General features: G+C 36.1%; 50 protein-coding genes (1 of these 50 cut by a window edge). 38 read left to right on the forward strand and 12 right to left on the reverse strand.

From position 1 onward, the window contains the following. The first annotated feature begins 4 nt into the window (after positions 1 to 4). Positions 5 to 1,345, forward strand: a complete 1,341-nt coding sequence (locus ACZ1AQ_RS03165; protein WP_489631497.1) for a cytochrome ubiquinol oxidase subunit I — start codon at positions 5 to 7, stop codon at positions 1,343 to 1,345. 25 nt (positions 1,346 to 1,370) lie between these two features. Beyond that, positions 1,371 to 2,408, forward strand: a complete 1,038-nt coding sequence (gene cydB, locus ACZ1AQ_RS03170; RefSeq protein WP_489631498.1) for a cytochrome d ubiquinol oxidase subunit II — start codon at positions 1,371 to 1,373, stop codon at positions 2,406 to 2,408. A gap of 3 nt (positions 2,409 to 2,411) precedes the next feature. On the opposite strand, the gene ACZ1AQ_RS03175 is transcribed toward cydB, so the two are convergent. Then, positions 2,412 to 5,540, reverse strand: a complete 3,129-nt coding sequence (locus ACZ1AQ_RS03175) for a PAS domain S-box protein (protein WP_489631499.1) — start codon at positions 5,538 to 5,540, stop codon at positions 2,412 to 2,414. Between the two features lie 447 nt (positions 5,541 to 5,987). Between ACZ1AQ_RS03175 and ACZ1AQ_RS03180 the strand changes: the two genes are divergently transcribed. From ACZ1AQ_RS03180 to ACZ1AQ_RS03270, 19 genes are all read left to right on the forward strand, one after another. Continuing rightward, entirely contained in the window at positions 5,988 to 6,443 is a 456-nt protein-coding gene (locus tag ACZ1AQ_RS03180; RefSeq protein WP_489631500.1) for a MarR family winged helix-turn-helix transcriptional regulator, read from the forward strand. Between the two features lie 12 nt (positions 6,444 to 6,455). Then, positions 6,456 to 7,088, forward strand: coding sequence for an NAD(P)H-dependent oxidoreductase (locus ACZ1AQ_RS03185; protein WP_489631501.1), 633 nt, complete (start codon positions 6,456 to 6,458; stop codon positions 7,086 to 7,088). Between the two features lie 38 nt (positions 7,089 to 7,126). Continuing rightward, the gene (locus ACZ1AQ_RS03190; protein ID WP_489631502.1) at positions 7,127 to 7,690 is read left to right on the forward strand and encodes a YceI family protein; all 564 of its coding nucleotides are present in this window, start codon (positions 7,127 to 7,129) and stop codon (positions 7,688 to 7,690) included. A 268-nt stretch (positions 7,691 to 7,958) separates the two neighbouring features. Further along, complete coding sequence (locus ACZ1AQ_RS03195) at positions 7,959 to 9,239, forward strand: hypothetical protein (RefSeq protein WP_489631503.1); 1,281 nt, start codon at positions 7,959 to 7,961, stop codon at positions 9,237 to 9,239. 263 nt (positions 9,240 to 9,502) lie between these two features. Beyond that, a complete protein-coding gene (locus ACZ1AQ_RS03200; RefSeq protein WP_489631504.1) occupies positions 9,503 to 10,792 on the forward strand; it encodes a hypothetical protein in 1,290 nt (429 codons plus the stop codon). A gap of 298 nt (positions 10,793 to 11,090) precedes the next feature. After that, positions 11,091 to 12,491 (forward strand): anthranilate synthase component I family protein, encoded by a 1,401-nt coding sequence (locus tag ACZ1AQ_RS03205; protein WP_489631505.1) that lies wholly within the window; start codon positions 11,091 to 11,093, stop codon positions 12,489 to 12,491. Between the two features lie 78 nt (positions 12,492 to 12,569). Beyond that, positions 12,570 to 13,184 (forward strand): anthranilate synthase component II, encoded by a 615-nt coding sequence (locus tag ACZ1AQ_RS03210; protein WP_489631506.1) that lies wholly within the window; start codon positions 12,570 to 12,572, stop codon positions 13,182 to 13,184. Between the two features lie 87 nt (positions 13,185 to 13,271). Continuing rightward, entirely contained in the window at positions 13,272 to 14,264 is a 993-nt protein-coding gene (gene trpD, locus ACZ1AQ_RS03215) for an anthranilate phosphoribosyltransferase (protein ID WP_489631507.1), read from the forward strand. Between the two features lie 87 nt (positions 14,265 to 14,351). Then, positions 14,352 to 15,137 (forward strand): indole-3-glycerol phosphate synthase TrpC, encoded by a 786-nt coding sequence (gene trpC, locus ACZ1AQ_RS03220; RefSeq protein ID WP_489631508.1) that lies wholly within the window; start codon positions 14,352 to 14,354, stop codon positions 15,135 to 15,137. 112 nt (positions 15,138 to 15,249) lie between these two features. Then, positions 15,250 to 15,870, forward strand: coding sequence for a phosphoribosylanthranilate isomerase (locus ACZ1AQ_RS03225; RefSeq protein WP_489631736.1), 621 nt, complete (start codon positions 15,250 to 15,252; stop codon positions 15,868 to 15,870). Between the two features lie 4 nt (positions 15,871 to 15,874). Continuing rightward, a complete protein-coding gene (gene trpB, locus ACZ1AQ_RS03230; RefSeq protein ID WP_489631509.1) occupies positions 15,875 to 17,056 on the forward strand; it encodes a tryptophan synthase subunit beta in 1,182 nt (393 codons plus the stop codon). A gap of 138 nt (positions 17,057 to 17,194) precedes the next feature. Continuing rightward, positions 17,195 to 17,515 carry a gamma-glutamylcyclotransferase family protein gene (locus ACZ1AQ_RS03235; protein WP_489631510.1) on the forward strand — a complete coding sequence of 107 codons (321 nt, stop codon included), beginning with the start codon at positions 17,195 to 17,197 and terminating at the stop codon, positions 17,513 to 17,515. A gap of 154 nt (positions 17,516 to 17,669) precedes the next feature. Further along, positions 17,670 to 18,431, forward strand: a complete 762-nt coding sequence (trpA, locus tag ACZ1AQ_RS03240) for a tryptophan synthase subunit alpha (RefSeq protein WP_489631511.1) — start codon at positions 17,670 to 17,672, stop codon at positions 18,429 to 18,431. 12 nt (positions 18,432 to 18,443) lie between these two features. Next, positions 18,444 to 18,896, forward strand: coding sequence for a GNAT family N-acetyltransferase (locus tag ACZ1AQ_RS03245; RefSeq protein ID WP_438059623.1), 453 nt, complete (start codon positions 18,444 to 18,446; stop codon positions 18,894 to 18,896). After that, positions 18,890 to 19,363, forward strand: coding sequence for a GyrI-like domain-containing protein (locus ACZ1AQ_RS03250; RefSeq protein WP_489631512.1), 474 nt, complete (start codon positions 18,890 to 18,892; stop codon positions 19,361 to 19,363). The genes ACZ1AQ_RS03245 and ACZ1AQ_RS03250 overlap by 7 nt, the downstream gene beginning before the upstream one ends. Before the next feature lie 98 nt (positions 19,364 to 19,461). Further along, positions 19,462 to 20,088 carry a TetR family transcriptional regulator gene (locus ACZ1AQ_RS03255; protein ID WP_489631513.1) on the forward strand — a complete coding sequence of 209 codons (627 nt, stop codon included), beginning with the start codon at positions 19,462 to 19,464 and terminating at the stop codon, positions 20,086 to 20,088. Continuing rightward, positions 20,078 to 21,403, forward strand: a complete 1,326-nt coding sequence (locus tag ACZ1AQ_RS03260) for a TolC family protein (RefSeq protein ID WP_489631514.1) — start codon at positions 20,078 to 20,080, stop codon at positions 21,401 to 21,403. The genes ACZ1AQ_RS03255 and ACZ1AQ_RS03260 overlap by 11 nt, the downstream gene beginning before the upstream one ends. A gap of 11 nt (positions 21,404 to 21,414) precedes the next feature. Continuing rightward, positions 21,415 to 22,494: an HlyD family secretion protein gene (locus ACZ1AQ_RS03265; protein ID WP_489631515.1), complete on the forward strand. Its 1,080-nt coding sequence runs from the start codon at positions 21,415 to 21,417 to the stop codon at positions 22,492 to 22,494. 158 nt (positions 22,495 to 22,652) lie between these two features. After that, complete coding sequence (locus ACZ1AQ_RS03270; protein ID WP_489631516.1) at positions 22,653 to 24,236, forward strand: DHA2 family efflux MFS transporter permease subunit; 1,584 nt, start codon at positions 22,653 to 22,655, stop codon at positions 24,234 to 24,236. 69 nt (positions 24,237 to 24,305) lie between these two features. Here ACZ1AQ_RS03270 and ACZ1AQ_RS03275 read toward each other — a convergent pair whose 3' ends face one another. The 4 genes from ACZ1AQ_RS03275 to yaaA all read right to left on the reverse strand — a co-directional run bounded on the left by ACZ1AQ_RS03275 (position 24,306) and on the right by yaaA (position 27,431). Next, the gene (locus ACZ1AQ_RS03275; protein ID WP_489631517.1) at positions 24,306 to 24,764 is read right to left on the reverse strand and encodes a DUF4440 domain-containing protein; all 459 of its coding nucleotides are present in this window, start codon (positions 24,762 to 24,764) and stop codon (positions 24,306 to 24,308) included. 73 nt (positions 24,765 to 24,837) lie between these two features. Then, entirely contained in the window at positions 24,838 to 25,317 is a 480-nt protein-coding gene (locus ACZ1AQ_RS03280) for a hypothetical protein (protein ID WP_489631518.1), read from the reverse strand. 108 nt (positions 25,318 to 25,425) lie between these two features. Further along, the gene (locus tag ACZ1AQ_RS03285) at positions 25,426 to 26,202 is read right to left on the reverse strand and encodes a TIR domain-containing protein (protein WP_489631519.1); all 777 of its coding nucleotides are present in this window, start codon (positions 26,200 to 26,202) and stop codon (positions 25,426 to 25,428) included. 470 nt (positions 26,203 to 26,672) lie between these two features. Beyond that, entirely contained in the window at positions 26,673 to 27,431 is a 759-nt protein-coding gene (yaaA, locus tag ACZ1AQ_RS03290) for a peroxide stress protein YaaA (RefSeq protein ID WP_489631520.1), read from the reverse strand. 337 nt (positions 27,432 to 27,768) lie between these two features. Between yaaA and ACZ1AQ_RS03295 the strand changes: the two genes are divergently transcribed. The 9 genes from ACZ1AQ_RS03295 (at position 27,769) to ACZ1AQ_RS03335 (ending at position 41,164) form a co-directional block, all read left to right on the forward strand. Continuing rightward, positions 27,769 to 28,542: a TSUP family transporter gene (locus ACZ1AQ_RS03295; RefSeq protein WP_489631521.1), complete on the forward strand. Its 774-nt coding sequence runs from the start codon at positions 27,769 to 27,771 to the stop codon at positions 28,540 to 28,542. Between the two features lie 538 nt (positions 28,543 to 29,080). Beyond that, the gene (locus tag ACZ1AQ_RS03300) at positions 29,081 to 30,493 is read left to right on the forward strand and encodes an amidohydrolase family protein (RefSeq protein WP_489631522.1); all 1,413 of its coding nucleotides are present in this window, start codon (positions 29,081 to 29,083) and stop codon (positions 30,491 to 30,493) included. 135 nt (positions 30,494 to 30,628) lie between these two features. After that, positions 30,629 to 33,847: a WD40/YVTN/BNR-like repeat-containing protein gene (locus ACZ1AQ_RS03305; RefSeq protein ID WP_489631523.1), complete on the forward strand. Its 3,219-nt coding sequence runs from the start codon at positions 30,629 to 30,631 to the stop codon at positions 33,845 to 33,847. 202 nt (positions 33,848 to 34,049) lie between these two features. Further along, a complete protein-coding gene (gene glgA, locus ACZ1AQ_RS03310) occupies positions 34,050 to 35,276 on the forward strand; it encodes a glycogen synthase (RefSeq protein WP_489631524.1) in 1,227 nt (408 codons plus the stop codon). Between the two features lie 316 nt (positions 35,277 to 35,592). Beyond that, a complete protein-coding gene (locus tag ACZ1AQ_RS03315) occupies positions 35,593 to 35,922 on the forward strand; it encodes a nucleotide pyrophosphohydrolase (RefSeq protein ID WP_489631525.1) in 330 nt (109 codons plus the stop codon). After that, entirely contained in the window at positions 35,919 to 37,802 is a 1,884-nt protein-coding gene (locus ACZ1AQ_RS03320) for an McrB family protein (protein WP_489631526.1), read from the forward strand. Before ACZ1AQ_RS03315 ends, ACZ1AQ_RS03320 begins: the two co-directional genes overlap by 4 nt. Beyond that, positions 37,802 to 40,021: a DUF2357 domain-containing protein gene (locus ACZ1AQ_RS03325; protein WP_489631527.1), complete on the forward strand. Its 2,220-nt coding sequence runs from the start codon at positions 37,802 to 37,804 to the stop codon at positions 40,019 to 40,021. The genes ACZ1AQ_RS03320 and ACZ1AQ_RS03325 overlap by 1 nt, the downstream gene beginning before the upstream one ends. Before the next feature lie 195 nt (positions 40,022 to 40,216). Further along, positions 40,217 to 40,576, forward strand: a complete 360-nt coding sequence (locus ACZ1AQ_RS03330; protein ID WP_489631528.1) for a hypothetical protein — start codon at positions 40,217 to 40,219, stop codon at positions 40,574 to 40,576. A 135-nt stretch (positions 40,577 to 40,711) separates the two neighbouring features. Next, entirely contained in the window at positions 40,712 to 41,164 is a 453-nt protein-coding gene (locus tag ACZ1AQ_RS03335) for a hypothetical protein (protein ID WP_489631529.1), read from the forward strand. Between the two features lie 190 nt (positions 41,165 to 41,354). Here the strand turns inward: ACZ1AQ_RS03335 and ACZ1AQ_RS03340 are convergent, their stop codons facing one another. Then, positions 41,355 to 41,591 carry a uroporphyrinogen decarboxylase gene (locus ACZ1AQ_RS03340; RefSeq protein WP_489631530.1) on the reverse strand — a complete coding sequence of 79 codons (237 nt, stop codon included), beginning with the start codon at positions 41,589 to 41,591 and terminating at the stop codon, positions 41,355 to 41,357. 130 nt (positions 41,592 to 41,721) lie between these two features. On the opposite strand from ACZ1AQ_RS03340, the gene rlmH reads away from it, so the two are divergent. Continuing rightward, positions 41,722 to 42,195, forward strand: a complete 474-nt coding sequence (gene rlmH / locus ACZ1AQ_RS03345; RefSeq protein ID WP_064713919.1) for a 23S rRNA (pseudouridine(1915)-N(3))-methyltransferase RlmH — start codon at positions 41,722 to 41,724, stop codon at positions 42,193 to 42,195. Positions 42,196 to 42,237: 42 nt separating this feature from the next. On the opposite strand, the gene ACZ1AQ_RS03350 is transcribed toward rlmH, so the two are convergent. Next, positions 42,238 to 42,900 (reverse strand): hypothetical protein, encoded by a 663-nt coding sequence (locus ACZ1AQ_RS03350; protein ID WP_489631531.1) that lies wholly within the window; start codon positions 42,898 to 42,900, stop codon positions 42,238 to 42,240. Then, positions 42,876 to 43,703 (reverse strand): dihydropteroate synthase, encoded by an 828-nt coding sequence (folP, locus tag ACZ1AQ_RS03355; RefSeq protein ID WP_489631532.1) that lies wholly within the window; start codon positions 43,701 to 43,703, stop codon positions 42,876 to 42,878. The genes ACZ1AQ_RS03350 and folP overlap by 25 nt, the downstream gene beginning before the upstream one ends. An 89-nt stretch (positions 43,704 to 43,792) precedes the next feature. Between folP and ACZ1AQ_RS03360 the strand changes: the two genes are divergently transcribed. The 4 genes from ACZ1AQ_RS03360 (at position 43,793) to tpiA (ending at position 47,030) form a co-directional block, all read left to right on the forward strand. Next, positions 43,793 to 44,341, forward strand: coding sequence for a DUF1599 domain-containing protein (locus ACZ1AQ_RS03360; RefSeq protein ID WP_489631533.1), 549 nt, complete (start codon positions 43,793 to 43,795; stop codon positions 44,339 to 44,341). A gap of 13 nt (positions 44,342 to 44,354) precedes the next feature. After that, a complete protein-coding gene (locus ACZ1AQ_RS03365; RefSeq protein WP_489631534.1) occupies positions 44,355 to 45,455 on the forward strand; it encodes a BT_3928 family protein in 1,101 nt (366 codons plus the stop codon). A gap of 296 nt (positions 45,456 to 45,751) precedes the next feature. Next, positions 45,752 to 46,246 carry a TlpA family protein disulfide reductase gene (locus tag ACZ1AQ_RS03370; protein WP_489631535.1) on the forward strand — a complete coding sequence of 165 codons (495 nt, stop codon included), beginning with the start codon at positions 45,752 to 45,754 and terminating at the stop codon, positions 46,244 to 46,246. Positions 46,247 to 46,277: 31 nt separating this feature from the next. Then, on the forward strand, positions 46,278 to 47,030 hold the full coding sequence (gene tpiA / locus ACZ1AQ_RS03375; RefSeq protein WP_489631536.1) for a triose-phosphate isomerase: 753 nt from the start codon (positions 46,278 to 46,280) through the stop codon (positions 47,028 to 47,030). 142 nt (positions 47,031 to 47,172) lie between these two features. Here tpiA and ACZ1AQ_RS03380 read toward each other — a convergent pair whose 3' ends face one another. After that, positions 47,173 to 48,357: a porin gene (locus ACZ1AQ_RS03380; RefSeq protein ID WP_489631537.1), complete on the reverse strand. Its 1,185-nt coding sequence runs from the start codon at positions 48,355 to 48,357 to the stop codon at positions 47,173 to 47,175. 311 nt (positions 48,358 to 48,668) lie between these two features. Between ACZ1AQ_RS03380 and gloA2 the strand changes: the two genes are divergently transcribed. Both gloA2 and ACZ1AQ_RS03390 read left to right on the forward strand, forming a co-directional pair. After that, entirely contained in the window at positions 48,669 to 49,052 is a 384-nt protein-coding gene (gene gloA2, locus ACZ1AQ_RS03385) for an SMU1112c/YaeR family gloxylase I-like metalloprotein (protein WP_489631538.1), read from the forward strand. Between the two features lie 109 nt (positions 49,053 to 49,161). After that, complete coding sequence (locus ACZ1AQ_RS03390) at positions 49,162 to 50,598, forward strand: amidohydrolase (RefSeq protein ID WP_489631539.1); 1,437 nt, start codon at positions 49,162 to 49,164, stop codon at positions 50,596 to 50,598. 59 nt (positions 50,599 to 50,657) lie between these two features. Here the strand turns inward: ACZ1AQ_RS03390 and ACZ1AQ_RS03395 are convergent, their stop codons facing one another. From ACZ1AQ_RS03395 to corA, 3 genes are all read right to left on the reverse strand, one after another. Further along, positions 50,658 to 51,854, reverse strand: a complete 1,197-nt coding sequence (locus ACZ1AQ_RS03395) for an acetate/propionate family kinase (protein WP_489631540.1) — start codon at positions 51,852 to 51,854, stop codon at positions 50,658 to 50,660. A gap of 194 nt (positions 51,855 to 52,048) precedes the next feature. Beyond that, on the reverse strand, positions 52,049 to 54,142 hold the full coding sequence (pta, locus tag ACZ1AQ_RS03400; RefSeq protein WP_489631541.1) for a phosphate acetyltransferase: 2,094 nt from the start codon (positions 54,140 to 54,142) through the stop codon (positions 52,049 to 52,051). Between the two features lie 46 nt (positions 54,143 to 54,188). Further along, positions 54,189 to 55,259 carry a magnesium/cobalt transporter CorA gene (gene corA / locus ACZ1AQ_RS03405; RefSeq protein ID WP_489631542.1) on the reverse strand — a complete coding sequence of 357 codons (1,071 nt, stop codon included), beginning with the start codon at positions 55,257 to 55,259 and terminating at the stop codon, positions 54,189 to 54,191. 329 nt (positions 55,260 to 55,588) lie between these two features. On the opposite strand from corA, the gene ACZ1AQ_RS03410 reads away from it, so the two are divergent. Further along, positions 55,589 to 57,671, forward strand: partial view of a zinc-dependent metalloprotease gene (locus tag ACZ1AQ_RS03410; RefSeq protein ID WP_489631543.1) — the 5' portion only. The gene runs 473 nt beyond the window's last position; only the first 2,083 of its 2,556 coding nucleotides appear in the window; the start codon lies at positions 55,589 to 55,591; its stop codon lies off the right edge, out of view.

Consider the following 57,671-nt stretch of genomic DNA (forward strand, 5'->3'; position numbering starts at 1 on the left):
TACTATGGATGTTGAAATATTAGCTCGAATCCAGTTTGCTTTTACTGTTGCCTTTCATTATATCTATCCGCCTTTGAGCATAGGCATTGGATTGCTTATCGTACTTTTTGAAAGTATTTATATCAAAACTGGCAACAAAGAATACGAAACTCTTACTCGTTTTTGGATTAAAATTTTCGCTTTAACTTTCGGAATTGGTGTTGCCACTGGCATCATTATGGAATTTGAATTTGGCACCAACTGGGCGGTGTATTCGCGTTATGTGGGTGACATTTTTGGTAGTGCACTAGCTGCCGAAGGTCTTTTTGCTTTTGGTCTAGAAAGTACCTTTTTGGGCGTATTGCTCTTTGGTTGGAATCGCGTAAAACCATGGGTGCATTTGGTTTCTACCATTGGTGTATTTTTAGGTTCTATGTTTTCGGCGGTTTGGATTGTAGTGGCTAATTCTTGGCAACAAACCCCAGCAGGCTATCATATCGTAGGTGAAGGCCTGCACGCTCGCGCTGAAGTAACCGATTTTTGGGCGATGGTCTTTAATCCTTCAAGTGTTGACCGATTGATACATACTTGGCAAGGGGCATTTTTGGCAGGGGCATTTTTAGTATTAAGTGTTCATGCCTACTACTTAAAAAAAGGACGCTTTGTTGCCATTTCTAAAAAAGCATTTCCGATTGCGTTGGGAGTAGCTACTTTCTTTTCTTTTACACAATTACTTTCTGGACACAGCTCTGCTGATGGAGTAGCCGTGAATCAGCCAGCAAAATTAGCAGCGATGGAAGGTCATTTTGAAAAAAATGCTCCCGCAGATTTATACCTTGTGGGTTGGGTGAATAAAAAAGACCAAACCGTAACAGGCATAGGTATTCCGGGTGGCTTATCGTTCTTGATTCATCAGGATTTTAAAACGCCTATCAAAGGTTTGAATGATTTTCCAGAACAAGACCGTCCTAGCCAAATCAATGCCGTGTTTCAATTTTACCATATTATGGTGGCTATTGGTTTGTTTTTGATTGCGCTTACTTTTTATGCGAGTTTCTTGTGGTTCAAAGGCAAATTGTTCGAAACCAAATGGCTATTGACTATTTTCTCTTATTCGGTGCTATTGCCTCAAATAGCCAATCAGGTGGGATGGTTTACGGCCGAAATGGGAAGACAACCTTGGGTAGTATATGGTCAGTTAAGAACGAGTCAGGCTTTCTCTCAAGAAGTTTCGGCTAACCAAATTTTATTTTCATTGGTGCTTTTTACGCTAGTATATTCTTTACTTTTGGTTTTATTCCTTTATTCTGTCAATAAAAAAGTAAAACACGGCCCCTATGATTCATCCGACGCTGTTTTAAACTGATTTACTCACCCACAACTTTACACTTATGGAGTATTTTTTAGGCATAGATTATCCCACGCTTTGGTATTTGGTCATTGGACTCTTATTCTCAGGTTACGCGATTTTAGAAGGATTTGATTTTGGTGCAGGTGCTTGGCATTTGTTTTTTAGAAAAGATTTGAGTCGCCGTATAGCCATCAATGCCATTGGTCCGGTTTGGGATGCCAATCAGGTTTGGTTGGTTATTGGAGGCGGGGCATTATTTGCAGGCTTCCCTGTAATGTATGCAACTATGCTTTCTGCCATGTATGTTCCGTTTATGATTTTCTTGTTTTTCAATGTACTTCGTGCGGCTGCTATCAAGTTTAGAAGTGCAGAGGAAATGGTGTGGTGGCGTAAAACTTGGGATATAGTATATAGCACTTCAAGTATAATGATTGCGTTTTTGTTAGGCGTTGTATTGGGTAATATTCTGCAAGGCTTTGCATTAGGCCCTAATTTTAGTTACAAAGGAGGCATCTTTTTTTCCTTTCTTAATCCCTATGCGATTATGGTTGGATTTACTACGCTATCGCTTTTTATGACGCAAGGCGCCATCTATTTATTGCTAAAAACCGAAGGAACTTTACACCAACGCTTGACTTTCCTACTCCGAAGAGGTATGATTTTTTTCATTGTTAGTTTTGGAATCACTTCGCTATACACGCTAATATTCATTCCTGGTGTAACTGAAAATTTTAGAAGCAATCCTATTTATTTCGCGGTTCCAGTGATTTCATTTTTGGCAGTAGCCAATGTACCAAGATTGGTATCCAAAAAACAATACATGCGGGCCTTGATTTTTTCGTCACTGACTATGTCGCTTTTGCTGATTTTGGTAGCCTTGCATTTGTACCCTACCCTATTGATTTCTACCATAAAACCTGAGTACAGTGTTACGATTTATAACGCTGCTTCTTCGCAAAAATCATTAGGAATTATGCTAACTATTGTGGCTATAGGTGCACCATTATTAGCGGCTTACTTTTTCTTTTTATACAAGACCTTTAATGGAAAAGTAAAATTAGACGATACTAGTTATTAAAGATCAGTCTTTAATCAAGACCCATTTTTGAATCATCTCCTGTAAATCTTTGGCAAGAATAGGTTTTGACAAATAATCGTTCATTCCGTATTCTAAACATTTTTCTCTTTCCCCATTCAGTATTCCTGCGGTAAGAGCGATAATTGGAACATTTTGATATTTCGAAATTTTTCTGATTTCAGAGGCCGCTTCGTACCCATTCATAATTGGCATTTGAATATCCATTAAAATAAGATCAAATCCTTGATTATTTCTAATAATTGCTATCGCTTCTTCTCCGTTTTTCGCTTCAATAATTTCTGCATTGGGAACAATTCTTTTGATTAGAGTAACAGCCAAAAAACGGTTTACTGAGTTGTCTTCGACAATCAAGACACTTAGATTGTCACCATTCAATTCTTGCTGCATTTCTACTTCAATTGTTTTTTCCTTAGTTTTCATTTTTAGTGAATTGATTTTTTCAAAGATAATAGAAAAATAGAAATCACTACCTTCACCTTGTTGGCTTTTCAGATGTAATTCACTCTTCATTAAACCTAGTAATTGATTTGAAATGGTCAATCCCAAACCTGTTCCTCCAAATTGTCGAGAAGTTGTGGCATCTTCCTGTACAAAAGATTGAAATATTTTTTCTTGATTTTTTCGCTTAATACCAATTCCGGTATCTTTTACCGAGAACTGGATAGTGTAGAATTGTTTTTGAACTTCCAAGACTTTCAAATCCACATTAATCTGACCAAATGAAGTAAATTTTAATGCATTATTGATTAAGTTAACTAACACTTGTTTAAGCCGTAAAGAGTCTGCCAAAATATATCTCGGCACATCCTCTTGAAAAGTAAGGTTTAGTTCAATTTGTTTTTGCTGTGCTTGAAATTTGAACAAATGAACGGTTTGATGTACTAATTCATATAAATCTACTTCTTCGATATTCAATTCTAATTTTCCCGATTCAATTTTAGAAAAATCCAAAATATTATTGATAATTCCCATTAAGGTAATGGCAGATTCATGAATCGTGTCCATGTATTCCATCTGGTTTTTATCAAGATAAGTCGCTGACAGCAAATCCGAAAAACCAATAATCCCATTTAAAGGTGTTCGGATTTCATGACTCATATTTGCAAGAAATTCTGTTTTGGCTTTATTGGCTTCCTCGGCTTTTTCTTTAGCTTTGGTCAATTCTATTTCTAATATCTTTCGTTCTGTCACATCTCGAATAGTCCCTACTAATACAGAAGGTTTACCCTCTTGATCAAATTTCAAAGAACCATTTCCGTGTAACCAACGTACCTGACCATCATTGGCTCTAATAATTTTATATTCTTTATTAAAGGGCTGCTTTTCACCTAAGACTTCTTTGGTAATATACTCTACCATAATCCCTTTATGATCTGGATGTACTAAGGAAAGCCATGCATACGAATTAAAATCATCTGATGATGAGATACCAAAAATAACATCCAAAAGTTTAGACCGAGTCCAAACATCCGTATTCAAATTGATGCTAAAGGTACCTATATTCGCGATTCGCTGGGTTTCAAGTAAAAATTGTTCATTTTCAATCAATAAAGCTTCGGCCGCTTTACGCTCTGTAATGTCACGCAAAATAGTTAAAACGGTTCCGTCGTGCAGCAACTTAGAATTAAGCTCTACATAAAGAACTTTGTTTTCCTTCAGAATAATTTTACGTTCGGACTGTACCGACAATCCTTTATGCAATTTTTCAAACTGTAAGGGTTTTATCAAAATATCATCATTGGCAACAAAATCAAAAATTGATTTGGTTAGCAATTCTTCTTCCGTAAAACCGGAAACTTTGCAAGCATTTTCATTAACACTCACAATACGACCATCGATAGTCGAAATAACAATAGCGTCCAACATTTGCTTGACTAACACTCGATATCGTTCTTCACTTTCTTGAACTTCTTTTTCTATTTTTTTTCGATCCGTAATGTCTTTTACAAAACCTAAGTAAGAGGTTTCAGAGAGCTTTACTGCATCCAACGACCACCATCTCAAACTTCCATCTTTATGAATAAATTGTAAATCTACATTGCAGCTACCATAATTCTTTACTTGATACAAGGTTTGCAAACATCGCTCGGGTGATTCAGGGTCGGTAAAATCAGTTGTAGACATGTCGAGTAATTCTTCTTTGGAAAATCCAGTTATTTTACTAGCAGATGGATTCACTTCCAAAAAACGTCCTTTTTCGTCGGCTACAAAAATACCATCTGGAGCATTTTCAATATAGCTCCTAAACTTACTATTGCTTTTCTCTTCTAAAGCTTTGATTTGGTTTTCTTTTTCAGCCTCTTGTCTTACTTTTAAGAGTAATTCTACTTCTTTTTTTTGGGTAATATCTTGTGCAACTCCTTTTAAACCAATAACCTTTTTTTTATCGTCTATTATTGGAATTGCTGTTGCGTAAAGCCATTTCTTACAATTATTTGGAAAATGAATTTGATGTTCGATTTCATAGGGAATTTGGGTTTTTACTATCCCGTCTAATTTACTATTTAATAGTTCCAAATCAGGAAGAGACAAATGCGATAAATAATCGGCATACAAATCATTTGTATTTTTATCGATTTCAAAAATGGCATACAATTCGTCAGACCAAATCAACTCTTCCGTGTCAAAATAAAAAACCCAACTTCCTGTTTTGGTTAACTTTTGACCATCATTAAGCAATAACTTACTAGCTAAACATTCTTGCTTAGTAATCTGAAATTCATTTACATCAAATGCATAAGCATGAAACAAATTAGAGGGCACATCAAACCAAAATCGCCATTGATAAAAAAAAGAATGTGCTGAGCTATCTAATACCTTAACAACAATCGTAGTAATACGTCCTGATTCTTTTGCTGTTTGAATACAAATTCTGGTGGCTTCAGTATCCGATGGAGCTATAATCTGTAGAAAAGAAGATTCTTCTAAATAATTACTATCAAAACCTAACAAAGAAAAATTAGGACTTAAAGAAACAAACTTTCCCAAAAGATTGAAAGTACAGAATAAATCCGTGCTTTTTTTGACAAAAGAATCATAAGCACTGTAAAAAAGAAGTTCTTTTTTTAATCGCTCAATTTCTTCCTGTTGTTGCTTTGAATGAAAACTCATACTACTTTTTTTAAATAACTACCAGTGCAATTGTATGAATTAATCGTGAAAATTTAATTTTTATAAATATACAATTATTTTGATTTAAAAATAACAAAACGACATTATTAATCACAAAAAAATAACAATTATCCAAACAAAGGCCTTTTAAAAAATAAATAAAAGAATTCTTATCTTTTTTTAAAAAACTTTTATTAAACCTATAACTAAAAATAGTTTAACTAAAAAAACACAAAAGTACACTTGAAAAAAACACAACCAATTGTTCAATAAAAAACAGGAAACTCGAAAATCAGCTATTTATAACAAACTATTACACCATAATAAATTCTTTTGTGCACTTTACATTTAGAAATCAAATGCAAAATAAATGTTAAAAACACAACATTTGTATATACATATAAAAAAAGTGTTACATTTGTATCGACAAATAAAGTAATTACAAACATGAAAATAGAAGAAGTTTTAAAAAGCACTATCGATTACAACGAATCGACACGAGCCATTTTAAATGTCATGTATACTCAAATTGTTCTGTCCGAGAATTTCAATGAAATTTTAAAACCTCACGACATTTCTGGAGAGCAATACAATGTACTTCGAATTTTGAGAGGTCAAAAAGGAACACCAGCCAATATGTGTGTGATTCAAGAGCGTATGTTAGCCAAAACAAGCAACACTACGCGATTAGTTGACAAGTTATTATTAAAAGAACTAGTAACTCGAAATGTTTGCCCTGACAACAGAAGAAAAATAGAAGTACTAATTACCGAAAAAGGTTTGCTACTGTTAAAAGAATTGGAACCTCAGATAAAAGAACATGAAGAATCTTTTGCCAACAACTTAACCATTGAAGAATTACAACAACTCAATTACTTATTAGAAAAATACAGAACTAAATAAATTAAATACATTATGAGTACATTTTTAAACCATCAAAATTGGAGATATGCTACCAAAAAATATGATGCTAGCAAAAAAATATCAAACGAAGATTTAAACACCCTGAAAGAAGCTATCCGCTTGAGTTCATCTTCTTACGGTTTACAATTATACAAAGTTTTTATTGTAGATAATCCAGAATTAAGAGCGCAATTACAGCCTGCAGCTTGGGGACAAAGTCAAATAACCGAAGCTTCTCACCTATTCGTTTTTGCTAATCAAACAACTGTTGGCAACGAAGACATAGAAGGTTACCTAAAAAATGCAGAAAAAACCAGAAATTTACCAGAAGGAGCTTTGAATGGCTATGGGGACTTTATGAAAGGAAGTCTTCTTAATCTATCAGACGACGTGAAAAAAGTTTGGACTGCTAAACAAACCTATTTGGCATTAGCCAATTTGTTGAATGCTGCTGCTGAATTAAAAATTGACGCTACTCCTATGGAAGGATTTGATCCTGCACAGTTTAATACTATTTTAGGTTTAGACAAATTAAACTTAAACGCTGCTGTAATCGCAGCTGTGGGCTACCGTCACGAAGATGACGATACACAACACTACACAAAAGTTAGAAAATCTAGCGAAGATTTATTTATTACTTTATAACTTTACAACTCAAATATTAATCTAAAAACCAATTTAACATGAAAAATTTAAAATCAATTGCATTAGCATTTTTAGTAGTAGCATCAGTATCAGTATCTGCACAAACCAAAAAAATTGATGTAGCAGGAAGTACTATCGAATGGTTAGGAAAAAAAGTAACAGGACAACACAATGGTACTGTTAACTTCAAAGAAGGAGCTTTAGTATTCAAAGGAAAAGCTTTAAAAGGTGGCTCTTTCACTGTTGATATGAACTCATTAACAGCAACTGACTTACAAGGAGAATACCAAGGAAAATTAAATGGTCACTTAAAAGCAGATGACTTTTTTGGAACAGCAAAATTCCCTACTGCTACTTTAGTATTCAAAAAAATTGGTTCTAAATCTAAAGATGTTTACGCAGTAACCGCTGACTTAACAATCAAAGGAATTACTAAACCAGTTACTTTTGATATTACTGTAAACGGAAATACAGCTACTACAACTTTTAATGTAGATAGAACTAAATACGATATTAAATATGGTTCAAAATCATTCTTCGAAAGCATTGGTGACAAAGCCATCAATGACGAGTTCGAATTGAAAGTGACTTTGAAATTCTAAGACAAAATACACTTACTGTAAGAGAAACTCTCAACTAAGTTTGAACATGCCCCAAAAAGTTAAACACTATTTGGGGCTTTTTTTTAATACAAAAAACAACCAATTTCTAGTTACCAAATAATTACTAAACTGTAAAATATAAACCAAATCCACTACTTTTAGTAATACAATCTTAACATAAATTCACAAATACCTTTAAAGACCACTACTACTTTTGATTAGTCAAAACAACAAAACATTAATAGACGTAGTTTAAACAAAAGTAAAAATGAAACAAAAAGTAGTACTTATCATTTTTGTCTTGAGCTTTTTATCTTCATCAGCTCAACAAGTAAAAGGAATTTATGGCGATACCAATTGGTTGCAAAATTGGACCAATTTCAAACCCGCTACAACTGAATATAAAGAACCCAATGCTATCTTATCTGGTGTAATTGATAAAGACACCAAACTTAGCAGCGACAACACCTATCGACTAGAAGGAACCGTATATGTTACCAATAATGCAATCTTAACCATAGAACCCGGAACAATAATTCGGGGTGACGAAATGACCTGTGGCACACTTGTAATTACCAAAGGAGCGAAAATCGTGGCCGAAGGAACCGAAAAAAATCCTATTGTATTTACTTCGAACAAAGTTACTACGGTCAGAAAACCCGGAGATTGGGGAGGAATCTTAGTCCTTGGAGATGCGCCTATCAACAAAGTTGGCATCAATGGACAAGCCTTATTGGATTTCAATTTAGATACTTCCAAATGTTCTTATGGTGGCCAAAATACTGAAAGTAATTCTGGTACATTAAAATACGTCCGAATTGAATATGCTGGAAGAAAACTAAATGCATTAAAAGAACTAAATGGATTGTCACTTGCTGGTGTAGGAAATAAAACAACTCTTAGTCACATTCAAATTAGTTACTCAAATGATGATTCATTTGAATGCTATGGTGGTGATGTAAAATTAGACCACTTAATATCTTATCGTACTACTGATGATGATTTTGATTTTACTCAAGGTGTACAAGCTAGCATTACAAATAGCATTGCTATCCGCCATCCATTTTCTTCGGATGCTGCAGGTTCAAGATGTTTTGAATTAGATTCGTATGACAAATTTGAAAACTACGACCCGAATAAAAAACTCAGCAACATACAAGCTAACAACATTACTTTAGTAAATATAGAAGAAAACAATCAGGGATTGGTAAGAGAATCTATTTACATAAAAGAAAAATGCTTCTTCTCTTTAAAAAATAGCATTGTTTCTGGTTTTGCTCCATTCTTATTAATGGAAGGCAAAATCGGATTAAACCCAGACAATTTAGCCAAAATAGCTTTAAAGGATATTATTGTAAACAATTGCAAAGGTTCAATTCTAAGCGAGGAAACGAGTCATAATGACAAACTAAAATATTGGCCAGATCCATCTGCAATGGGTATCGAATTTACTTCTATTGCAATTGCTGACTTATTCAAATCTTCTCAAATCAAAAACAATCCCGATTTCAGAAAAAAAGAAAGTACAATAGTAGTTAGTACCAATTAATTAGGTTTAAAACCAAAAAATTTCATCACGTTTTGCCAGAACACATCGATTTTAATCAAAAAAAACCAATCCTAATCTGATTGGTTTTTTTTCATTTTTACCACAAAATAATTTCTTTCTTTAATAAAAAAAGGGAGTATTGTTCTAAAATCAACATTTTTTCGCTTTAAAGTGTTAAGTTTTCTTTATTATTGTTTTATTTTATTACTTTAGTTTTTAAGTTTACCAAAAACAAAGAAAAGCCCCACATTAAAACAATAAATATGAAACAAAAAACTTTACTAATTATTTGCATCGCGTGTAGTTTATCTTTATTTGCACAAAAAGGAAATGGTATTAATGGCGACTCCAATTGGATGAATAATTGGACTAACTTTAAACCTGCAACAGCCGAATATCCTGAAGCTAATGAGGTTTTACCTGATATTATCAATAAAGACACTAAGCTAGTAAGTACAAAAACGTATCAACTAAACAATAGAGTTTATGTAACAAATAATGCAACCCTAACTATTGAGCCAGGAACTATCATAAGAGGAGGTGTAGGTGACATTGATTATTGTGGTACCTTAATTATCACCAAAGGAGCAAAACTTATTGCTGAAGGTACCGAAAAAGCTCCTATTATTTTTACTTCTGATAAGGCAGCTACAGTAAGAAAACCAGGAAACTGGGGTGGAATTATCATTTTGGGTAATGCTCCAGTAAATAAAATTGACAAAGACAACAAACATGTAATGACTGATTTCAATCTAGATCTTGCCCAAGCTACTTATGGGGGAGATAAACCAGATGATTATTCAGGTGTTTTGAAATATGTTCGTATAGAATATGCTGGTAAAAAGATAAATGGATCAAAAGAAATCAATGCCTTGATATTGGGAGGTGTTGGTAAAAAAACAATCATAGATCATGTACAAGTAAGTTACTCAAACGGTGATGCATTTCATTTAGCGGGCGGTGATGTCACTATGAAAAATTTAATTTCTTTCCGTTGTGATGATGATGACTTTGATTTCTCTGAGGGAGTTCAAGCAAACTTAAGCAATAGCATTGCCATTCGTCATCCATTCTCTTCAGGGTCTGGAAACTCAAGATGCTTTGAAATTGATTCTTATGATAAACCTGAAAACGCAGATTTAACTAAAAAACTTACAAATGTAAAAGCCAGCAACATTACTTTTGTAAATATCGAAGAAAACAATCAAGGATTAGTGCGTGAAGCGATTTACTTAAAAGAGAACTGTAACTTATCATTCACTAGCAGTGTAGTTTCAGGATTTGCTCCATTTTTACTATTAGGCGAAAAAATAACCTTGTCTCCAGAAAATTTTTCAAAGATTGAGTTAAAAAATATCACTCTTAACCGTTGTAAAGAAAACCTAGTTAGTGAAGAACAAAGCTTTAATGGTAAACTAAAGTATTGGCCAGATCCAGCATCAATGTTTGACATAACCACTACTCCAATCACAGATTTTTTTACTTCTATTGATTTAAAAAATAATCCTGATTTTAGAAAAAAAGAAAGCCCAATGCTAGTAAATAACCGCTAATAATCAAAAGCAAAGTGTTTTGAATATAACAAAAAAAAGCAAAAGAATTATTTTATTTTCTTCTTTTACTTTTGATTAGTTCAATTTCATTTATATATTTGCTCAACGAAAAACAAAAAAAATGAGAACAATTACAAACAATACTTGGTGGTGGAATACTTTACGTCAAACGTCGTGAACAAAGCTCCTATAGTATTATTTGAACAATTATAATAAAAAGGCTTGTCATTCACGACAAGCCTTTTTTTTTTACAATTATTTTTTAAAACTAAAAACAGCTCAAACTAACTATAATAAAATGAACACTTATTTATTAAATACACATTACAAACAAATCCTTGCCGATACGATTACACCGGTGAGTGTTTATCTAAAAATTCGAGATAAATACCCAAATAGTTTATTGCTAGAAAGTAGTGACTATCACGGAAACGACAACAGTTTCTCCTACATATGCTGTCAACCTATTGCATCCATAAAAATAGAAAACGAAATCATTACTAAGCAGTATCCAGATGGCACCGCAGAAACAATTCGTATTGATGTCTCAACAAATATCCCAGCAATCATTCAATCTTTTTCGAATCAATTTCAATCACAAAAAAATGATTTCAAGTTCATTAACAATGGATTGTTTGGCTACATTGCTTATGATGCTGTCCGCTATTTCGAAAAAGTAACCATCACGAAGAAAGAAAACAGCACGACTATCCCAGATGTATATTATGCGGTGTATCAAAACATCATTGCTATCAACCATTTCAAGAACGAAGCCTATATTTTTAGCCATAGCTTGGATGGAAAAAACAATATCGCTGAAATCGAACAACTCCTGCAATCTCGAAATATAGCAACCTATAAATTCACAAAAGAAGGCGAAGGTTTTTCTAACCTTACAGATGAAGAATTCAAACACAATGTAGCATTAGCCAAAAAACACTGTTTCCGTGGCGATGTGTTCCAATTGGTCTTGTCAAGACGTTTTACACAAGGTTTCAAAGGAGATGAATTTAATGTGTATCGCGCTTTGCGAAGCATTAACCCTTCCCCTTATTTATTCTTTTTTGACTATGGTGATTTCAAATTATTTGGTTCTTCACCCGAAGCACAAATTATCGTAAAAAACAGAAAAGCCGAAATTCATCCTATAGCCGGAACTTTCAAACGAACTGGCGATGACGAGAAGGATGCTGTTTTGGCCAAAGCCCTTTCGGAAGACAAAAAAGAGAATAGCGAACATGTGATGTTAGTCGATTTGGCCAGAAATGATTTGAGCCGCAACGGACATGACGTTCAAGTAGAAAAATACCGAGAAGTTCAGTTTTTCTCCCATGTTATCCATTTAGTATCTAAAGTAACAGGCCATTTACACGAAAAAGCCTTAACGCTACAAGTGGTCGCAGACACCTTCCCTGCCGGAACCTTGAGTGGGGCTCCAAAACATAGAGCCATGCAATTGATTGAAGAGTATGAAAAAACCAATCGTGCTTTTTATGGAGGTGCCATAGGTTTTATGGATTTTGAAGGCAATTTTAATCACGCCATTATGATTCGAACCTTCTTGAGCAAAAACCATCAATTGCATTCGCAAGCAGGTGCAGGCATCGTTTCCAACTCAGATGAAGAAAGCGAAATGCAAGAAGTATATAACAAACTTAGAGCCTTAAATACCGCATTGGATTTGGCAGAAACGATATAAGCCCCCTAACCCCCAAAGGGGGAACTTCGCTGAGCGGAGGTAGTTAAAAACAAATGGAAATTAAAAAAATATTTAAAAATGAACAACGACAATATATCAGCTCCAACAACTCCCCCTTCTGGGGGCAGGAGGGCCATTCTAGTCATAGACAATTACGATAGCTTCACTTACAACTTAGTACATTATTTAGAAGATTTAGATTGTGAAGTAACGGTGTACCGAAACGATGAATTTGATTTGGATGAAATCGCTCATTTCGACAAAATTTTATTATCGCCAGGACCTGGTATCCCTGACGAAGCGGGTTTACTCAAAGCAGTGATTCAAAAATACGGTCCCACCAAAAGCATTTTTGGGGTATGTCTTGGACAACAAGCCATTGGAGAAGTCTACGGCGGTACTTTGTCCAATTTAGATAAAGTATACCACGGAGTAGCCACAACAGTAAAAACGATTGTAAATGACGAACTCCTTTTTGATGGATTGGAACCAACATTCGAAGTGGGGCGCTACCACTCTTGGGTGGTCGATACAAATGTACCCGATGTTTTAGAAATTACATCCATAGACGAAAACGGCCAAGTGATGTCTTTGCGTCATAAAACCTATGATGTTCGCGGCGTACAATTTCACCCCGAAAGTGTATTGACTCCTAACGGAAAAAAAATGTTAGAGAATTGGGTAAAAAATTAGTGCTCAGTTTTCAGTATTGAGTAAACAGTCCTTTTAGAAAACAAAACTAAGAATCTTAGTTATTTACAAACTTAGTATTTCATAAAAATGAAAAACATATTAAACAGACTCATCAATCACGAAATGCTGTCTAAAGAAGAAGCAAAAAATGTATTGATTAATATATCCAACGGAAGTTATAATCCTAGTCAAATTGCCTCTTTTTTGACCGTTTATATGATGCGTAGCATTAGTATAGACGAGTTAGCTGGTTTCAGAGAAGCATTATTGGATTTGTGTATTAAAGTAGATTTATCCGCGTACAATGCCATTGATTTATGTGGTACAGGCGGCGATGGAAAAGATACCTTTAACATCTCCACTTTGGCTTCCTTTGTTGCGGCGGGTGCAGGAATAAAAGTAGCCAAACACGGTAATTACGGCGTGTCTTCTATTTCTGGTTCCAGTAATGTACTCGAAAAAATGGGCGTGCAATTTAGTAACGACGCCTCTTTTTTAGAAAAATGTATTGACCAAGCAGGTATTTGCGTCTTGCACGCACCTCTTTTTCACCCGGCGATGAAAAATGTAGGACCAATACGAAAAGAATTGGCGGTAAAAACCTTTTTCAATATGTTGGGACCAATGGTCAATCCTTCTTTTCCTAAAAATCAATTGGTTGGGGTTTTCAACTTGGAATTAGCCCGAATGTATGGCTATTTGTATCAAAACACCGAGGTGAATTTTACTATCCTTCACGCACTCGATGGCTATGATGAGATTTCATTGACGTGCCCTACTAAAACAATTACCAAAACAATGGAAGGTATGTTACATCCAAGCGATTTTGGTGTATCCCTTTTATCTCAAAACGAAATCGAGGGTGGAAAAACCATCGAAGAATCAGCTGCTATGTTCCATACTATTCTTTCAGGAAAAGGAACAGAAGCCCAAAATAATGTGGTTTGTGCCAATGCTGCTATGGCCATTGCAACCGTTACCCAATGCACTCCTTTAGAAGGATTTCAAATAGCGAAAGAAAGTTTGCTATCTGGCAAAGGCTTGGTAGCTTTGAACAAACTAAAAGAGTTAAGTAAATAAAAATAGTTTAAAAGTTTAAGGTTTAAAGTGGTTGAAATAGTCCACAACTTTAAACCATAAACAAAGAAAGCTTTAAACAAAAAATTAATGAACATCCTAGATAAAATCATCATCGATAAAAAAAGAGAAGTCCTTCTCAAGAAATCCATTATTCCAGTTTCGCAATTGGAAGCCTCGGTGTTTTTTGAAAAACAGACGATTTCCCTTAGCCAAAAATTAAAAGAAAGTCCTTCTGGAATTATTGCCGAACACAAACGTCGTTCCCCTTCCAAATCCATCATCAACAATAATTTTACAGTTGAAGAAGTAGTAAAAGGCTACGAAAATGCAGGTGCTTGCGGAATTTCAGTACTAACCGACGGTAAATATTTCGGGGGTTCGCTAGACGATTTACTCTTGGCTAGAGCCTCGGTAAATATTCCTTTATTACGCAAAGAATTCATTGTAGACGAATACCAAATCCTAGAAGCCAAAGCCCACGGAGCCGATTTAATCCTACTCATCGCCGCAGTTTTAACGCGTGAAGAAATTCAATCGTTATCCCAATTTACTAAAAGTTTAGGACTAGAAGTTTTGCTTGAAGTGCATAATTTAGAAGAATTAGAAAAATCGATTATGCCCACACTGGATATGATTGGAGTAAACAATCGCAACCTCAAAACCTTCGAAGTGAGTTTGGATTTTAGCAAAGAATTAGCCTCCAAAATTCCAAATGATTTTGTCAAAGTATCCGAAAGTGGCATTTCGACTGTTGAGGCCATTAAAGAATTAAAACCCTACGGATACCAAGGCTTTTTGATTGGAGAAAACTTTATGAAAACAGATAACGCAGGCGAAGCTGCCACTGATTTTATAAAGAAAATAGCCCCCTAACCCCCGAAGGGGGAGCAAACCAATAAGTTACTAGCAACTAACCACTATTGTTATGAAACCAAAAACAAATCAGCATTCAACATCCGCACAAGAACTCCCCGCCGAGGCGGGGATGGGGGGCTTTGGCCTTAAAATCTGCGGTATGAAATACCCTGATAACATACTCGAAGTAGCAGCCCTCCTACCCGATTATATGGGATTTATCTTTTGGGAAAAGTCGGCTCGTTATTTTGAAGGACCGTTGCCTGAGTTACCCAAATCTATCAAAAAAGTGGGAGTTTTTGTCAACGAAAAAAATGACATCATCCTAGACAAAGTAGCCCAATACGATTTACAAGCCGTACAGTTGCATGGACAAGAATCGGTAGCTTATTGTTTGGAATTGAAAAATAAATTAAGGACTAATATCGAAATCATCAAAGTATTCTCAGCAGATGAAACTTTTGATTTTAGCGTATTGAAACCCTACGAGCCTGTTTGCGATTTCTTTCTTTTTGACACCAAGGGCAAATTACCTGGAGGCAACGGAACCACTTTTGATTGGACCATTTTACAAAACTATCCTTCCTCAAAACCTTTTTTCCTAAGTGGAGGTATCGGGATTGACGAAATCGCAGCAGTAAACGAAATCTTGAACACCCATTTACCCCTTTACGCCATAGACGTAAATAGTAAATTTGAAATAGAACTTGGATTAAAAAACATTTCTCTTTTGGAGAAAATAAAAAAATAAAAAAATGTCATACCACGTAAACGAAAAAGGCTATTATGGTCAGTTTGGAGGAGCCTACATTCCAGAAATGTTATATCCTAACGTAGAAGAATTGCGCCAAAACTATTTGGACATTACCACTACACCCGATTTTAAAGAAGAATTCAACCAACTATTAAAAGATTATGTGGGGCGTCCAAGCCCATTGTATTTTGCGAAGCGATTATCTGAAAAATATAATACCAAAGTCTACTTAAAAAGAGAAGACCTCAACCATACGGGCGCACACAAAATCAACAACACGATTGGACAAATTTTAGTGGCCAAAAAATTAGGCAAAAAACGCATTATCGCCGAAACAGGTGCGGGTCAGCACGGTGTGGCTACCGCTACCGTTTGCGCCTTAATGGGATTAGAATGCATAGTGTATATGGGCGAAATCGACATTGCTCGTCAAGCACCTAACGTGGCTCGAATGAAAATGTTGGGCGCTACCGTACGTCCAGCCTTATCAGGCTCTCGTACCCTCAAAGACGCAACCAACGAAGCCATCCGCGATTGGATTAACAATCCCGTAGACACGCATTACATCATTGGTTCCGCCATTGGTCCGCACCCTTATCCTGATATGGTTACCCGTTTTCAGAGTGTCATTTCCGAGGAAATCAAATGGCAATTGAACGAAAAAGAAGGTCGCGAAAATCCAGACTATGTCGTTGCTTGTATTGGTGGCGGAAGCAATGCTGCTGGAACATTTTACCATTTCTTAGACCAAGATGAAGTGGGTATTATTGCCGTAGAAGCTGCTGGAAAAGGCGTCGATTCAGGGCATAGTGCCGCCACGAGTAAACTAGGAAAAATGGGAATCATTCACGGTTGCAAAACCCTGTTGATGCAAACCCCAGATGGTCAAATTACGGAGCCCTACTCAATCTCGGCTGGCCTAGATTATCCGGGTGTGGGACCTATGCACGCCCATTTGGCTGAATCTGGTCGTGCCGAATTCTATTCCGTTACCGATGATGATGCGATGGAGTTTGGACTCGAATTGTGTAAATTAGAAGGTATCATTCCCGCCATCGAAACCTCGCACGCCTTGGCTATTTTCAAACAAAAACAATTCAAACCCTCAGATATTGTCGTGATTAGCCTTTCAGGACGAGGAGATAAAGATTTAAATACGTATATTGACTACTTTAAATTGTAGTAGGGCGTTTTCGCCGTGGCGAACCGGGCTGTACGCTATATCTCTAGGGGCGAACCCCGCCCCTAGAGGATGCCGCTCCCATCCCTAACGCAAACCCTGCAGCACCACAAATGAAGTAGTCATTAACACCAAAGCACTATGCAAAAATTATTTACATACGGAACATTACAGCATCCTGAGGTGCAAGAAGACCTTTTTGGTAGAACACTCAAAGGAACCCCAGAAACGCTTTTGGGCTATCGTGTCAGAGAAATTCAAATCGAAGAAGAATTTGGTCTGATCAACTACCCCATCATCGTCGAAACTGAAAATCCTGAAGATACCATTCAAGGCATTGTATATGACGTGACGACCAATGATCTTCGCCAAGCCGACCTCTACGAAGGAAAGCATTATAAACGTGTAGAAGTAGTTTTGCAATCCAACCAAAAAGCTTGGGCTTATAGTTTGGTGATGTAAAAAAAACAACCAAAAATTAGTGAATTTTAATTCATCACGTAAAAAAATAATTTGCGAATCTGCGGTAAATATAATTTTAAACTTAACAAAAAAGTCTCGTTTGCATTAGATTTGAGACCAAAAAACATAGAATTTCAGATAGAAAGAATAAATTATGAACCGAATCAATCAAAAATTACAAGAAGATAAAAAAATAGTGTCCATCTATTTTTCTGCGGGCTATCCAAACCTGAATGATACCGTACAAATCATTCAAGATTTAGAAAAAAATGGCGTCGACATGATTGAAATCGGATTGCCTTTTAGCGATCCTTTGGCCGATGGTCCTACCATTCAGGCGAGTTCCACTCAAGCCTTGCACAACGGAATGACCACTCAAGTATTGTTTGACCAACTAAAAGACATCCGAAAAACAGTAAGTATTCCACTAGTGATTATGGGGTATTTTAATCCGATGCTACAGTATGGTGTAGAGCCATTTTGTGCAAAATGTGCAGAAATTGGAATCGACGGATTGATTATTCCTGATTTACCTGTAGATGTCTATGCCGAAGAATACAAAACTATTTTTGAAAAATACGGCTTAAAAAACATCTTTTTAATTACGCCACAAACTTCAGACGAACGCATCCATTTTATCGATAGTGTTTCGGATGGTTTTATTTATATGGTAAGCTCGGCTAGTGTAACAGGCTCCAGTGCAGGATTTGGAAACACACAAGAAGCGTATTTCCAACGCATCGCTCAAATGAATTTGAAAAATCCTCAAGTTATAGGCTTCGGAATCAACAATGCCGAAACGTTCCAACAAGCTACTCAATTTGCCAAAGGAGCCATCATTGGAAGCGCTTTCATTACTTATTTAAAAGAAAATGGAACTGCCAATATCAAAGCATTCGTGGAATCCATTCGATAACTAGTCATCAAAATGCTACTAAAAAGAACCACATCCAACGATTCTGATTTTCAAAAACTAGTCCTGCTTTTGGATCAATTTCTGCGATCTAAAGACGATGAAGATCACGATTTTTATGCACAACATAACAAAACCGACCATATAAAGCATGTAGTCGTAGCTTATTATGAAGATGAAGCCATAGGCTGTGGTGCTTTTAAAGCATTTGACGAAAAAAGTGTTGAAATCAAGCGAATGTTTGTAGTAGCATCTTTCCGAGGCAAACAAGTAGCCCATCAAATTATAGCAGAACTTGAGCAATGGGCCAACGAACTGCAATACAACAGTTATGTACTTGAAACCGGCACTAACAATCCTGTAGCCATTGCATTATATCAAAAACTAGGGTATAAAATCATCCCTAATTATCCCCCTTATGACGACGTAGCTACAAGTGTTTGTCTAAAAAAAGAAAAGCAATGCTAAAGCCAACCCTTATTACTTTAACAGAAACCAAATTGGTTGGTAAAAAAAGAAGCATGTCGTTACTTGACAATCAAACGCAAGCCCTTTGGCAGGATTTTATGCTAAATCGAAAAGGCATTACCAACAGAATAGGCAACGATTTTTATTCGGTTCAAAACTACAGCAAAGATTATTTTGAAACTTTTAATCCTGCTAAGTCTTTTGAAAAATGGGCGGCTGTAGCGGTGAATGCTTTTGAAAAAATCCCTAAAGATATGGAGTCCTTTACCCTCCCCACTGGGCTTTATGCCGTTTTTGAGCATAAAGGAATGGACACAGCAATTTTTCAGCAAATTTTTACTGAGTGGCTACCCAACGCTCCCTATATTTTGGATCATCGACCTCATTTTGAACTATTGGGCGAAAATTACAAAAACGGAGATCCTAACTCCGAAGAACAAATATGGATTCCGATTCGCCAACAATAATTGATTGTTTTGATTTTGTTAATACTATGTTAAATAAAAATTAAACAATTGTTTAATTTAAACAGTTGTTTAATTTTGTTTAACAAAAAATCAAGGTATTGAAAACCGAGTTTACCGAAAAACAAATCCAAATACTTGAAGTAGCTGAAACTCTTTTTGCCGAAAAAGGATTTGATGGCACTTCCATTAGGGATATTTCTAAAGTAGCAAAAATCAATGTTGCTATGATATCCTATTACTTTGGTTCCAAAGAACGATTACTTCAATCCCTAATTGTGTATCGCACCTCAGATATCAAAAAACAGTTAGAAAGTTTAATCGAAGAAGAAATAGAACCTATTGAAAAGGTAAATAAATTGATTGAAATTTATATTAACCGTATCAATAACAACAAGGGAATCTATCGTATACTACATTTTGAACTCTCGTCAAAAAAAAGAGAACAAAACCTTATGGCGTTCAACGAATTTCGTAAGGGCAATCTCAAATACTTAGAATCCATTATTGAAGAAGGACAACGCAAAGGTGTTTTTAGAAAAGATATCATTATCCCATTAATAACACCAACGATTTTAGGTACTTTTTTTCATTTCCATATGAATAAAACCTACTTCGAAAATCTATTGAACTTGACTACAGAGACTTTGTACAATAATTATATCAAGACGAACTTGACAAAGCACATACAACAAACAATTAAAGCCCTTTTGATTTATGAAAATTAGCCCACTATTTGTCTTTGGGATTTTGTGTTGGGGAACTTCGACGGTAAGCGCTCAAGAAAAAACACATCTTAAGCTAGAAGATGCTGTACAATTGGCTTGGACCAAGAGTAACGAAATATCCCTTGCTACTTCAAAAGTAGCTACCAAAAAATACGAGCTACAAGCCAGCAAAAACAATCAATATCCTGATTTAAAACTCTCAGGTCAATACCAGCACCTAACTAGTGCCAAAATTGATATGAAATCCAGTTCTGGTGGAAGCGGACTTGCAGCTGGTCCTGTGGATCGTTTACTATTAGGACAAGTTACGGCCAGTGTTCCTGTTTTCGCAGGTTTCAAAATTCAAAATAATATTGCCTTGCACGACAATCTTTATTTAGCCGAAACTGCCAATGCGGTTCAATCTAAAGAAGAGATTGCGCTAAAAGTCGTTAATTATTATGCTAGTTTGTACAAAGCGCAAAAGACAATCGAAATTCTAAAAGAAAATCAAAAGCGTGCCAAACAACGTGTAGTTGATTTTATCGATTTAGAAAAAAACGGTATTATTCCACGTAATGATTTACTAAAATCACAATTGCAAGTTTCTAAAATACAATTGGCAATAGACGAAGCAACAAACAATTTGAATATAGTAAACTTTTATTTGGTCAACCTCCTTAAATTGGATACCAATACTCAAATTGAAATCAAAGAAAGTGATTTTGTCAATTTTCAAATGAACAATGTCCCTTCAGATGAGACTCCAGCATTGGAAAACAGAAAGGATTTAGAAGCCCTTCGTTTTCAATCAAAAGCCAGCCAATCGAATATCAAAATTGCTAGAAGTGCTTATTTCCCTTCAATAGCCATACTAGGAGGTTACACCGCACTTGAATTACACAATGTGGTTAGTGTACAAAACGCAATGAACATAGGTGTTGGCATTTCCTATGACTTTACTAGTTTACTCAAAAATAATGTTTTGGTTAAAGTTGCAGAAAGCAAGGCAATGGAAGTACAAAACGCTGAAGCTATTTTGACCGATTACATCAAAGTACAAGTACAAAAAGCCATAGAAGATTATCAATTGGCGATAAAACAAGACCTTGTTTATGCGGAAGCTATTGACCAAGCTTCTGAAAATTACCGAATTGTAAAAGACAAATACGATAATGGACTTTCTAACACCAACGATTTATTGGAAGCTGATGTAGACCAACTGACTGCCAAAATCAATAAAGCCCTAGGCAAAGCCAATATCATTCAAAAATATTACGAATTACTATCGGTAACCGGACAATTAACCACAACTTTCAACCCATCAAAAATATAAGTACCAGTCCCATGGAAAAGAAAAAAACAAATATAAAGTTCCTAATTATCACAGTATCATTGTTAGTACTTGGCAGTATTTATGGTATTTACAAATACAATCATGCACAATCGCATGAAGAAACTGATGATGCTCAAATTGAGAAAAACATGACGCCTATTATTCCTAGAGTAGCAGGTTATATCAGTAAAGTATATGTAAAAGACAATGACTTTGTAAAAAAAGGAGATACTTTATTTACGATAGACAAAAAAGATTTTCAGGTTAAAATTGAAGAAGCCAAAGCGGCATTGATTGGTGCTGAAGGTGGTTTTGAAGTAGCCAAAGCGGATATTGGAAGCGCTTTAGCAAGTATTTCGGTTTCTGAAGCAAATGTACTTTCTGCTGGGGGCAACATCGAATCGGCAAAAATTAGATTAGGAAGAGCTACAAGTGATTTTGCTCGTTATGAAAACTTATACAAGAATCATACAATTACCAAACAACAATACGAACAAGCTTTGGCAACCAAACAAGAAGCTGAAAGTCAGTTGAGAGTGTTACAACAACAACAACGTGCCAGTTCTTTTCAGAAATCAGTGATTGAAGCCAAATCTAAAGTTTCGAACAAACAAACAGAAGTTGCTGCTGCCAATATCAAAAGAGCACAAGCTGTGTTAGACGCTGCCAAATTAAATTTAACTTACACTGTTGTTACAGCAGCAATAGATGGCCAAGTGTCTAAAATTGACATACAACCGGGACAATTGGTACAAGCAGGACAATCCTTGTTCTATATTATCAATAATGATGAAGCTTGGGTTGTGGCCAATTTTAAAGAAACGCAATTAAACAAAATGGTAATCGGTCAAAAAGTAACAATGAAAGTTGATGCCTATCCTGATTATGAATTTGTAGGCGCTATTACTTCATTTTCTCCAGCTACTGGTTCAAGATTCTCTTTGTTACCTCCAGACAATGCTACAGGAAACTTTGTAAAAACCATTCAACGTTTACCTGTAAAAATTAGCTTAAGCAAAGCTAATGATGCCAATAAAATCAAACTTTTGCGTCCAGGAATGAATGTCGAAGTTGATGTTCATTTGAAATAAATAGATGTTAGTAATTAGTAATTAGTGATTAGTGATTAGTAATTAGTTCCTAGCTGTTAGCAGGCAAACTTTTAAGGGCTCTTCGTCACGCACTATTCACTAAGGACTAATCACTAAGAACTAATCGCTAATCACTAAAAAAACTAAGAACTACAAAAATGGTACAAACAGAAACGGACGATTTAGTTGAGTACGGTTTTAGACGCGTAATAATTACCATTACTTGTGTGCTTTGTGCAATGCTTGAAGTAGTTGACACCACGATTGTCAACGTTGCGCTCAACAATATGCGAGGCAGTTTGGGAGCTACACTTACGGATGTGGCTTGGGTAATTACAGCCTATGCCATTGCCAACGTAATTATAATCCCAATGACCAGTTGGTTGTCGCAACAATTTGGCCGACGCAACTATTTTGCGGTATCCATTATCATCTTTACTGTTTCCTCTTTTTTGTGTGGAAATGCGACCAATATATGGGAATTGGTGGCTTTTCGTTTCATTCAAGGATTGGGTGGTGGAGCTCTTTTGGTAACTGCACAAACGATTGTTACTGAAAGTTACCCATTAGCCAAACGAGGTATGGCACAGGCGATATATGGTATGGGCGTAATTGTAGGGCCAACCTTAGGCCCACCGCTAGGAGGTTATATTGTTGACCGATTCTCTTGGCCTTATATTTTCTATATTAATATTCCAATTGGAGTTATTGCAGCTTTATTGACACTTTCTTTTATAAAAAGTCCTAAATACGGGGTTAAACTAAAAGCCAACCAAGTCGATTGGTGGGGAATCTTTTTTCTTTCGGCTTTTATTGGTTCCTTACAGTTTGTTTTAGAACACGGGCAACAAGATGATTGGTTCAACAATTCAGTTATTGTGACTTTGAGCATCGTCTCATTCTTCGGTCTACTTTTCTTTATTTGGCGTGAACTCACTTACGAATACCCTATAGTCAATCTTAGAGTACTCAAAGACTCTAACTTAAGAATTGGAACCATTATGTGTTTTATTCTTGGATTTGGTTTATACGGTTCTACATTTATCATTCCTATTTATACCCAATCGATTTTAGGATGGAGTGCTACTGATGCTGGATTGTTATTAATTCCAAGTTCGATAACCACAGGAATTATGATGCCTTTTATTGGTAAAATGATTCAAAAAGGAATCCCACAAACGTATTTGGTTGCCGCTGGATTTTTTGTCTTTTTTGCTTTTACGTATTGGATGCATTTAGTCATCACCCCAGATTCTGGAGAAGAGCATATGTATTGGCCTTTGATTTTGAGAGGTGTAGGATTAGGACTTTTATTTGTTCCCATCACTACCCTATCGTTGTCAACCTTAACAGGGAAACATATTGGCGAAGGAGCAGCTTTTACAGGAATGATGCGTCAGTTGGGAGGTTCGTTTGGAATTGCTATCATCACCACTTATATCGCTCGTATCAATCAAGAACACCGCGTTAATATGATTGGTTATTTAGACACTACTTCCTTTGAAGTACAACAGCGAGTGCACCAATTGCAAATGGGATTTATGTCTAAAGGATATGCTATGAACGAAGCCTTAGCAAAAGCCTATAAAACCCTCGAAATGATGGTAACACAACAAGCCGCAGTACTTACTTTTTCGGATATATTTTTGTATTTAGGATATTTGTTTTTGTTGTGTATTCCTTTTATTCTTTTGGTCAAAAAAGGAAAAAACAAAATCAATCCCGCCGATGCGATGCATTAACAAAAAAGCCGATTTCTAGTATTGAAATCGGCTTTTTTGGTTTAATAATTCTATAGTCTTTAGCTTTTTTTATTCACTTTTAACACGAGTGGAATGCAGCATATCAAACTTCCAACCTTTGTCGGTTAAAATGGCTGTGGCGCTTTCTAGCCAATGTACTTTTCGAATGATTTTATCATCAATAGAAATGGTAGCGTAGTTGTGATAAGCCACCCAAGCCGTTTTGTTGGTAACTTTAACATCTAAAATTTCAATTTTGTTTACTCGTTTTGGAATGGGCAATTTGAGTTTGGCTTTATTCAAATATTTTGAGATGGTATCGTTATTCCAAACTTCGCCGTGTTCCAAAAGCAAGAAATCTTTGGTATAGTATTTTTCAATGTTTTCAGCTTCTAATTTTGACCAGATTTCATCAAATGATTCTTGTACTAAATTTTGAAACTGTTTTTTATGGGTTTCCATTGCACCTTGAGCGAAGGCTATCGTAGTAAAAAATAGCATTAAAAGTAGGGTGGTATGTTTTTTCATATTTGTTGAGATTATAGTTTTACTAGGTTTGGAACTAATTTTAGGATTGGCTTTTGTAGTCATTTTTTATTTATCATGTTTCATGTTGTCCTACTTTAAAAACTTTACCATTCTTGAAATAGATGTCTAAAACATCAGGATCTATTTTAAATAAACCGGGCACAAATCCTAAGTCATATGCAATGTGATTGTCGTCATATTTATAAAAATCATTACCCATAAGAGAAATAACCTCGTCCTTTGTTTTCCCAATCAATAAGTTGCTTTCCATAATATCATTCGACATCTTGTATCGTTCCTCTTTATTTGATGCCCATTCTTGTTTATTAAAATCAGTTTTGGGATAATATGAAATAGAAAAAATCCATAGTAGTATTATACCTCCAAAAAGTATCGGACTTAATATTATCGCCGGAATAATGGCTAAAAATTTTCTATTTTTTTCTTTCCCAAGTTTGAACTTTTTCAAAAACCATATAGATAAAAAGTAAACTGGAATAGCAAGAATCAAAATTAGCAAGGGTACTTCAGGACTCATAGTAATAAGTTTCATATTAAATTAATTGTCTTTTCGTTAAGACCAACAACTTTTAAGTTTTTTATAAATCTCAACTTTTGTCATTCGTTTCTATTTGAAGAGTTTCTCAAAATTTGGCAGATGTTATTTAATCAGTCCTAGTTTTTTGAATTTTCTTTGTAGCTCGTAAAAACATTGTTCAATATTATCTCCTGAAAAAGGTATATATTGTAAACCTGCAATATTTGAAAATTCTTCAATTTCATTTTGTTTTAATATAATTACCTTATCAAAACCCAAGCGCCCTTGAAATAAACCTGCTTCGTGAATGACATTTTGTCTAGCTCTTGATTTCCCTTCTGCAGTTTCATCTTCTGCAGTCATAACCAAAATTGCCATTGAAGAATTATCTAAAAATTCATTCAATATATTAACTATGCTTTCGCTTGTTCTTGATTCATCTTCAAAAGTTAATGTTTGAAGATTTAAATCATCTTTTAAAAAAATTTGAAGTCTAGCCCAAAGCTTACTTCTTCCGTGTCCTATAAAAATTTTGCCTAATCCTTTTGATTTTAATTGTGGCTTAGGTTTTATTAATTCAAATTCCTTATCTAACTCTTCTTTTGTTAATGAGCAAAGTTGCTGTACAATAGTGTTAATTCTTTTAACTGTGGTGTCATTAGTTGAAGTTTGAGGAGGAGGAAAATATAATACACCAGGACTGTTCGTTGGTCTATAACGAATAAAAAATTCTTCAATTTTATCAGAAAACATTTTTATGTCAATTAGACTTGCAGAATCTGAGAAGTCAACTTCAGATAGTTTTTTTACAAAAACTTGTATTGAGGAGAAAAACTTTAAATCGTTTTTTACACTTTCCCATAATGCTTCTGAGAGCAATTCTAATTCTTTTACTTTCATTTAATTTTAAGTTTCTGAGGGTTAATATCTGCCAACTTGTATATAGGTCTGAAAAACCAAGCCTATCAACTCTAAATAAGAGCCCTGGGGCTGAGCATATTCAAACTTTATACTTTCCCAAATATATTCTTTTCCTTACTAAAAAAATAAAAATTTCCTAAAATATTCTTTACGAATTTGATATCTTAAACTCCTGTGATTGCCCGCGTGAGGGATAGGAATAAACTACCGAAGTAGTATGGATAGCCCGACCGCAGCCAGACAAAGGGGCGAATAACACGTTTGCTATTCGCCCCTTTGGGTGGATGGGGTCACGCCCTAATTATTTTAAAACAGATTATCAAACGTAGATTACTTAAAACATATGAGTCATCTAAGGTTTTGATTAAAGTTCATCGTGATTATTGCAAACCATATAAGGCAAATAAGGCCATAGAAGTAACTACAGCAAGCTGTCTTTAGCGATGCTTTTATCGGGTAAAAACGAGTTGGTTGCCTTTGGATAAGTTGTCATCAAAGGCATAGCCGTCGTAATTGAAGCCTTTCAAATCGTCAAGGGTTTCGGCTTGGGTGTCGAGGATGTAGCGCACCATCATTCCGCGGGCTTTTTTGGCAAAAAAACTAATCATTTTTAGTTTTCCGTCTTTGTAGTCTTTGAACTCGGGCGTGATTACGGGCACTTTGAGTGCCTTGGCATCTACGGCAGAAAAATATTCGTTGCTCGCCAAATTGACAAACAGTTCGTCTTTTTTGAGCTCCTTATTCAACGCTTGGGTCAAGGTGGTTTTCCAGAATTGGTATAAATTTTGGCTCTCGCCTACGGGCATTTTGGTTCCCATTTCTAAGCGATACGGCTGAATCAAATCTAAGGGTTTGAGCAATCCATAAAGCCCCGAAAGGATGCGCAAGCGGTCTTGCAACAAGGGCAATTGGTCTTCGGAGAGCGTGTAAGCGTCTAAACCAGTATAAACATCGCCATCGAAAGCGTACACCGCAGGACGGGCATTGCTGGGTTTGAATGGGGTTTTCCAGTCTTTATTGCGTTGCCAATTCAAGTCGGCCAGTTTATCCGAAATCGACATCAGGCTAGCTAGTTCTTTGGGTGTTTTGAGTTGTAACTCGGCGTGCACGATTTTGGATTGCTTTAAAAAAGCAGGCTGCGTAAAAGTGTCTACGGGCAATTCTTTCTCGAAATTTAAGGACTTGGCTGGCGATATAACAATTTTCATATATGACTATTCTTTGTTTTCAAAAATACAATTTGCATTTTAGATTTCCGAAGCCTAACATTGATTTGTTTAATAACTGTATAACATTTGCTAATTCAAAGTATTGAATATAAACTTTGCGACGCTGCGCCTTTGCGTGAAATTGGCCTCGCAGAGACGCAAAGACGCAGAGAGAAGAAAAGATAAAGTTTCTGTAAAAATCGACAATTAATTTATTCTGTAAAATGGTACGAGAAACGGATAGTCTCATATTTTAATTTGATGTAACAGATTAAAACGGATTTTTAATCACCGAAATGGTAGAATCTGTATTTTTGAAGCATTCAATATAAAAACTATGGATTATTTCTTGATTTGTTTGGTGGCGTTTTTGGGTTCGGGACTGACTTTGTTCTCGGGTTTTGGTTTGGGAACCTTGCTAGTGCCTGTTTTTGGGTTATTTTTCCCTATCGAAATGGCCATCTTATTGACCGCTATCGTGCATTTTTTGAATAATATTTTCAAACTGTTTTTGTTGGGACAAAAAGCCAACAAACAAGCCTTGCTGGCTTTTGGAATTCCGGCTATTCTTTTTGCTTTTGTGGGGGCATATCTGCTTTCTTTTTTAAATACTGCCCAACCAATTGGTAGTTACACGCTCGGGAGCCATACGTTTACGCTTTTACCAATCAAACTTTGTATTGGTTTTATTTTGCTATTTTTTGCTTTGTTTGAAATTATTCCAAGTTGGTCGCAACTTACTTTTGATAAAAAATACCTGCCGTTGGGCGGAGTATTGAGTGGCTTTTTTGGAGGATTATCGGGTATGCAAGGCGCTTTACGTGCTGCCTTCCTAATTAGAGCAGGACTAACAAAAGAATCTTACATAGGAACAGGCGTCGTTATTGCTTGTTTGATTGACCTCTCACGAATGGGTGTCTATGTACAAAACTGGTCACAAAACGCCGAAAACATTGCTTATCCCTTGGTGATTTGTGCCACATTATCGGCTTTTTTAGGAGCGTTTATTGGGAATAGACTATTAGAAAAAGTGACCTTAAAGAGCATTCAATTACTGGTTGCGCTACTGCTTATGGTGTTTACTGTGCTGTTGGGCTTGGGGATTTTGTAGTTTGAAAAATGACTTTACCAATCCTTATTTAAGCCACGGATGTAACCGATGAAACGGATTAGAACGGATTTTTTGAGCAGTACTAAAATGACTTAAATAGAGATGATTTTTCTTTAACCACATAGAAACATAGAATTTTAAAGTGTCATAAAAGAAAAATTAGACGTTTTACTTTTCACATAGTACTACTATGTGTGAAATAGTGCTATTTCTATTTCATTCCTTTTCAAATTTGCTTTTATCTATGATTCTATGTGGTTATTTTTTTAAATTTTACAAGCAGTTGGTATAAAAATATTGAATTCGATTAAACCGATTTTTTTACTTTTTCAATTAAACCACGGATAAAACGGATAGAACGGATTAGAACGGATTTTCTATTTCAAAAAAACATCCCTAAAACAGCTATACTTTCTGCTAATTCGTGTACTTCGTATTTCCCTTTTCAAAAGTAAATCCTTGGTATTTTAACGAATACAGCTGAAAACTGAGCTTTTTTAACTACTTTTGCACCCCAAATCGACTAAATCTAAAAAGTATGAATAAATTTTCGCTCTTTTTACTTCTTTTAAGTACTGCATTTGGAACGGCTCAAAACGTTGAAACTTATTTTGATAACATCCGAAATAACGAAGCCCAACTCACGGCTTTCTTTTCTCAAATGCCCAAAGGAGGCGATTTGCACCACCACTACTCTGGCTCTGTTTATGCTGAACCGCTGATAGCCTACGCCATTAAAAATAATTTTTATCTCAATCTAGAAACCTTAGAAGTACAACCCCAACGAGGCACTGATGGAATTTGGGAATCCTTTGAAATGATTCAGAAAAATGGAGCGCTACCCTTATACCAACAAAAAATCATCGAAAAATGGTCTATCAAAGACTTCAACGGCGTAAGTTACCCTTCTGATAAACAGTTTTTTGAATCCTTCGGAAAATTTGACGCTACCATCAAAGGTACTTTTGAACAAGGGCTCCTCGAGCTGAAAAATCGCGCCATCAAAGAACAAGTCAGTTATATCGAAACCCAATTATCAACGATTCCATGTGATATGAATACCGAGGATTTAACTCCTTATAACGAAGTACTCCGAAGCTTGGTCGCCAAAAAAGACGAAAAAGCGGTTTTCAAAGCACTGGACCAATTGTTTGCTACTTTCAACAAAAGAGAGGCCGCAAGATACGCTGCTAATTTCAACACCAATTTTGTTGCCAAAATGCATAACGACCTCAAGATTGATGATGCTCAATTCACGATGCGCTATCAAAATTTTGTGTTGCGCTTTATGGAGCCGGTAGACTTGTTTAAGAATTTAGTAATCGCTTTTATTTCTGCTGATAACAGTTCGCTGATTGATGGCGTGAATATCGTTTCGCCAGAAGATGGCGCTACAGCAATGAAAGATTATGAATTGCATATGTTGATGTATAAATACTGCCACGCCAAATTTCCAAAAGTAAAATACAGTATGCACGCGGGTGAATTAACCCTAGGATTGGTGCAACCTGAAGAACTAACTTGGCACATCAACTCCGCTGTCTACACTGCGGGCGCGAACAGAATTGGTCACGGAGTAGATTTGGCCTACGAAAAAAACAACTACGAGCTCTTGCGTTATATGGCGAAAAACAAAATCGCTATCGAAATCAATTTGACTAGTAACGAGTTTATTCTGAAAGTAAAAGAGAACCGCCATCCGTTTAGTTTGTATAAAGAATTTGGTGTACCCATCGTAATTAGTACGGACGATGCTGGTATTTTAAGAACCAATCTAACCGAACAATATGTGCTTTTGGCCAAAAGATACCCACAAGTAAGCTACAAAGACATCAAGGAATACGTGTACAACAGTATCCGATTTAGTTTTATCGAAGAGTCTAAAGTAAAAGAACAAGTACTAGACGATTTGGATCGCCGATTTAAAAAATTCGAAGCACAATTTAAGTAGCAATAAACTCACGTCAATTGAGGAGTTACATTGAAATCGCAACTGTGCTTTTTCAAAAATCCATAAAGAAAACACAATAAAAGAAAGAATTTATTTAATTTTAGAAACTATTACTTTCTAAAATCAAATAAATTTATGGAAAACCAAAAAACGATCTTTCGCTTAGGTGCACTGCTCTTAAGCTTTTGTTTACTTCCCTCGCTTTCAATAGAAGCACAAAATACTGCCAAGAAAAAAGACAAAACAGCCTTATCTTCTGGCAACACTGCTTACTTCAATGGGTTAAAATGGCGTAACATTGGTCCGTTTAGAGCAGGTCGCTCATTGGCAGTAGCAGGTCACGCAGACCAACCTTTAACGTACTACTTTGGAGCTACTGGTGGTGGCGTTTGGAAAACCACCGATGGCGGCAACGAATGGTTACCTGTTTCGGATAGCACCTTTACTTCTTCCTCTGTAGGAGCAATTACAGTCGCACCTTCAGACCCAAATGTGGTGTATGTTGGGATGGGCGAAGCTGATATGCGTTCTAATATCTCCTTTGGCGACGGGATGTACAAATCTGTAAACGCCGGTAAAAACTGGATTAAAATTGGACTCGACAAAGCCGATGCTATTGGGAACATTGAAGTACATCCAAGCAATCCCGATATTGTTTTTGTAGCCGCAATGGGTAATCCGTTTCATTCCAATCCAGAGCGTGGTATTTACCGCAGTACCGATGGAGGTAAAAACTGGAAATTGGTATTGTCTAAAAATGACAAAACCGGCGGAATGGTGGTGCGCATCGACACAAACAATCCAAGAGTGATTTATGCCACACTTTGGGAAGCCTACAGAAATGGGCATTCTATGTCTTCTGGAGGGACCGATTCTGGTCTTTTCAAATCTACCGATGGAGGCGACACTTGGACCAACTTAAGTACCAAACCCGGAATGCCAGTAGGGCTATTGGGCAAAATTGGAATCGCCGTTTCACCTGTAAACTCCAACCGTTTGTATGCTTTAGTAGAAAATGACAAAGGCGGACTCTACCGTTCTGATGATGCTGGAGAACATTGGTCACTTATCAACGAAGACAAAAACTTGTGGCAACGCCCTTGGTACTACATGAATTTACAAGCCGATCCAAAAAATGAAGACGGTTTGATAGTGTTGAATGTAGACGCTTGGAAATCTTCCGATGGTGGAAAAAACTTCAAAAAAATACCTGTTCAACATGGCGATACGCACGATGTGTGGATTAATCCGAAAAACCCAGAAAACTTTATTATTGGAGATGATGGTGGAGCAGAAATTACCTTTAACGGAGGTGCCAATTTTTCGGATATTGACATTCCAACGAGTCAATTTTACCACGTATCCTTAGACAATGATTTTCCGTATAACATATATGGTGCACAACAAGACAATTCCTCTGTTAGAATTGCTTCAAGAACAACTGGTTCTAGTATTGATAGAGAAGATTGGTTTCCAGTTGCAGGTGGAGAAGCAGGATACATTCAAGCCGACCCAACCAACTCTGACCTTACTTATGGAGGAGAATATGATGGGCAATTAAGCAAATACAATTCGAAAACCAAACAAGGACAAGACATTTCTCCTTATCCAGAATCCAACATTGGTTCACCAGCAAAAGCCAAAAAACACCGTTTTCAATGGACTTACCCTATTGTTTTTTCTCCGCATAATCCCAAAAGAATGTATGTGACCTCACAATATGTGTTGGTTACAGAAGACGGAGGCCATTCCTTTACTGCCATAAGTCCAGACTTAACCCGAAATGACCCAAAAACCACTGGAGACACTGGAGGTCCAATTACCAAAGACCAAACAGGAGCGGAAGTCTATGCTACTATTTTTACTTTTTCAGAAGCGCCAACGGAACAAGGCGTGCTTTGGACAGGCTCGGATGATGGGTACATTCATGTTTCTAAAAACAATGGAGCGAGCTGGGACAAAGTCAACATTCCGACTTCAATGTTACCGGAATTCTCTTTGATAAGTATCATTCACACTTCGGAACATAGCAAAGGAAAAGCTTATGTGGCTGCCAACAAATACATGTATGGCGACCGTGCTCCTTATCTTTTCAAAACCACAGATTACGGAAAAACTTGGAAGAAAATCACCGCTGGTATTCCTGCTGATGAATATTGTAGAGTACTGCGCGAAGACCCTAACAAACCTGGTCTTTTGTACGCTGGAACCGAGCGAGGGATTTATGTTTCCTTCAACGATGGGGATTCTTGGGAAAAACTGAACTTGAATTTACCGCTTACACCTATTCGTGATTTACAAATTCACAAACGCGATAAAGATTTGGTAGTGGCGACACACGGACGTGCTTTCTGGATTTTGGATGACATTACGCCTTTGCACGAAATAATGGATAAAAAGGTAACAGGCGAAAAACACCTTTTCCAACCGAGAACTGCCTACAGAACACAAGGTCGTCAAAGCGATACCCAATCAGCGGGCACCAATGCACCAAATGGAGTAATTGTACGTTTCTATCAAAAAACAAAAGCGACCAAAGAATTAGAACTCGAATTCTTGAACGACAAAAACGAGAGTATCATCAAGTATTCTTCGGTTAAAAATACCAAAGGCGAACCCCAAAAAGTAGCCAAAGAATTCCACCAAGACACGGAAAAAGAAAAAGCAGGTTACGTACCCAACAAAGCCGGAATGAACGTATTTGTTTGGAATATGCGTTATCCCAATGCTACCGAAGTGGAAGGTACTAATGTAATGTGGGCCGGTTCTGGCGTGGGAGCCAAAGTACTTCCGGGCACGTACAAAGTTCGTTTTATCGAAGACAAAAAAATCATCGGTGAGCAAACCTTTGACATCAAAAAAGACCCAAGAGCCGAAGGGACCGATGCCGACTTGAAAGAACAATTCGAATTCCACCAAAAAGTCAACAAAAAAGTAGACGAAGCACATGTAGCCATTAACAAAATCCGCAAAATTAAAGGACAAATCAATAGTTATGTTGGCGCTATGAAAGACTCGGTTATGGTCAAAGAAATGAAAAAAATGACCGAGCCTACCCTCAAATCTTTAGAAGAACTCGAGGCTACTTTGATGCAGCCCAAAGCCAAAGCCCCACAAGACGTTCTCGCCTACCCTATTATGCTAAACGATAAAATGGCGGGATTGGGCTCCAATGTTTCCTCAGGAGACACCAAACCGACCAAAGGCGCTTATGAAGTGTACGACGATTTGGCTAAAAAAATTGATGCCGCCGTAGCGAAAGTCAACGAAATCGCAACGGTCAAAGTACCCGAACTCAATGCCTTTATCCAACAAAAGCAGATTCCTGCCATAGTGATAGAGGATAAAAAATAAAGAACCAACTCCAATACAAGCCGTTTCTGAAAAGAAGCGGCTTTTTTTATTCCCAAAACAAGCATCCAAAAAATATAAATACTACAATTAATACTTGTTTAACATCAAATTATCATCAAATTCACGGCTACTTTCTCACTTAAATTTTATAGTTTTATAAAGACAAAAAACAAAGCTTTTTTACTTCTCTAAAAATCTTCGTATGAAAATAGCCCTTTACAGTAATGAATTTCCTCCGCACATTTATGGTGGTGCGGGAGTACATATCGATTTTTTAAGCCAAGAACTGGCCAAACTCGCCCAAGTAGAAGTCCGCTGTTTTGGGGCACAATCCGAAACCACCCAAAATATGCACGTGCAAGGCATCACCTCCAGCTTGACCAAAATGAAAGACCCAAGCAACGAGCACATCAAAATGTTTCATAACCTGAGCAAAAATGTCGAAATGGCGCAAGCCACACCCGAGGCCGACATTGTGCACTGCCACACTTGGTACACCCATTTAGCAGGCGTATTTACGCGCGAACTGCTACAAGTACCGCTCATTTTGACCACCCACAGTCTCGAAACCCACCGCCCTTGGAAGGTCGAGCAACTCGGCAACGGTTATTTCCTGTCGCGCTGGTTAGAGCAACACGCCTACGCCTCTGCCGATGGGGTGATTGCCGTAAGCGAACAAATGAAAACCGATGTCATCGAAGCCTATGGCGTAGCGCCCGAAAAAGTAACCGTAATTCACAACGGCATCGACCCAGATTTTTACCAACCCACTTTTGATGATGCGCTGTTGACCGAATTAGGCATCGACCCCAACATTCCGTTTGTGTTGTTTGTGGGTCGCATCACGCGTCAAAAAGGCATTTCGCAACTCATCGCTGCGGCACAACATTTCAATGCCAATTGCCAAATCGTATTGTGTGCAGGCGCCCCAGACACGCCCGAAATTGCCGCCGAAACCGAACAACTCATCGCCGAGCTAAAAGCCACCCGCGAAGGCGTCATCCTCATCTCCGAAATGCTCCCAAGAGAAAAAGTAAAAGTGCTCTACAGCCACGCCCGCGTTTTCGCCTGCCCCTCGCTCTACGAACCCTTTGGTATCATCAATCTCGAGGCGATGTCCTGCGAAACACCCGTAGTAGGAAGCGCCGTAGGAGGCATACCCGAAATCATCGTCGAAGGGCAAACCGGATTTTTGGTACCCCTCGCCCCCGTTTCCCGAACCGATTTTAACCCCGCCAATCCTCAAGCCTTCCAACAAGATTTTGCCACCAAAGTCAATCTCTTGCTCGACAACGAAGCCTTGGCCAACCAAATGGGAAAAGCCGGTCGCCAACGCGTACTCCAACAATTCAGTTGGGCTTCTATCGCGAAAACCACCTTAGCCTATTACCAAGAAGTCATCGACCGTTTCGAAAAAGAAAAAGCATAATTGGGGCGTGACCCCAGTACCACAAAGGGGCGAATAGCAAAGGTGTTATTCGCCCCTTTGCGTTCCTGCGGTCGGGCTATACGCGCTACTTCGGTAGCCAGCTGCTATCCCTCACGCGGGCAATCACAGGAGTTTAAGGCAACAAAACACTAAAGAATATTTCAGATTTTATTTATATTTTTTGCAGGAAAAAGAATATATTTGAGAAATAAAAAAGTCTGAATACAGTGGGACCTATGGTTCTAATATAAATATGATAAGTATTATTTTATTAGACTTATATGCTAGTTACCAGCAAACGTAAAAACATACCAACATGAAAGAAAGCGAAGAAATAATACAAGCACTTTTGAAATTCAGAAATGAAAGAGATTGGGAGCAATTTCACAATCCAAAAGATTTGGCACTAGCGATTAATGTTGAAGCTGGAGAATTACTTGAATTATTTCTTTGGAAAAGTGCAAGTGAAGCAAACGTAGAAAAGATAAGAGAAGAGTTGGCAGATGTATTTGCTTTTGCCTTTATGCTTGCGGAAAAATATAATTTTGATGTAAAAGAAATTGTCCTTGAAAAGATTAAACGAAACGCTGCAAAATATCCAATAGAAAAAGCTAAGGGAAGTGCAAAAAAATATAATGAGTTATGAGTATTCCAAAGAACATAACAAACGAGCATATTGACAGAGCCATTAATGAGATAAATATTGATGTCATACCCAAGGGTAGACTTTCAAATACTTATTTTCTAATATCAGGAGAAAAAAGGCTTCCTCCAAAGTATGTTTTAGGTGAGGCAAATAAATATGCAAATAACGAAATACTAAACAGCGATTCCTTTAATGCTGTAGAAGCGGTTGCCTTTTTAAGAAAACTTAATTACGAAATTGAAGAATCAAATCATATGGTAAATATTAAATTATACGATATACATGGTGCTAGTACAATTGAGAATTACCGCACTTTAATTACACCTGATGATAAATATTTCTATTGGGATTCAAAACGTTTCACTCGCAATGAAATTGGAGATATAGTTTTTTGGGTAAATAGAACTGAAAGAGTTGTGCTTTATACAAAAATCGATTCGAAAGAAGTGCGGCCATCATTTAAGGACGGGAAAAATTTAATTAATGATCAGGGGTATAATGTATCTGCAACTGCTCAAGATCCAACTCAATTCGAAACATTTTACAGATTCAAAATTATAGACAAGACACCAATGACAGAAGGTTGGAATTATTCTAACCTAGTCCCTTTTAACGGTCAAACAATGGCTATAATCCTATATGAGCCTAATGTCAATGAACCCGAAAAGAAAATTGAAAAAATCAATGACCTAATTCCAGTTTTTAGTAAAAATGAAGAAGTAACAGAAGTTTTGAATGAAGCACTTGCACTATTACAGGGCAATAGGCCAGCAGTCAAAAAACAAAAATCATCACCATCTCAAAATACAGAATCAAAGGATATGAACATTCTAACAGCCATAAAAACTAAACCTTTTATTCTTCTAGCGGGAATATCGGGCACAGGGAAATCAAGATTAGTAAGAACATTGGCTTACAAGACTTGTGCAAAAGATGAATTGAGAACAAACCCTAAAAAGCCAGGGAATTTTGAATTAATTCCTGTGCGTCCAAATTGGCACGACTCTTCAGAACTGATGGGATATGTGAGTAGAATAAATGGGGAAAAATATATAACTACATCTTTTTTGCAGTTCATTGCAAAAGCTTGGAAAAATGTAGACGTGCCATTCTTACTTTGCTTGGATGAAATGAACCTTGCACCTGTAGAACAGTATTTTGCTGAGTATTTGAGTATCATAGAAACAAGACAAGTGCAGGGTGAAGAGATTGGAACAGATTATTTAATTTCGAAAGCTAGTTTTGAGAATCACACACTGTATTCTAAATTATTAGCGGATTTGGACCTTGATGAAAATGAATTTTCACACGGAATCAGTATTCCAAATAATCTTGTGGTAATTGGTACAGTTAACATGGATGAAACTACTCATTCATTCAGCAGAAAAGTGCTTGATCGTGCAATGACATTCGAAATGAATAATGTTGACTTAACAGCTGGATTAGATAATACAAAAAATGATTGGAGTTATCCCGAAACTTTTATTTCCTCAAAAGAGGTTATCGGAAACTTTACATCAGGTGCAGAAGTTGTGAATGAATTTACTGAAAGCAAAAAGGTTGTTGATTTCCTTATAAATCTTAATACAGAATTAGAAGGAACTCCCTTCAAAATTGCCTACAGAGTTAGAGACGAATTTTTAATATATTGCTATTATGCCAGTTTAAATCAAACTAATGCAAATTGGTTGACAAATGCATTGGACGAAATGACTAGCATGAAAATTTTATCAAGAATTGAAGGTGATGAAACAAAAACAGGTTCCGTTTTGAGCAATTTACAACGGGTTTTAACTGCTGACTATAAAAAGTCAAATGCAAAACTTAAAGAAATGGAAGCACGACTTTCAACTAGTGGCTATACTTCATTCTGGTCATAATGCAAATTATAAAAATAGAACATAATGATTTTGATTTGGTTATTGAATGTAATAACCTTGAAACTACTTTTAATAAAGCTCAAAAAAAGCAATCTCAAATTTTAACCGCTACCTCTTATTTAGTTAATGAAGGAAGTATTTTTATTCACAATTTTGAAAGTAAGTCTCTAGTGCCATTAAATGCAGATAAAACTTATCCTTTAATATTTGAAAACAAAGACTACTTCATTGGAATTACATTTAAAAACAAAGCATTAGTTCAATCACCATATATTTATTCGAAACTTAAAGAAGTTGAAGAAAAGTTCTTTTATAGGGAAGAATTAGGATTCCTTGCGGGCACAATTAATTTTGGAAATGACTTAGGAAAAAGCAACTTAATTGTCAGATATACGATAGGAAACATATTACAAGAAATCAATTTTCAGTTTGAGGTTTTTCCAACAAAACTTAATTACAGAAGCGACTATGAAAAGATAGTTTCAGATATTGAAAAAGAATATCCTTATCTCGTTCTCGATTTCCTGAAGAAGACATACACTTCATTTAAATTAGGGCATTCTCCTAATACCGATTTAATATGGTGGCAAGTTTTTGGTGGATTATACAACGAGTTTATTCAATCATCAAAATTCATTTTAAATAAACCCCATAGTCGCATAATAAGACAAACGAAGTATGTAAAGGCTGATAGAATAAACAAATGGACAACAACATTAGAAGAAGAGTATTCTCAATTTAAACATCTACCGAACAGGAATTATCGTTCAGAATATAAAACATTGAGTACCAATACAGCTGAAAATAGATTTTTCAAGCATGCTGTTTCCCAAACTCTGCGAAGATTCAAAAAAGTAAAATCGTTTATTGAAAAGCGTTTTTCTAATTCAATTACAGACCCATTCAAAGTTGAACTTAATTCAATAGAAAAACAGTTTGAAACAATTTCTGCTAATCCATTCTTTAGAACAATAGATGAATTTCAAGGTATAAAACAAGAGTCTCTTGTTTTGCAGAAAGCAACAGGCTACAGCACTATTTATAAATCATGGATAATGCTAAATAGTGGCTTAAAGTTTTTAGAAGGAATTCAGAAAATTGAACTAAAAAATATCGCTGACCTTTATCAAATATGGTGCTTTCTTGAAATTAAAAATGTATTACAAAATCTATTAGGTAAAGACAATCCCGATGATGTTGATTTAGCGGAAATACAAATAGATGACTTCGTTTTTAAAATAGAGCGTGGAGTTAAATCCAAAGTGTCATTTAATAAACCCAATGGTGAAATAATTGACTTGTTCCATGACTTCTCATATGACACATCAGAAAGTCAAAATGTAAAATCATTTACCGTAAACCAAAGACCAGACATTGTTTTAAGAATCACTAAAAATGACTTGAAGGAAAAATATGTTCTTACATATTTATATGATGCTAAATATCGATTGGCTTCTGATGAAAAGGAAGGTTCACCTGACCTACCGACTGAAGATTCTATAAATCAAATGCATCGCTACAGAGATGCAATTTATTATGTAAACAAGGAGAAAGTTAAACCTGAAAAAGAGGTAATCGGTGCATATATTCTTTTTCCTGGCTCAGGAGAAATTGAAACCATTAAAAATTTAGACTATTACAAATCCATAGAGTCTGTTAATATTGGTGCATTCCCATTGCGACCAAACGACTATACCAATAGAAGTCTATTAGAAGACCATTTAAAGACAATTATAGGGTTAGATACAGAATCTGTTCTAAATGATGTTTCGCCTCAAAAGGAGAGTTCTTACGAATCTCCGAATCCATATGTATTAATTGGGTTCGTGCCTTCAGAGAATCATATGTTGTGTTTTGAAAACAGTGAATCTCCGTTTTATTTTTCAGGAACAAAGAAACCTTCAAAATTTGGTTTTAAGAACTTGAAATATTTTGCACCATACATAAAGGAAAAAGGTGTAAAAGATTATTATGAAATCCTAGATTATCAAATTACAGAAAGAAAAAACATATTTAAAACAAATCACCCGCTTTACAAAGACGAAAGTGACGAAAGACTTGTAATCAGACTAGGGCATAAATTCCAAATTGACAACGGAAAATATTTGAAAATATCTGATGGCTCAATTGGACAAATTCCTTATCGTTATACAAATTTGAAAAACATCAGAACACCTATAGACAATAAAGTTGAAGTATTAAAAGTTAGTGGACAATGAAACAATTGAACATATGTATTACTAAATAACGCCAGCTGGTAACAGCGGTTTGGCGTAATGGCGGGTGCAGTGCTTTGTATGACAGTTTTGTGGTAAATTCAAGTGCAGTTCTTCGTTTGAACTTTTGTGCTAAAAACCCGCCACTACGCCAAGCCGTAAACCGTTAGCAAGCATTGTAGCTCAGAAATTATAATTATGAAAGAAAGAATATATAAATGCCTAATATTAATAATCTTTTTAGTGTTTATATCTTTTTTTTTCAAAGGTTATCTTTATAAAAAAGAAATTACTGAAAACAGAATAACAACAGTTTGTCAGTTTGTTTCTTGTAAAGAATTCACAAAAACTTCTAGTAGTTATTTTAAGTATTATGTAAACGGAAAAATTTATAAGAAAAACTATGGACAGTGTCCGTCAAACTACGAAAGCAAGATTGGCAAATATTTTATTTTAAACTATTCAAATTTAGACCCTGAAAAAATAACAGTAGTTTTTTCAGAAGAAGTACTAGACTCTGAAAAAATTTTTAGTGCAGGTTTTAAATCAAATAAATAATAACAACGCCTGATAACACACTGCTCTCCAAAGAATACAAACCATTAAAGTATACTGCGCGAACTTATCTGTTGAAAAAACAAAACCTTAGCAGTTATGCTTCAACCAAACAAGATAATTGAGAATTAAAATAGTATGAACATAAAAACACTTTTATTATTAATTGCAATTGTATTCTTGTCGTGCAAAAAGACAAGTGAAGTTGTCAAACAAACTGCTGACCAACAAACTGATTCTTTATCGCTAAATAAAGAAGTCCCAACATCAGTAAGTGAAACTAAAACTGAAGCAAAAACTCAAAATTGGTACGATGGCTTAATTGCGGATTACATCAGAAAATCAGACAATGAGCTTATTAAATCTGCTTTAAAAAACAAGGAACAAATACAATGGCTCTTGGACAGAACCGAAAAAACGGATTCTACAAATTATTATATTTTTAATATTGGTCAAGATGTAGCAGAAGAAGACGGTAGTGAACCAAGATTTACCTCAGATGGATGGATTTATATTGATAGTATATCTAAAAAAATATACGAATACGACCTACCAAATGATAGTTTAATCGTGTGGAAGCCAAAACGCTAACCCTTAGCTCTTAGAAGTATACAAACCTTAAAGTATACTGCCCGAACGTCTCCGACTTCGCCCCATTTTTTATCACGTTGCCCTTAGAAAACACCAAAAATGACCTTTGCGCTTTTTTGGTGTTTTTTTTGGTTACCAATCAAGACACTCGAATCCAATCGTAGGTCAAAAAAGAAACAATCCAGAAACTTTACGGAGTTGTTTTTTCTGTTTTTTTTCTTGTCAAATAAAAAATATTTACCCCAAGAATAAAAGCATTAGTGATGATAACGGGCCAAGAAACACCCAACATAAAACCATAAATCACAAACAAAAAACAGCCTGCAGAATTGATAATCCTCAAGGTGGTGATGTTTTTCATCAAGAATGAAACCATCAAAACAAATGACCCCAAATAACCTACCCAATCAGTAAAAGACATTTCCATAATCTATTCTTTTTTAAAGACCAAATCTACTCATTATCAAGGTGTTTTGAAAATGATTCGCAATTTTTATTCAAAATATCAATTATTCGGTCATTTGCGGTACTTTTGCGTTTTGTTTAGCTAATACCCTATGAATATCAAATTGATCGCCATTGGCAAAACCGACAATAAAGCACTACAAACCTTAATCGATGATTATACCAAACGATTGTCGTTTTATATCAAATTTGAATTGGAAATTATACCCGATATTAAGAATGTGAAAAACTTGTCTGAAAGCCAGCAAAAAGAAAAAGAAGGCGAATTGATTCTTTCGAAAATCACACCTACAGATCAGTTAATTTTATTAGACGAAAACGGAAAAACCTTTTCAAGTGTGGGCTTCTCAACCGAATTGCAGAAAAAAATGAACTCTGGTATCAAAACCTTAGTTTTTGTAATTGGTGGTCCTTATGGTTTTTCGGATACGGTTTATGCCAAAGCGCAAGGCAAAATTTCACTTTCATTAATGACCTTTTCCCATCAAATGGTGCGTTTATTCTTTATTGAACAACTGTATCGCGGGTTTACCATTTTGCGTAACGAACCATACCATCATCAATAAACACCCAAAAAGAAAGCGTTTTATCACTTGTTAAACTTGCTGTTAAAAAATGAATTCTTGTCGAGGTGAATGGGCATCAAATCCAGCGTATTGCAAGCTTTGTATAAAAATTTGATTTTGTATATAGGTATCAAAACTACTTTCTTTTGAAAAACCAAAATACAAAGTTCTAGGCTTATCACTGGGCAACTGATTCAAATAGTCTTGCAAAGCAGCTTTGTCTAATGCTTTAGCATCTATCATAACACTATTTTTTGATGTAAAAAGGATTACTGTTCCATGCTTAGGCCTCTCCATCTTGTAGGTCACATTCGTAAACGAAACAAAAGCCAAGTTTTTGTGAAGACTATCTGCATACGAAAAATAGTTTTCAGAAGTTTCGCTTTTGTGCATGCTTTTCTCTTTTTTGGCTTGCATTTTCATCACTTGTGGCATCACCAAACGCAAAGGCAATCGCTTATCAATATTGAAAACCCAATGAGTCGAACTAATTGTATTGTTCCTATTCAATTCAGCAAGCGTATCTTTTCCTTGTATGCCAAAGAAAATATAAACGGGTGAATGTTCGCCGATAGTTCTCACCAAGGATTGATTGGACTTAGGCAATTGTACTTCTTTTTTCCCCTCGCAAGCTAGCAGGAATAAAGCCAAAACACTTAAAACAACTGATTTCATTACTTTTATTTTATTGATACTTTTTGCCATAATTTGATGGTTTCTACTGCTTCTTTAACGTCGTGAACTCTCAAAATAGCAGCTCCTTTTTCTAAGGCAAGCGTATTCAAAACGGTGGTACCATTTAGGGCGTCTTCGGGGGTAATTTGTAGTGTCTTGTGAATCATTGATTTCCTAGAAACTCCTGCTAATATTGGCAATTCCAATGATTTAAAAAGGTCCAAATGACGCAATACTTCAAAATTCTGATCAATAGTCTTAGCAAAGCCAAAGCCAGGATCTACAATCAAATCAGAAATACCCAAACTGCGTGCGGCAGCGATTCGTTCCGAGAAATAAAACAATATTTCTTTAATCAAATCATCATATTGCGTAAGTGTATTCATTGTTTGTGGCGTACCTTTCATGTGCATCATGATGTAAGGTACTTGATAATTGGCTACAATTTTCAACATCAACGGATCCAAAAATCCAGCCGAAATGTCGTTTACAATAGCCGCTCCTTGATCCAAACACAACTGCGCCACATCGCTTCTAAATGTATCAATAGATACAATAGCTTCTGGAAAATGTTGCACTATCGAAGCTACCACAGGTATCGTTCTAGCCTTCTCTTCTTGAACAGAAACTGCTGTTGCATTGGGCTTACTCGAATAACCTCCCACATCAATAAAAGTAGCACCATCGGTAAGCATTTGTTCTACTCTATGTAAAACTTCGCGAGTATTGGTAAAACGACCTCCATCAAAAAAAGAGTCGGGTGTCACATTCAAAATTCCCATTACTTTGGGTGTAGATAAGTCAATTAATTCACCGTTGCAGTTGATTGTCATGATTTTGTTGATTGTTGTATAAATTTGGTAAACGATTCCAAAAAAATAGCTTATTTTTGGAGCAATCAGAATACAAATATACACCAATAATGAAGAATACTTCACAAGAATACGATGCGGTTATAGCCATTTGTCGCCAATTATTCATCAACAAAATGAAAGATTACGGAAGTGCTTGGCGCATTCTAAGACTGCCCTCACTTACTGATCAAATATTCATCAAAGCGCAACGCATTCGCAGTTTACAAGAAAACGACATCCGAAAAGTAGACGAAGACGAAACAAGTGAATTTATTGGTATTATCAATTATTCCATTATGGCGTTGATTCAGCTTGAACTAGGAGTTGTGGAGCAACCAGACCTTGATGTTAGCGCAGCAACCACTTGGTACAACAACAAAATCGAGCTCACCAAAACATTAATGGAAGCCAAAAACCATGATTATGGCGAAGCTTGGCGCGAAATGCGAGTGAGTTCGCTTACCGATTTGATTTTACAAAAATTACTTCGAGTAAAACAAATTGAAGACAATAAAGGCAAAACATTAGTTTCTGAAGGCATTGATGCTAATTATCAAGACATGATAAACTATGCAGTTTTTGCCCTGATCTTAATGCAATTTCATTTGAAAAAATAAATTATTCCCCACTATGAAAAACTTTTTAACCCAATTCTCCCGACTTTTCGTTGGAATTCTATTTATCATTTCTGGATTAATAAAACTTAACGACCCCGTTGGATTCTCCTATAAACTAGCCGAATATTTTAGCCAACCAGTTTTCAATATGCCTTTTTTAGAGCCATTTGCTCTGGCTATCGCTCTATTTTTGGTAATACTAGAAGTGGTTTTGGGCGTCTTGCTGCTAATTGGTTATAAAACCAAATGTACTATTTGGAGTTTACTTATCCTGATTGTTTTATTTACCTTTTTGACTTTTTATTCTGCCTATTTTGATGTGGTAAAAGATTGTGGTTGTTTTGGTGACGCCTTAAAACTAACACCTTGGCAATCTTTTACAAAGGATGTTGTATTGTTAATCTTTATTTTAATCCTTTACTTCAATCAAAAATTAGTGCAACCATTGTTTGGAAAAAAAACACAAAATACACTTGTTGCCCTTGCACTACTACTTTGTTGCTTTATGGGATATTGGGTATTGAATCATTTACCAATTGTAGACTTCAGACCATTTAAAGTTGGTAACAATATCTATGATGGAATGATGATTCCAGATAATGCTCCAAAAAGCGAAGTAGAAATGGTATTCATCTACAAAGTAAATGGTGTTCAGAAAGAATATACCGAAAAAGAGTTAATGAGTATTCCTGCTGGAGCCACATTTGTTGACCGAATTGATAAAGTAATCAAAGAAGGATACATTCCGCCAATTCATGATTTTACCATGGAAAAAGACGGACAAGATTTTACTGATCGTTATTTAAGACATGAACAATTAATGATTTTTGTAACATATGATTTGACTAAATCCAACCCCGAAGGAATGGCTAAATTAGAGGCTTTGCATAAAAAAGCATTGATTAAAGGCTATAAAGTAATTGGAATGACTGCTTCGTCTCCAGAGCAAATTGAGGCAGCAAAAAAACAATTTGGTCTGACGTTCAATTTCTATTTTTGTGATGCTATTGCGCTTAAAACTATCGAAAGAGCCAATCCTAGTATCGTGATTATCTCAAAAGCAGTAGTCAAACAAAAAGTACATTACAATGATATAGACAAATTGAAACTATAATTTCTTTAGCTTCAACCACAAAAAAGAGTGCCTTCGATACAAGAGAAGGCACTCTTTTTTTGTAGTATAGGTTTTCCTTTTAAAAAACATCAAAAATTATTTTACTTATTAGAGTTGTAGTATCAATTACAGTGAATTATCAAGGAACGTTCTCATTTTACGACAAATCCCCTATTTTATTAACGATAACGTTATTGTTGTATTTTTTTAACAAAAAAACAACTAAACTAACAATCCGAGCGGTGCCTAGATGAAATAGTTTCTTTAAATTTGTAGACAATGAAAAAACCAACAAAATGAAAAAAATAATCGCTCTTTTTATTGCTATTGCTAGTTTTTCGTGCACTCAAGCTCAAAAATCAGCATTTTCGTCAGTGGCTTTGAATGAAAAATTATTAGCAGCCAATGACAGGCAAGTCGCTTTTAAAGATGTTTTAAAAAAACACAAAGGTAAAACAGTAGTTATTGAAGTTTGGGCCTCTTGGTGTGGTGATTGTGTCAAAGCAATGCCAAAATTGAAAGAATTACAAGCTAATCATCCTAATGTAGACTATGTATTCATATCAATGGATAAAACTGCTGATAAATGGAAAGCGGGTATTGAAAAACACGAAATCAAAGGCGATCATTATATGGCTAATGACCAAATGAAAGGTGTTTTTGGAAAAGCCATCGACCTAGATTGGATTCCGCGTTACATCATTATTGACAAAAAAGGAAAAATTGTGCGTTACCGCGCTATAGAAACCGATTTTGCTGCTATCGATGAAACATTAAAAAGTTTAAAATAAAAAAAATAATACAACCTATAAATACAAAAAAATGAGAAAGAAGATTGTAGCAGGAAACTGGAAAATGCATAAAAATGCATCACAAACCCAAGAATTATTGACTGACTTACTTGCAAAAATACCAACAGAAACAACAGCAGAAGTAATCGTTGCACCAACTTTTGTAAACTTAGCGGCAGCGGTAACTAAATTAGAAGGAAGCAACATTCAAGTTGCGGCACAAAACCTTCACCAAGCCGAGAGTGGAGCTTTTACAGGCGAAATTTCTGCTGATATGATTAAAAGTGTAGGCGTGAACCACGTTATCTTAGGACACTCAGAGCGTAGAGCTATTTTTCACGAATCGGATGCTTTGATTGCTTCAAAAGTAGATACGGCATTGGAACACGACATGACTGTAATTTTCTGTTTTGGTGAAGAATTAAAAGACCGTCAATCTGGAAATCACTTCAACATTGTAGAAAACCAATTAAAAGACGGTTTATTCCATATTACAGCAGCTGATTGGGAAAAAGTAGTTTTAGCTTACGAGCCAGTTTGGGCTATCGGAACAGGAGAAACGGCTTCGCCAGAGCAAGCACAAGAAATGCACGAATTTATTAGAGAAACCGTTCGTAAAGCCTTTGGAAGCGATATCGCAGAAGACCTTACCATCTTATATGGTGGAAGTGTAAAACCAGACAATGCAAAAGAAATTTTCTCTAAACCAGATGTAGACGGAGGTTTAATTGGTGGAGCTGCCTTGAACGCTACAGATTTCTTAGCTATTGTTACGGCTATCTAATCCCATCATAAAGCAAGAAACCTTTAAAAGTTTCTGCTGATATGCTATAAAAACCTGACCAATTGGTCAGGTTTTTTTTGTGCTATAATCAAGAAAAATATTGGTTATTGAAGATTATCAGATAAATTCATTCCCGATTTACCTAAAATCGAATTTGATACTGCAGCAAAACTTGGTTGTAATCGTATTGTGCTGAATTGGGAATACTTTTGTTGTAATCTACAAAAAGCCCCACCAACGATAACTTCCCGATATAATCTTCTCCCAAAATATAACTTGCCATAGGTGTGTAAATTCGGAGTGGATTGCCAGCTTTCACTAGATTCTCGAGGTATTCATAACGAAAAGAAAACTCTACGCCTATATTTTTGTCAACATCGATAATCTTTCGAACCAAAGGAATCACATAAATACCTTGCATCTCATAATCATTCAATTCTTTTGGAACAAGTTTCGAAGCCGTATAAGCATTCAAATTCGAGCCCCGTTTATATTCTGTATCCAAAGCCAAGCATAATGTTGGACTAATTTTTTTCTCAAATTGCAAATCGGCACCATATGCCTTAGCGGATTGCCCATCCCAACGCGAAAAACCAACATTGCCACCCAAATTAAGGTACTTGCCTACCTTGTATTCTAACCGAAACATATGATGCTTGGCATTATCGGAGTCGGCGACTTGATTTTTTCCATTTCCGTTGACAAAACTATAATAGTATTTCAGAGGAATTTTCAAATCAGCTAGGGAACCGAAAACAGCGGCACCTATTTGAAAGCTTTGCCAACCATTGTTCCCAAAAAGAGTGTACTGATTGGACCAATTATAGGATTTTAAAATATCGGCTGGATACAAATCTTCTAAGCCGAAATAAGGACGAAATTGCCCCGCTTGAATCGACAAATAGTTATTGGCTTTGTATTTCAAATTAGCCAATTCTAAAACTCGGGTTTGTGGGTTGTTTTTAAAATCGGCTAAATTAATCAACACCTGAGCCGTAATTTTATTGATTTCGAACTTGGCTTGCAAGCGAACATAACGAAGGTAAAAACCATTGTCTGAAGCCTTATCGTCTGTGGTGTGATTGCCGTTCATATCCACATTTGAAGAGAATGTTTTGGCATAATCACCCACAAAAAGAATGGCATAACTGGCTTTTTTGGTTAGGAAATCAAGCTTTTTATCTGCTGCTTTGGTTTCTTTGGGTGGATTTGAAAGTGGGGGTTGATTTTCGATTTTCTTTTCTGATAGTTCAGTGCTTTGACTATAGCAAAGCGAGGTGAAGAATGCCAAGGGTACTAGCATCCATTTTTTGAATTCAATAAGCATTTTTTAAGTATTTTGATAGAAGCTTTAGCGGTAATTAACCTGATTTATACAGAAGGAACTGCTTTAGTTTCTTGTAAAAGCTTCTGTATTAAAGAAACCCTAAAATTAAAACACTGCCCTTTCCAATTCTATGATAAAAATCAGGAATAATCTTTTTTTCAGCACCTTTTCATAACAAAGTAATGAAAGAAATAGCTGCAATAAACTTGTGGTATTTACAAGCAATTGATACATTTGAAAGACACTAAATACAGCTTTCTTAAGCTGATAAAAAATGTTTAAAAAGTTACTACTCTTACTAATCGAAAGTTATGCTTACTAAAGTTCATCATATCGCTATCATTTGTTCGGATTATGAAAAATCGAAACGCTTTTATATTGAAGTGTTAGGATTAGAGATTATCCGTGAAATTTATCGAGAAGAAAGAGCCTCATACAAACTCGATTTAGCGCTCAATGGCGACTATATTATTGAACTTTTCTCGTTTCCCAATCCTCCTTCAAGACCTTCACGACCTGAAGCTACGGGTATGCGTCACTTGGCTTTTGAGGTGGATGATTTGGATAGAATAGTAGCCCATTTAGAGAAAAATCAAATCGAAATGGAAGCCATTCGCACAGATGAATTCACCAACAAGCGCTTTCTTTTTATAGCTGATCCTGACCAGTTGCCCATTGAATTTTATGAAAAGTAACAAGGATAAGTAAAATCAATGTATATTAGCTTATTGAAAAAAAGTTTTCTATAAAACGCTTTTGATCAGCATAAAACATCACAACAAACCTGACTTTTATTTTTTAGATATGAAAAAAACAATTTGGGCTATTCTTGCCACTACCCTACTCGCGCAAACAAATTGGTCCCAAAAGGCTATCGAAACACTTAAGAAAGAAGCCAATACGAGTATTGAAAAAGAAAGGGCTACATACAAGAAAATTGCTTTGAATATATGGGATTATGCCGAACTAGGTTACAAAGAAACCAACAGTTCCAACTTACTCGCACAACAATTAAAAGAAAATGAATTTACCGTTGCTAAAGGTGTAGCAGGTATACCCACAGCTTTTGTGGCTACGTACGGTTCGGGATATCCCGTGATTGGAATATTAGCAGAGTACGATGCACTTCCTGGACTATCACAAGATACTTCGCCAACCAAAACATTGATTCCAAATAAGAATAATGGACATGGATGTGGACATCATTTATTTGGAACTGGATCCGTTGCTGCTGGTATTGCCATAAAAAATCTAATAAAAGAAGGTAAGTTAAAAGGAACCATTAAAGTCTTTGGCTGTCCCGCAGAAGAAGGCGGAAGCGGAAAAGTATATATGGTGAGAGAAGGGCTTTTCAACAATGTTGATGTAGTCTTGCATTGGCACCCTTCGGATAATAATTCAGTAACTTACACTAGTGCTTTAGCTAACAAATCAGCCAAGTTTCGATTTTATGGAATTTCATCTCACGCATCTTCCTCTCCTGAGCAAGGACGTTCGGCATTGGATGCTGTTGAAGCAATGGACTATATGGTCAATATGATGCGAGAACATATTCCTCAAGAAACAAGAATTCATTATGTTATAACCAATGGCGGTAAAGCTCCAAATGTAGTTCCAGAATTTGCCGAAGTATATTATTATGTGAGAAATCCAGAGAAAACCATTGCTGTTAATGTTTTTGATCGTGTAGCCAAAGCTGCCGAAGGTGCAGCCATGGGAACAGGAACCCGCTCTGAATATGAAATTATTGGAGGCACTCACGATTTGCTCATCAACAAAACACTAGCTGATGCTATGCAAATCAATTTAGAAAAAGTTGGAGGCGTACAGTACACCCCAGAAGAAATAGATTTTGCGACTAAAATTCAAAGCAGTTTTATCGACAAAAAACCACCTATCACGAATGCTACCAAAATCAATCCCATGCATATCGACAAAAATCAAGGTTCAACAGATGTAGGCGATGTAAGCTATGCCGTTCCAACAGTTGGAATCGAAACCGCGACTTGGATTCCGGGAACAGGAGCACACAGCTGGCAAGCCGTTGCTTGTGGTGGAACCGATATAGGTATCAAAGGAATGCTTGTGGCTGCCAAAACACTTTCGTATATGGCCATCGACTTGCTTACGAATCCAGCTTTGGTTCAAAAGGCCAAAGAAGAATTCAAAGCAAGTAAAGGCGATTATCAGTACAAACCTTTACTTGGTGACCGTAAACCAGCCTTGAATTATAGAGATTAAAAAATCCCCTAAACACGATTAAAATGGTTTAGGGGATTGTTTTTTTTATTTTCAATTCACTACGAAAGCAATTCAAACACCTGATTGGCAATCTCCACTTCCTCATTGGTTGGAACCACCAATATTTTTGTTTTAGCACTTGGCGTATTTATTTCTCTGATTTCTTTAGAGCGAATGCTGTTTTGTTCTTGATCCAATTCAAGACCAAAATACTCCATATCAGCACACACTAGGCGACGAATATAATCTGAATTCTCTCCAATTCCAGCTGTAAAAACAATAGCGTCCAAACCATTCAACACTGCGGCATACGAACCAATGAATTTTTTAATTCGGTACGCGTTCATTGCCAGTGCCAACTGACAATCTTTGTTGCCTGCCTCTGCATTACTTTCTATATCTCTTAAATCGCTGTAGCCTGTCAAACCTAGCATTCCGCTTTGTTTTTGCAACAAAGCATTCACTTCGTCTGTAGAATAACCCAAAGATTTCACCAAGTAAAAAATCACCGATGGATCCACATCACCGCTACGAGTTCCCATAATCAATCCATTCATCGGTCCAAAACCAAGCGTGTGGTCTATACTTTTTCCGTCTTTTATAGCCGTCATACTACATCCATTTCCTAAATGAATGGTAACTATTTTATCTGCTTTATGGTTGGCTTTTTGCGTTAAATACTGAATGGCTTTTTCCGAAACGTATTTGTGACTGGTTCCGTGGAATCCATAAGCTCGTATTTTATTTTCGGACAATAAATAATTTGGAATGGCATATTTGTAGGCTTCAACCGGCATCGTTTGATGAAAAGCCGTATCAAAAACCGCTACTTGTTTAGCCGATTCAAAAATCTGTTCGGCCACAATAATCCCCTCCAAATTAGCAGGGTTGTGCAAAGGAGCCAATTCAAAAAGCTGACGAATTTGATCCTTAACCTCAGTTGTAATTTCTACCGTATTCGAAAAAGAACTACCTCCGTGCACCACTCTATGCCCCACCGCTTTAATCTCGGCAGTAGACGCTATCACCCCTACTTTTTCGTCCATCAACAACTGCGCAATTTTTTGCAAACCCACTTTATGATTGGCAATTGGTAAGGACTCCACAATTTTATTCGTCGCTGTGGTGTAGGTCAAATTAGAAGTATCCAACCCTATTCGGTCAATCATTCCACTACAAATCACCTTTTGTTCTGGCATTTCAATCAATTGATACTTTATCGATGAACTTCCTGAATTAATAATTACAATTTTCATATATGTAAATTTTACTATTATGTTTGGCTTACAACCAAGCCTATTTGTTTCATTTTTTGAAGCGGCAAAAATACGCTTTCTTGTGGTCAAAGTCCCGTCATCCATTATAATCTTTTTCCCCGAAAAAAATCGGGGCAAAAGGATTTTCATTCCTATCGGGGCTAAAAGGCAGCAACTTACCTTTTGGCATGCATTTACAATCCTTGTGCTTGTATAGCCGTAATTACCACCGTATTGATGATATCATCTACCGTACAACCTCTACTCAAATCGTTCACCGGTTTGTTCAATCCTTGTAACATTGGACCAATCGCCAAGGCGCCAGTTTCTCTTTGAACCGCTTTATAGGTGTTATTTCCTGTATTCAAATCTGGAAAAATCAAGACACTAGCCTGTCCCGCAACTTGTGAATCTGGCATTTTACTTTTACCCACACTCATATCAACCGCAGCATCGTACTGAATTGGTCCTTCAATTTTAATGTCAGGACGTTTGGCTTTTACAATTTCGGTAGCGGCTCTTACTTTCTCTACTTCATCCCCTTTACCAGAAGTTCCAGAAGAATACGACAACATCGCTACTTTAGGGTCTATTCCAAATGCCAAACTCGAATCCGCTGATGAAATAGCGATTTCTGCCAATTGTTCTGCGGTTGGATTCGGATTAATCGCGCAATCCCCAAAAACAGAAACTCTATCTTCTAAACACATAAAGAAAACAGACGAAACCACAGACGAATTAGGCTTAGTTTTGATAAACTGTAGCGCCGGCAAAATAGTGTGTTGCGTTGTATGCGCCGCTCCCGAAACCATTCCGTCAGCGTGTCCTTTGTAGACCATCATCGTACCAAAATAAGACACATCTTCCATTAAATCTCTTGCCATCGCCAACGATACATTTTTGGCTTTTCGCAGTTCATAATACGTGTTTACATAATCCTCGTAATGTTCAGATTCCGTCGGATTAATAATCGCTACTTTATCAAAATCAAAGTCCAAACCAAGTTCTAACACTTTGCTTTCTACTTGTTTTTTATTTCCAATGATAGTAATATCAACCACATCAATTAATTGCAAACGGGAGGCAGCAATCAAAATTCGGTCATCATTACCTTCAGGCAAGACGATATGTTTACGGTGTTTTTTGGCTCGTTTAACCAAATTGTATTGGAACATCTTTGGCGTAATTCCATCTGATTCAAAAGAGGTAAATTTCTCTGCCAAGGCATCGATATCGACATATTTTTCAAAAGTAGCTATCGAAGTTTCAATCTTCTGAGTATTATTAGCATAAATTTTAGACTTAATCGCTCCTATTTGATTCGAAATATTATACGTTCCACCTTCTACCGTAAGAATAGGAACTACCGTTGACAATCCTTCAATCAATTTCAAAATACTTTCCTCTGGCATAATATTTCCTGTCAAAACAATCCCAGAAACCGAAGGATAATTAGCCGATTCATTGGCTTGTAATGCCCCCAAGATAATATCGGCACGGTCACCTGGTGTAATGATCAAACCATTCTCTTTGAGGTGTAACAAATAATTAGGCAATTGCATAGCTCCAATACTGTAGCTTCCTGTTTGGTTGTTCAAATATTCGTGACCAAACAACACTTTGGCACCAATCTCATTTACAATTTCTTGTACCGTAGGATTATTCAAGCTGGAGATAAGCGGAATCGTATTGATTAAAACTGTACTTGGTAGATTTTTTCTCAAATCATTCGTAACCAATTCAATATTTTCGGGTTGCACTTTATTGGCAATCACCGAAATTACTTCAACATCTTTTACTTTGAACGTATCATAAGCCAAATACAAACTATCCACCAATTCTTCTAGTGTTTTACCAATTCCTGAACCAATGATGATGGTTGGGATACCAAGATTTTTAGCAATGAGAACATTAATTCCTAATTCTATAGCGGTACCTTCTCCAATAAAACTGGTACCTTCAACTAGGACAAAGTCGAACTTCTCTTCCAGTCGTTTGAATTTTTCAATAATCACATCCAGTACTTCACCAATCTTTCCTTTGTTCTTTTTCTTGATTAATTTACTTTTGGTAAAAGCATAAGCATCCTCAAACTTCATATCCAATCCAAAATGAGAAATCACAGTCTCGATATGATTATCAAACTGTCCTTCTTCAAAATCTTCAATAATGGGTCTAAAATACCCTACGCGAGCTGTTTTACCAATTAACAACTGCATTAATCCTAAACTGATGATTGATTTACCACAGTTTTGTTCGCTAGTGGCGATGTATATTGCTTTATTCATTGTAACTAATTTTAATCATTATCTATGCTAAATTCAACTGTAAACTCTAAAACCAACGCCTCTTTTTAAAGTAAATAACCATTGCAATTCCAATGGCCAACATTAATAACAACACATAAAAATAACCATTTTGAAAACGTAATTCTGGCATATTGTCAAAATTCATCCCGTAAACACCCACTATAAAAGTGAGCGGGATAAAAATAGCCGATACAATGGTTAGAGTTTTCATAATCTCATTCATCTTGTGAGATTGTGTTGTAAAAAAGAAATTAGAGGCACTTTCTAATAAACCCATATCCGAATCGATTTGTTCTAAAAGCTCTAATGTTTTTTGGTACAACCGACCAAAAAACACAAAACTATCGGGTTGCATCACATTAAAAGTATTGTCGTCTTTTATGCTTTTTATATCGTATAGCGAATCACGAAGCGGAATAATAGCTCGTTTTAAAAAATTGAAATTGTCTCTATGTTTTTCGATGCGTTCCAAAATTACAGGATTCGAACTGGTTTTTGATAAATTGATAATCTCTTCCAAACGATCTTCTTCATTCTCGATGGTGATATAAAAATTTTCCATTACTGCATCAAGTAAAGTGTACAAAAGATAATCTGTTTTTTTGGTGCTTAAGATAACTGAGTTCTGACGAATGCGTTCTCTAATGTGCGTAAAAAAATCAGACCTTTTTTCTTGAAATGAAATCAAGATACCGTCTTTTAGCAAAAAACTAATTTGCTCCACACTTATGTTATCTGAATGTTCGGTTGGCAAAATCGATTTAATATTAAAAAACAAACGGTCATGTGTTTCTTCTAACTTTGTCCTACGCGATGTATTTAAGACATCAGACAACACATAATTATCAATCGAAAAATAAGAACCAATGGCTTTGATTAAATCAAGATTGTTTAGGCCGTGAATGTTCAACCAATTATTTTTAGTACTATCTACTAAAGCATTCAAGTCTTTGAATTCAAAATCAACATATTCAGAAAAGCCAACTACATCATAAACAAAGAGTTGCATTTCCGACTCTTTATTTTTATGGATTCCGGTATATTCTAATCCATTGGGTTGTACTTTTCGTCCTTTGCGGTATTTTATTTTTCTCATGAATGAATTTTATCTAGTAATATTACGAAAAATAAATTAATATTTAGCTGAATTTAAGGCATTTGACTTCCAAAATTACCGAACTTGTTGAAATACCACTAGTTATATTTCGACAAAAGTAAAGCAAAAAAAGAGTATAGTTTATGAGAAAAATCAGGTTTTTTATAAATTTAAATTCATCGTAAACGATTGTTAATTTTTAAATTTTAACTTACAAAACAGTTCTTTTTTTGTTTTTTTTTAATAGGTTTGAGGATAGAAAACTATTTCATTGTAGACTTTTCAAAAAAAAATTATCAATCTATTACCAATAAAAATTTAAAATCAACATGTCTAAAACCAAATTGCTACTGCTTGGTACCGCACTTCTTTTTTGCTGTACCGAAGTGACCGTTGCACAAAGCAAAAAAAAGAAAGATTCGGGTAAAGAAGCGCCGAAAGTAGAACAAAAGGCTCCTGAAAAAAAAGGGCCTAAACCGTATAACAAAGTAGTCGATTCTACTGCCGTTACCCAAAAAGGACTTTTCGATATTCATAAAACTACCGACAATAAGTTTTTATTCGAAATCAACGATACGCTTATCGGGAAAGAAATCATGACGATTACTCGTTATTCTAAAACCCCAGCAGGCGGAGGTGTTTTTGGGGGTGAAGAAGTAAATCGTCAAGTAATCAAATGGGAAAAAGGATTGAACAACAACCTATTGTTGCGTTCTATCACACACGTTATCACTTCTCCAGATGAAGACAAACCTATTGCACAAGCGGTAAAAAATTCATCAGCAGATCCTATCATTGGGAACTATGAAATTTTAGCTTTTAAAAAAGAAGGAAAAGAAACGACTGGTTATGTAATCGATATGACGCCTACTTTCGAGTCGGATTTACAAACTTTTTCTTTGGATCCTATCAAAAAACAATTACTCAACATCCAAGGATTTCAAAAAGACCGCTCTTTCATTCAAAAAATTAGCAGTTATCCGATAAATGTTGAAATCAAAACTGTAAAAACGTATGCTACAACAGCGCCGCAGTTATCGTTGAATCCAACACCTAGAATTGGAACCAACTTACCTGCTGGTTTAGATGCAGGTGTAGTAACCATAGAGTTGAATACTTCGATGTTGCTATTGCCAAAAGTGCCAATGCGTAAAAGAACTTTCGATGCTCGTGTAGGTTACTTTGCCAACCAAATCGATGTTTTTGAAGAAGAATCTCAAAAATCGGATACCGAAATTTTTGCCGTTCGTTGGAAATTAGAACCTAAAAATGCTGAAGACGCTGCCAAACAAAAAAGAGGTGAATTGATCGAACCGAAAAAACCAATCGTATATTACATCGATCCTGCTACCCCAATCAAATGGAGAAAATTTATCAAACAAGGAATTGACGACTGGCAAGTAGCTTTTGAAGCAGCAGGTTGGAAAAACGCTATTCGTGGCGAATATTGGCCAGAGAATGACCCAACGATGAGTTTAGAAGATGCTCGTTTCTCTGTATTGCGTTATTTTGCTGCCGATATCCAAAATGCATATGGGCCTAACGTACACGATCCAAGATCTGGGGAGATCCTAGAAAGCCATATCGGATGGTACCATAACATTATGAGTTTGTTGAGAAACTGGTATTTAATCCAAACTGCGGCTGTTGATCCAGCAGCAAGAAAAAAACAATTTGATGACAACCTAATGGGCGAATTGATTCGTTTTGTTTCTTCTCACGAAGTGGGTCATACTTTAGGTTTACGTCACAATATGGGAGCAAGTACTGCTACTCCAGTAGAAAAACTTAGAGATCCTGCTTTCCAAGAAAAGAACGGTCACACTTCTTCTATTATGGATTATGCGCGTTTCAACTACGTAGCACAGCCAGAAGACGGGGTAAAACACTTATTCCCAAGAATTGGTGATTATGACAAATGGGCCATCAAATGGGGGTATTCTTATTTTGCTGACGCCAAAGATGAAAAAGCAGAAAAAGCCATCTTGAACGAAATGACCAAAGAAGCCTACAAAAACCGTCGTTTGTGGTTTGGAACAGAAGCTAGTCCTTATGACCCAAGATACCAAACAGAAGATATTGGTGACAATGCTATGAAAGCTTCTGCTTACGGAATCAAAAACTTAAAACGCATTTTGCCAAACTTAATCAATTGGAGTGCCGAAAAAGGAGAAAGCTATTCAGAATTAGAAGAAATGTACAATGCTTTGACAGGACAATTCAGACGTTATATGGGACACGTGACTAAAAACGTTGGAGGTATTTATGACACACCAAAAACCTATGATATGTCAGGTAACCAATTTGAAGTTGTTCCAAAAAGCATCCAAAAAGAAGCAGTTGCCTTCTTAAACACTCAATTATTTGCTACACCAAAATGGTTACTAGATACTAACGTTTTATCTAAAATTA

It is taken from the genome of Flavobacterium sp. UM26, from assembly GCF_057922445.1.

What these genes read in the sequence shown, in the direction of transcription:
- ACZ1AQ_RS03165 (WP_489631497.1), top strand. Translation starts at nt 5, where the DNA reads ATGGATGTTGAAATATTAGCTCGAATCCAGTTTGCTTTTACTGTTGCC.
- cydB (WP_489631498.1), top strand. Translation starts at nt 1,371, where the DNA reads ATGGAGTATTTTTTAGGCATAGATTATCCCACGCTTTGGTATTTGGTC.
- ACZ1AQ_RS03175 (WP_489631499.1), bottom strand. Translation starts at nt 5,540, where the DNA reads ATGAGTTTTCATTCAAAGCAACAACAGGAAGAAATTGAGCGATTAAAA.
- ACZ1AQ_RS03180 (WP_489631500.1), top strand. Translation starts at nt 5,988, where the DNA reads ATGAAAATAGAAGAAGTTTTAAAAAGCACTATCGATTACAACGAATCG.
- ACZ1AQ_RS03185 (WP_489631501.1), top strand. Translation starts at nt 6,456, where the DNA reads ATGAGTACATTTTTAAACCATCAAAATTGGAGATATGCTACCAAAAAA.
- ACZ1AQ_RS03190 (WP_489631502.1), top strand. Translation starts at nt 7,127, where the DNA reads ATGAAAAATTTAAAATCAATTGCATTAGCATTTTTAGTAGTAGCATCA.
- ACZ1AQ_RS03195 (WP_489631503.1), top strand. Translation starts at nt 7,959, where the DNA reads ATGAAACAAAAAGTAGTACTTATCATTTTTGTCTTGAGCTTTTTATCT.
- ACZ1AQ_RS03200 (WP_489631504.1), top strand. Translation starts at nt 9,503, where the DNA reads ATGAAACAAAAAACTTTACTAATTATTTGCATCGCGTGTAGTTTATCT.
- ACZ1AQ_RS03205 (WP_489631505.1), top strand. Translation starts at nt 11,091, where the DNA reads ATGAACACTTATTTATTAAATACACATTACAAACAAATCCTTGCCGAT.
- ACZ1AQ_RS03210 (WP_489631506.1), top strand. Translation starts at nt 12,570, where the DNA reads ATGAACAACGACAATATATCAGCTCCAACAACTCCCCCTTCTGGGGGC.
- trpD (WP_489631507.1), top strand. Translation starts at nt 13,272, where the DNA reads ATGAAAAACATATTAAACAGACTCATCAATCACGAAATGCTGTCTAAA.
- trpC (WP_489631508.1), top strand. Translation starts at nt 14,352, where the DNA reads ATGAACATCCTAGATAAAATCATCATCGATAAAAAAAGAGAAGTCCTT.
- ACZ1AQ_RS03225 (WP_489631736.1), top strand. Translation starts at nt 15,250, where the DNA reads ATGGGGGGCTTTGGCCTTAAAATCTGCGGTATGAAATACCCTGATAAC.
- trpB (WP_489631509.1), top strand. Translation starts at nt 15,875, where the DNA reads ATGTCATACCACGTAAACGAAAAAGGCTATTATGGTCAGTTTGGAGGA.
- ACZ1AQ_RS03235 (WP_489631510.1), top strand. Translation starts at nt 17,195, where the DNA reads ATGCAAAAATTATTTACATACGGAACATTACAGCATCCTGAGGTGCAA.
- trpA (WP_489631511.1), top strand. Translation starts at nt 17,670, where the DNA reads ATGAACCGAATCAATCAAAAATTACAAGAAGATAAAAAAATAGTGTCC.
- ACZ1AQ_RS03245 (WP_438059623.1), top strand. Translation starts at nt 18,444, where the DNA reads ATGCTACTAAAAAGAACCACATCCAACGATTCTGATTTTCAAAAACTA.
- ACZ1AQ_RS03250 (WP_489631512.1), top strand. Translation starts at nt 18,890, where the DNA reads ATGCTAAAGCCAACCCTTATTACTTTAACAGAAACCAAATTGGTTGGT.
- ACZ1AQ_RS03260 (WP_489631514.1), top strand. Translation starts at nt 20,078, where the DNA reads ATGAAAATTAGCCCACTATTTGTCTTTGGGATTTTGTGTTGGGGAACT.
- ACZ1AQ_RS03265 (WP_489631515.1), top strand. Translation starts at nt 21,415, where the DNA reads ATGGAAAAGAAAAAAACAAATATAAAGTTCCTAATTATCACAGTATCA.
- ACZ1AQ_RS03270 (WP_489631516.1), top strand. Translation starts at nt 22,653, where the DNA reads ATGGTACAAACAGAAACGGACGATTTAGTTGAGTACGGTTTTAGACGC.
- ACZ1AQ_RS03275 (WP_489631517.1), bottom strand. Translation starts at nt 24,764, where the DNA reads ATGAAAAAACATACCACCCTACTTTTAATGCTATTTTTTACTACGATA.
- ACZ1AQ_RS03280 (WP_489631518.1), bottom strand. Translation starts at nt 25,317, where the DNA reads ATGAAACTTATTACTATGAGTCCTGAAGTACCCTTGCTAATTTTGATT.
- ACZ1AQ_RS03285 (WP_489631519.1), bottom strand. Translation starts at nt 26,202, where the DNA reads ATGAAAGTAAAAGAATTAGAATTGCTCTCAGAAGCATTATGGGAAAGT.
- yaaA (WP_489631520.1), bottom strand. Translation starts at nt 27,431, where the DNA reads ATGAAAATTGTTATATCGCCAGCCAAGTCCTTAAATTTCGAGAAAGAA.
- ACZ1AQ_RS03295 (WP_489631521.1), top strand. Translation starts at nt 27,769, where the DNA reads ATGGATTATTTCTTGATTTGTTTGGTGGCGTTTTTGGGTTCGGGACTG.
- ACZ1AQ_RS03300 (WP_489631522.1), top strand. Translation starts at nt 29,081, where the DNA reads ATGAATAAATTTTCGCTCTTTTTACTTCTTTTAAGTACTGCATTTGGA.
- ACZ1AQ_RS03305 (WP_489631523.1), top strand. Translation starts at nt 30,629, where the DNA reads ATGGAAAACCAAAAAACGATCTTTCGCTTAGGTGCACTGCTCTTAAGC.
- glgA (WP_489631524.1), top strand. Translation starts at nt 34,050, where the DNA reads ATGAAAATAGCCCTTTACAGTAATGAATTTCCTCCGCACATTTATGGT.
- ACZ1AQ_RS03315 (WP_489631525.1), top strand. Translation starts at nt 35,593, where the DNA reads ATGAAAGAAAGCGAAGAAATAATACAAGCACTTTTGAAATTCAGAAAT.
- ACZ1AQ_RS03320 (WP_489631526.1), top strand. Translation starts at nt 35,919, where the DNA reads ATGAGTATTCCAAAGAACATAACAAACGAGCATATTGACAGAGCCATT.
- ACZ1AQ_RS03325 (WP_489631527.1), top strand. Translation starts at nt 37,802, where the DNA reads ATGCAAATTATAAAAATAGAACATAATGATTTTGATTTGGTTATTGAA.
- ACZ1AQ_RS03330 (WP_489631528.1), top strand. Translation starts at nt 40,217, where the DNA reads ATGAAAGAAAGAATATATAAATGCCTAATATTAATAATCTTTTTAGTG.
- ACZ1AQ_RS03335 (WP_489631529.1), top strand. Translation starts at nt 40,712, where the DNA reads ATGAACATAAAAACACTTTTATTATTAATTGCAATTGTATTCTTGTCG.
- ACZ1AQ_RS03340 (WP_489631530.1), bottom strand. Translation starts at nt 41,591, where the DNA reads ATGGAAATGTCTTTTACTGATTGGGTAGGTTATTTGGGGTCATTTGTT.
- rlmH (WP_064713919.1), top strand. Translation starts at nt 41,722, where the DNA reads ATGAATATCAAATTGATCGCCATTGGCAAAACCGACAATAAAGCACTA.
- ACZ1AQ_RS03350 (WP_489631531.1), bottom strand. Translation starts at nt 42,900, where the DNA reads ATGGCAAAAAGTATCAATAAAATAAAAGTAATGAAATCAGTTGTTTTA.
- folP (WP_489631532.1), bottom strand. Translation starts at nt 43,703, where the DNA reads ATGACAATCAACTGCAACGGTGAATTAATTGACTTATCTACACCCAAA.
- ACZ1AQ_RS03360 (WP_489631533.1), top strand. Translation starts at nt 43,793, where the DNA reads ATGAAGAATACTTCACAAGAATACGATGCGGTTATAGCCATTTGTCGC.
- ACZ1AQ_RS03365 (WP_489631534.1), top strand. Translation starts at nt 44,355, where the DNA reads ATGAAAAACTTTTTAACCCAATTCTCCCGACTTTTCGTTGGAATTCTA.
- ACZ1AQ_RS03370 (WP_489631535.1), top strand. Translation starts at nt 45,752, where the DNA reads ATGAAAAAAATAATCGCTCTTTTTATTGCTATTGCTAGTTTTTCGTGC.
- tpiA (WP_489631536.1), top strand. Translation starts at nt 46,278, where the DNA reads ATGAGAAAGAAGATTGTAGCAGGAAACTGGAAAATGCATAAAAATGCA.
- ACZ1AQ_RS03380 (WP_489631537.1), bottom strand. Translation starts at nt 48,357, where the DNA reads ATGCTTATTGAATTCAAAAAATGGATGCTAGTACCCTTGGCATTCTTC.
- gloA2 (WP_489631538.1), top strand. Translation starts at nt 48,669, where the DNA reads ATGCTTACTAAAGTTCATCATATCGCTATCATTTGTTCGGATTATGAA.
- ACZ1AQ_RS03390 (WP_489631539.1), top strand. Translation starts at nt 49,162, where the DNA reads ATGAAAAAAACAATTTGGGCTATTCTTGCCACTACCCTACTCGCGCAA.
- ACZ1AQ_RS03395 (WP_489631540.1), bottom strand. Translation starts at nt 51,854, where the DNA reads ATGAAAATTGTAATTATTAATTCAGGAAGTTCATCGATAAAGTATCAA.
- pta (WP_489631541.1), bottom strand. Translation starts at nt 54,142, where the DNA reads ATGAATAAAGCAATATACATCGCCACTAGCGAACAAAACTGTGGTAAA.
- corA (WP_489631542.1), bottom strand. Translation starts at nt 55,259, where the DNA reads ATGAGAAAAATAAAATACCGCAAAGGACGAAAAGTACAACCCAATGGA.